Genomic DNA, 57,671 nt, shown 5'->3' on the forward strand with positions numbered 1-57,671 from the left:
CGGCGAGTATCGATACGGAGACGGAAGCGATTATTCAAGAGGCGCTCGATGTGCTCAAAAAGGGCCGCACAACCTTCGTGATCGCGCATCGCCTCTCCACGATACGCAATGCCGATCAGATTCTCGTGCTTGATCGCGGGGTAATCGTAGAACGCGGCAATCATGATGAGCTGATGGAGCAGCGCGGCAAGTATTTCGCCATGTACCAGCTGCAGCTGGGCGGGGCATTGCCGGCATAAGAATGGATATATAAAGGCACAAGCTCCTCAAGATTTTTCGAGGAACTTGTGCCTTTTTCGGTAAGACGCTATTTCTATCCAGCTAGGGCTTCGCCATCCTGCTAAATTTCGGAAATGACTTCTCTAAGTCTCGGGAACAGCCGAAGCGCATTGCCGTATGCTGCCGCCTTGACGTTCTCTTCGCCCAATTCGCCTAAATCGGTAAACAAAGCATCAACTTGATGGTTGACGACGTTTTTCGATGGAAAAGGAATGTCGGTGCCGAATAAGATTTGAGAAGAGGGAACCATTTTATGGAGAGCCCCCAGATTGACCGCCGTATCGTAATACAAACTGTCCAGCTTAGCCATTTCCGCCTTCACTTCCTCTTGCGAAGCTTCAATGCCTAGGAAGTTGTTGACGTCCTCTGCCAATGCTGTAATCGCAATTCTCCACTTCAGATAAGGAACCATGCCGCCTGTATGCGGGATAATAAATTTAATGCTCGGAAACCGGTCGAAAATACGATGAACCGCCATCGTCGTTACGTTTCTTGTCGTATCGAACGTGCCTTCGAGGAGCGCCGGAGACAGTCCGGCCGGTCGTTCCTTGATCAATATGGGATGAATAAGGACGACTGCGCTCCTCTTATTCAGCTCGGACAGCAATTCCTCATAGATCGGATCGCTCAAGTACTTGCCGCCGGTGCTCGATTGGAAGGCGACGCCATCCAGCTTTAACGTATCGAGCGCATATACAGCTTCTTGAACCGCATCGTGACCATTAAACATGGGCAGCGTTCCGAATGCGCCGAATTTGGTTTTATAGGTCTGGATGAGCCATGCAAAATATTCATTCGTCTCACGCACAAGGGCGGCTGATTCATGCGGCGGAACAAATTCAGGAGCTGCGGGCGCAGATAGCACCCCCATTGTAATTCCGGCAAGCTCCAAATTTTCAATATGAAGCTCCGGTGACCATCGTGACATTTGAGGAGGGCCCGACAAATTCAATTCTTTCATTTTCTTGGCGACCGGAGGCGACATGATATGGGTATGCGTATCGATGAGTGGGTACGATTTAGAGTTGGACATGTTATTCATTCTCCTCTTCCTATTGGAATTTATCTTTTTGGGCCATCAGTTCTCCACCGACAAGATGGCCGCCTGCAAATACCGCTTCCCGCTTCGGAGCCGAAGCGACGGCATGCATGGCGTTCTTGGCGTTAACGAGCATGAAATCGGCTCGGTCGCCCGCTTTCGGAGCGAGCGAGCCGGTAGAGATGAGCGGGTAGACCTTCAGCAATTCTTCATCTGTTCTCCATTTGAATTTTTCTGCTAGGCGCGAGCCCCTAGCCAGCAGATCTCCGTTACCGAAGGGACTCCACGAATCCAAAATATTGTCGCAGCCGATGCCGACTTTGACTCCAGCGCTTAAGAGCTGGCCGATGCGCGGCATCTGGTGGTCAATGGGTACGCTTGTATGAATGCCGACTTCCGCCTCCTTCAATGTATAAGCCAATTGCAGCGATTCCGCCTCCGACACTTCGCCGAGGCAATAAGCGTGACTGACAACGGTCCTCCCCTCTTTTCCGGCTTGCTTCGTCAATTCGGCAAACCGTTCTATCGTATATAATCCAAGCTGTCCGGGATCGTGAAGATGCAGGTCAACACCGCTGTTAAACTCCGAACTAAGCTCGAACATCGCCTCAAGGCTGCGGTCCACTTGCCGATCAAGTCCTGCCGGATCGACGCCGCCTACAAGTTCGGCGCCGGCTCTCAGCGCGTCTTTCATCAGTCGTATGGATTCGGAACGAAGTAGCCCCTGCTGTGGGAAAGCGACGACTTCAATCTTCATTCGTCCGCGATATTTCTCTCGGACTTCCAAAACGCTTTCCAAATGCGAAAGTCCGATTTCAGGATCAACGTCCACATGCGTGCGTATCGATGTCGTGCCTTGATTCAACAACAATTCGATTAGGCGTATCGCTTTTTCTCCTGCCGTTGTTGGCGTTTGTGATAAAAGCTTCTTTTCGAACGCCAGTTGCCCGACCAGCGTATGGAACGGCTGCAGAGACATCCAAGGTTCTCCCAAGAAATGCTTATCCAAATGAAGGTGATGGTCCTTCATGGCTGGCAAGTAAAGCAGCCCCCCGGCATCCAGCGTTTTAATATCATCGCTGCGAGAGTGGCTTCCGCTTGGCGATATGCTGGCAATGACGCCTTTGGCAAGATTAAGCGTTAAATCACATAGTTGGCCGCCTATCTTTACTCGCGTAAGTCTCGATTGTGCTGACGTTTTGGAGCTTGGCAATGTACCCATGTTATCTCTCCTTCTGCATGTAACGAATGGATGTCACTTTCGCTTTCCTAAAATGTATCGAGCCAGCTCATGTCACGTAACTGTTATATAAGTGTGAATACTCGACAATTTTATGGATGAATGGTACAAAAATCGAATTTTAATGTTATATTATATAACATATATCTATCATAAAAGGAGCTGGCACCTATGCTGTTGGATACTCTCTTGACCCATGATATATTTGCGAATTACAACGTCATAGCCGGAAACAAAGGATTGTCCCGCAAGGTTGAATCGGTCAATATTATGGACGCGCCGGATATTTTGAATTTTTTAAAGCCTGGAGAGCTGCTTTTGACCAATGGATATTTCATAAAGGAGAGACCGGATTTGTTTATCGAATTGATTGAAACGATGAACCGGATGGGCTGCCCCGGATTAGCCGTCAAGACGAAGCGATTTGCGCTATCCATTCCCGCATTTGTCATCAAGGAAGCTGATCGACTCCAGTTTCCGCTAATCGAAATATCGGAAGTACGGCATTCCTTGGGAGAAGTGCTTCAGCAATCGACCAGTCTCATATTGGATAACAAAAATTACGAGCTGCAATATTCGCTTTCGATCCATAAGCAGTTTTCCGATATGATTATGAACGGAGGCGGCGTTACGCAAATTATCGAATCGTTGGAGCGATTGCTGGCGGCCCCCGTTGCGTTCATCAGCCATAAATCGTTAATTTACTCCCATCACTTTGAATCGAATCTTGCTCATTTCAAAGAACCGCTTTTATCCTTCGTGCAAACTCTGCCTGCAATGACCTCTACGTTATCGCTCTGTCTGATTAGACCAGAGCATTCAGACTACCGGCATGTCGATCTTTACCCTACTTTTACGTTTAGGCATGAAGGCTATATCGCGCTGCTGCAGCAAACGCCGATTCATTCCAACTTGTATACGCTCGCCCTCGAGCAGGCTTCAAACGTCATCGGAATGGAAATTTTCAGAGAGCAAGCGGTCAAGGAGCGTTCCCGAAGATACAAAAACGAATTTTTCTCCGATTTGATCGACGGAATTATTACATCCGAGCAGGATGCTGTCAGCCGCGGTCGAAAATACGGATTAAAGCCGCAATCGCCTTTCCTCCTCGTCGCCATTAAAAAAGACAACCAAACCTTTCTCAACAACGCAGTACCGTTTGACGAAAAACAAATTTCCGAACGAGACGTCTATTACGACTTGATCAAGCGCCGATTTTCCAAATTGGACCAATATGCCACGTTATTTACGAGAAACGATTTGTTTGGCCTACTGCTTTCCTTGGAAGAATTGGAATGGGAAATGGACCATATCGCTGCTAAAATAAAAGACATTACGGACGAGCTTTACGATAAAGATAAATTGAGCGTGTCGCTAGGAATCGGAAACCCGGTGAAAAACCTGTTGGATATCGGATTATCCTTTGACGAAGCCGTTAAAGCGCTTCAAACCGGCTATCAAATGAACAAAACAGGATTTATACAATTTTACAAATCTAATGACATCAGCTATCTTCTAAGACTACTGCCGTATGAAGAGATGGAGATTTTTTACGAGGAAACGTTTCATAGCTTTGCTTCATTGTCGGACGGCGAAAGGAAGGAGCTACTTCGCACGCTCAAGACGTTTCTCGATAATCAATGCCAGCTTCTCGAGACGGCCAAGCAGCTCTTTGTTCACCGTAACACTGTAATTTATAGACTTGATAAATGCGAAAAGCTGACAAAAGTTAATGTGAAGGAAATGTCCGTAAGCTTGCGCTTCCGTGTCGCCTTTGCGATAGAGCCATTTCTCAAAGAAAAAAGGAATTCCGGCCATCGCAAACAGCGACGTATCTTCTAGCGGCAAAGCTCAAGATTTCGATTCATCCTATGATTTGATTGAATAGTAGCTTGCCGATGCGAGGGAAAAGCCGGAAGGCGTTTTCGTAAGCGATTGCTCTCGCATTGTCTTCACCCAGCTTGGAGGCTTCGGCAAATACCGATTCCCGCTGCATGCGCAGTATGCTGTCGGACGGCCACGGAATGTCCGCGCCGAACAATATTCGATCCGGCTCGATGAGCTTCTGCAGCGTCCCTAAGTTTAAAGTCGAATCGTAGTATAAATGATTCAGCTTGGCGATTTCCTCCTCGAATTGTTCTGTCGTTGCCTCGAATTGAAAGGAATGTTGTCCAAGCACCGCTAGAGCAATTCGCCATTTGATAAAGGGCACCATGCCACCCGTATGCGGAAGTATGAATCTGATAGCGGGATACCGTTCAAAAATCCGGTGCACGGCCATGGTCGTTACGGCCCGCGTCGTATCGAACGTTCCTTCGAGCAAAGCGGGACTTAATCCCGCGATTTGCTCTTTAATGAGAATCGGATGAAGGAATACTACCGCGCTGCGCCGGTTCAGCTCCGACAATAGTTCTTCGTAATCGGGGTGGCTTAAATATTTGCCTTGGTAGCTCGTTAACAAGGCTACGCCATCGAGCTTTAACATATCCAGCGCATATGAGGCTTCGTCCAAAGCGGCCGCTGCATCGGGCATCGGGAGGGTTGCGAACGCGCCGTAGCGCAGAGGATGCAGCTGTACGTATGAGGCAAGCTCTTCATTCATTTGCCTTGCGAGCGTATTTGCCGATGGCTGATCGATGAACGTCAGATCGGACGGGGCCGACAAGATCGAGTAAGTAATTCCGGCCAAATCCATCTTTTCAAACCCTCGTTCAGGACTCCACTGCGGCATAAAGCTTGGAATTTCAATGCCTAGCTCTCTTTGCTTCGCTTGCATGGCTTTCGAAATAATATGATGATGCACATCGATTACGGGATACTTCATTGTTCATTCCGCCTTTCCGTTATTTCGTTTTCAGCCATTCATCCAGCTGTTTTTGTTTCTCGGTGATGATTCGTTCGATACCGGCATCCTTCAGTTTTTTCGCGTATTCGGCAAGCAAAGCCGGTTCTGAGGTTCCGGTCTGCAATCCGCCTTCATACTGGTTCATCACATTCGTTACCGATGCCACTTGCGATTTCACGGAGTTGATATCAAAGCTGAATCCCATTGCTCTCGATTTGACCGCTCCATCGTTCAACGCCTTTAGATTGGTCCAGATATTTGGGTCATTCCCCTCCCATACGTAGGACAGGAAGTTGTTGCCGACCGCGTATTGGTTCGAATCGTAGCCCGTGCTTGTCACTCCTTCCGGCTTGGCAATTAGGCCGTCATCCTTCTTCACGTAATGCTTGCCTTCAACGCCGTTAGTAAACAAATTAATGACCGCTTCGTCCGTGTACAGCAGCTCCATTAATTGAATCGCCTTTTCCGGGTTTTCGCTGTTTCTCGCAAGCGACATCATATTGGAGGAAACGCTGTTTCGCGTCATATAAGACGATTCCAGCGGTACGCATACGAGATCGACTCCTGCCGCTACGGACTCGCTGTAACAATCGTTAATGTTGCGAATGAACGAAAACGCTTTGCCCGACTTTATTTGGCTTGATCCCGTTTCTTGAGTCGTAGCGACGTCTTTGTTGAAATAACCGGCTCCATACCACTCACGCATAAGTTTAGTCATTTTGGCGAATTCGGCTGTTTCGGCCATATTTTGAATCGTATAGTCCGTACCGTCAAAATTCAGAACGCCCGACGTATTGCCTAGCGGATCGAAGGGCAGCATCGCGTTCCCTGGCGTTTCCATTGTCGTATAGCTGACGATAGGAGCCACTCCCTGCTCCTTTTCTTTAATTACCTGCAGCACAGGCCCGGCGTCGCTCCATGTTTTCAATTCTCCCGTATTGATTCCGTGCTTCTCGACAAGCTCTTTACTCATGACTAGGCTTGGCGTAAGGGCCCACGCTTTGACGCTTGGCACGCCGAACGTTTTGCCCTTCATTTTCCCTGCGTCGGCCGCTTCATTAGGAATGGCGCTCAATATGCCTTTGCCGAATTCAGTCAAATATGTATCCATCGGCAACAGCTGTCCCCTGCTGATTTGTGATTCGAAGCCAAACCAAATGCTTGTATACGCTAGGTCCAGCTTCTCGCTTCCCGACAGCATCAAATTAATTTGATTGGCGTAATTGGAGCCGTTTATCGGAATTAGCTTGACGGTGACGCCGATTTTTTCGGTCGTAATTTTGCTGATCGCGTCCTGCACCGAGTGCACGTCGGACACGTCTCCGAACGCCGGATAAGCCATGGCGACTTCATAATCGGCAGAGTCAGCATTTCCGCTACCGGCTGGTTGATCCTCATTACCCTCGTTTCCGCAAGCTCCAAGCACAACTGCCATCGCAAGCAGTAAAACTCCTAGTAATCCCTTACGTGTTTTCAGCATTTCGAATTCCTCCCCAATCTTTTTCTTATTTATGCCGAACCGAATGTGATTCGGGAACAGCCTACCCTTTGACCGCGCCAACCGTCAGCCCTTTAACGAAATACTTCTGAAAGAAAGGATAAGCGCAAATGAGCGGCAATACACCTACAACCGCTATGGCCATTCTCACTGTGCTGATCGGCACCGAAGATACGGTTGCCGTCTGACCCGATAAATTGTTTTGTTGCAAATATTGAACATCGGCAAGCATGCGGCTAAGCAAATTTTGAATACTGAACAGCTTGCCGTCGTTAATAAATATCAATCCGTTGTACCAGTCGTTCCAGTACGATATCAATAGCATTAAGCCGATCGTGGCCAAGCTAGGCAGCGCAAGCGGCATAACGATCCGGTAATAAATCGTTAATTCGTTGGCCCCGTCCACATACGCCGATTCCACGACCTCGCCTGGGATTGAGATGGAGAAAAAGCTGCGCATGAGCAATATGAAAAATCCGTTGGTGAGCAAGTTAGGCAGCAGCAGCGCCCAAATCGTATCCTTCAAGTGGAATAGATCGGTATATACGAGGTAGAATGGCACCAGCCCTCCGTTAAACAGCAGCGTAAAAAATACGAAAAATGATACGAACGTTCGAAACGGCAGCACGCTTCTGGAGAGAGGATAAGCAATCAGGGTTGAAATGAGAAGCCCTGCCGTAGTCCCCACAACGGTGATAAGCGCGGTAATGCCGTATGACCGTAATATCGAAGAGGACTTTTCGAACAAATAGATGTAAGCGTCTAGACTGAAATCGGATGGAATTAGGGCGTATCCATTCCTAATAATGGCGTTTTCATCCGTCAATGAAGCCGCAAGCAGCAGCAGAAACGGGAACAGCGCGGCAATGCTCATTATAATAAACAAAATGTGAACGACCGTTTGATTTACGCGGTTAGCATTCATTGCTGGTTTCGCTCCTTTCCTATTTTTTTAAAACAAAGCTAAATCTCGGTTTTTTCGGCGCACCAAGGCGTTGGTGAACAGTACTAGCGCAAATCCGACGACCGATTGATACAGGCCAGCCGCGGAGGACATTCCGAAATCTCCGAACGTCATCAGTCCGCGGTACACATAGGTATCGATAACGTCGGTAGTTGATTGCAGCGCCCCCGCGTTAAGCGGAACTTGATAAAATAAGCCGAAATCAGAGTGAAAAATTTTCCCTACTGCCAGAAGCGTCATGATGATGATAGTCGGCGTGATCAAAGGAATCGTAATGCTCCGAATTTGTCTCCATTTGGAAGCTCCGTCCAGCATGGCGGATTCGTAATAGTCTTGGCTAATACCGACGATTGCCGCCAAATAGACGATGCAGGAATAACCTATCGTTTTCCACAAATGAACGATCGTCAGGATATACGGCCATTTGCCGGAATCCGCATACCACGACACAGGGTCGATTCCAAGTAACGGCAGCACGTAAGAATTCATAAAGCCGTTCTCTTCGTTTAACAGGGCAAGCACCAGATACGCGACAATGACCATCGAAATCAGATAAGGCAGTAGAATGACGCTCTGATAAAAACGGGAGAAAAAACGTATTTTGACCTCGTTCAGCAAGATGGCGACTGCTACCGCAATAATCGTTCCAAGCACGATAAACGCTCCGTTATAAAGAATCGTGTTTCTCGTTATAATCCAAGCGTCCTGTGTTTGGAATAAGTAAGCGAAGTTATCGAATCCGACCCAGTCGCTGTTCCATATTCCTTTGGAAAAGTTAATATCCTTGAACGCAATCACGATTCCGAACATAGGCAGATAGTTATTGATAAATAAATAGGACATGCCTGGAACGATCATCGCCAGCAGCAACCAGTGCTTTTTGACGCCGCGAATACTGTTTCTCCACATGTTTTGGTTCATGCCGATTCCTCCTGTGCTATCCATACTAAAAGAATGTAATGTAAGCTTTCCTCACTCAAACCTGCCTTAACTAAATAATAATAGTTAGTGCTGGTAATGTCATTGGCCCGAAAATCCAAACAATAAGCATATTGTTAGATGATAAATACTAATTCCTCCTCCAATATTTATTACAGTTCGCTTTATATGACGCATATATAACATCAAATGAAGAAAAAGACCGATACTCAGATGCCGAGTATCGGTCTTTTTCAATTCTTAAAATTGTTTATTCATTTGGTCGATCAACTTATTGATTTGGCACAGCACAATTTCCTATAGTACTACCAGGCAATAAATTGCCATTTAAGGGCTTAAAGTAATGGATTGTTGAATCGCTTATTCACCTTATTGGAATAGGAGCATGATTATATAGTTAAAAGGCACAATCTCCTCAAAAAGCTTGAGGGGATTGTGCCTTTTTTGATTAGGTTTTGAATCTGCCGATGGCTTCATTCAAGCTTTGAGCGAGATTGCGAAGCTGTTCGGAGGAACTGGCAACCTCCTGCATGGAAGCGAGCTGCTCTTCCGATGCAGCGGCAACGCGCTGCGAGTTGCCTGCGGCGCTTGCCGTTATGCCCTCAAGCTCATCGAGGGATGCGGCGATTTGCTCGCTGCCCGCGGACATTTGCTCCGATGCGGCGGAAACCTCCTGTACCTGGCTGGATACGTCGCGAATGGATGCGACGATGGAACGGAAGGATTCGCCCGCATGGCTGGTTACCCGTGATCCGGCACGCGCCGCTTCCGCTGACAGCTCCATGGATGTAACCGCAGCAGCCGTTTGGCTGCCGATGCTGTGCAGGATCGTACCGATCTGCTCCGAGGATTCCTTGGAGCGTTCAGCCAGCTTACGGATTTCATGGGCTACGACCGCGAAGCCTTTGCCGTGCTCGCCGGCACGCGCTGCTTCAATGGAAGCGTTAAGCGCAAGCAGGTTGGTTTGATTCGCAACGTCGCCGATTAAGGCGAGGATGCTGCCGATGTTGTCGCTTTGCTGCTTTAATTCATGCAGCGTGGATACGGTAGCAACGACATTCGTTTCCACGGCTTGCATTTGCTGCAGCGTCTCGTTGATAACCGACTCGCCTTCCGTTGCGAGCGCGGTCGTATCGGCAGCAAGCTCGGATACCGATGAGGATGATTCCGCGATGCGTTGAATGCCGATGGTCATTTCGGTCATGGCGCGTTGGCATTCTTGGAAGCTTTGCAGCTGCGTGTCGGAGCCTGAGGCTACCTCTTGAATGGCTTCCGTCACTTCTTCTGTCGCACGCGAGGTTTGCTCCGCGCTTTGCTGCATGTTATAAGCTGATCCGGCCACTTCGTCTGAAGTGGTGCGGATGTTGCTGGTAAGCTGGCGAAGGCTTGCGATCATTTCGTTAAAAGCTAGCGATACTTGAGCGATTTCGTTCCCGCCTTTGACGGGTACGGCTAAGGTCAAGTCGCCTTTTGCAGCCAGGGAAGATACTTCGGCAAGACGTTTAAGCGGCTTCAGCACCAAACGGATCAAATATATAATAATAAGAATGGCGATAACAGAGAGCAGCAGCGCGATTCCAATGCTCTGCCACAGCATTTCTTTCATCGCATCATTGATTTGTTTGTAATCAATATCGATTCCGAAGATCCCGACGAGCTTGCCGCTTGGATCCTTCACCTGTGCCAGATAAGAGACCCATTCGCCGAATTGATCTACGACGGGCTCCGTGACGACGCTGCCTTTTTCCAGAGCGGTCTGAACGTCTTCGGCGAAGCCGGGCGTCATTTCGTAATCATCTCCTGCCCCTAGCCCTTCAGCTGTGAGCGCTTCGTTGCTTTGCATCATTTTGAGAAATTGTTTTCCGTCCCGTTCAATAATGTCTGGCATGTATACGTAGGCGTTGGAGACAATATCGTTTTTGATCATGACGTCCAATTGAAGCTTGAACCGATCGAAGGTTTCGTTCTTGGTATCCTTGCCGGCAGTAATTTCGTTGTAGCCGAAGGTAAGCAGATCATGTCCGGCTTCGATTTGGTAGCTTAAGGTTTCACCGATCCGTTCGATTTCAGCGAGGTATGATTTTTTCTGCGTGCTGTAGGAGAGATACTCGGTAATGCCAATGACTAGAACGAGCAGAAGAGCGAGCACGATGGAGCTGGTAACGACTAAACTTTTGTCTTTCATACGTTTCATTGGACCACACCTCATAATGATAAGATAAGTAATGTTATCGTCGAAATATGTCGAAAAATGAAGAGGATAGCGTATTCATTTTTTTGACAGTGCTTAATCAAGCGGCTGTATCCATAGTAGCAACCATCTATTAGGGAAATGCGCGTTTTATTGTTAGAAAAGTGTTGAGTTTTACATGTGAAAGCAGATAAGCCGAAAATGGTTAGTGAAAATATTGTCGGTTTTCAACGAATCGTATGCCATGTCCAAATTCAGCCAACTTTCAGCGGGGCTTAAAGGAGCTTTAAGCATGCGGGGCTATGATAGGTCTTGCAAGACCAAATCGAAAGTGAAAGGTGGAAGAAACAATGATGAAGGCAAAGGCAAAAGCAATAACTGCGGGCGCGATAGCGCTGACGCTGGCGCTTGGGGGCGGGAGTCTCTGGGCTAAACAATACGTGAACGCGGCAAGCAGCACGGGCACGCAGCTGGAGCAGGGCACCAAGGCAGACAACAGCAAGGCTGGAGCGGATCATGCGGGTAAACGCGGCGGATTCGGTCATGGCATTGATCAAATACAAACACGGCTGCTTGAGTACTTAGGTCTCGAAGAGGCAGCGCTGCAGGCAAAGCTGGAGACAGCGACATTGTCAGAAGTGGCTGTGGCCCAAGGGAAAACAAGGGCAGAGCTGAAGACGAAGCTCGTTGAGTGGCTGGAGGCAGCGGCGCCGGCTAAGCAAGAGGATGCCTCCGCAGCGAATACAGACAAGCAGCCAGCAAAGCCGGATGCGGCAACCGCAGCCGAGAAGCTGCTTGATTCGAAGGGTAATGCTTTTGGCAAGCATGGCCGTGACGGCAATGGCGTCTTTCACGGCTCGGCCGAGCTGGCGGCCGCGCTTGGGGTGACGGAGGATGTGCTGAAGACGGAGCTTGAAGGCGGCAAGACGCTGGCTGCGTTAGCAGCGGAGAAGGGCGTTGAAGCACAAACGCTAATCGATTTGCAGGTAAAGAATAAGAAAACGAAGCTTGCAGCCGAATTGGCGGCGGGAACGATTACGCAGGAGCAATATAATGAAAGATTTGAGAAGGCGGTTGAGAGGGCGACCCAGCATGTGAATGGCGTGCTGCCTCAGCGCGGCAAGGGCGGCGGCTTCGAACGCAACCTGGACGAGTTAGCCTCGGCGCTTGGGGTGACGGAGGATCTGCTGAAGACAGAGCTTGAGAGCGGCAAGACACTTGCGGGGCTAGCCGCCGAGAAGGGCATAGACGTACAGGTGCTCATCGATCTGCAGGCGAATGAGCAGAAAACGAAGCTTGCAGCTGAATTGGCAGCGGGTACGATTACGCAGGAGCAATACGACACGAAGCTTGCTGGAGCGGCAGAGCGTGCAGCAAAGCAAATTAACGGTGAGCTGAAAGCGCCGGGAGGCGGTCGCAAAGGAGAGGCTGGCGGCAAAGGCGCGCGCGGCGAGCGTCTAGAAGGAGCTGCGCCGAAGGATCAAGCAGCAGCAACCGATGCTGGCTCGGAAGCCTAGTTCTTACGCAGGACTAGCTTAAATGCGCAGCTTATGAATAAGGAGCTGTCTCATGGAATCATTGATTCCAGAGACAGCTCCTTGCTGCGTGCAGCTATGCGAGCATTCAAACGGCTTTTCCGAGCAGCAGTTCAAGCTCTTGCGGCGGCAGCGGTCTGCTGAATAAGTAACCCTGCAGCTCATCGCATTGCAAATCCGTACAAAATTGCGATTCCTCCGCCGTCTCGACCCCCTCCGCTACGACCCTCATGTTCATGCTGTGCACGAGCTCGATTATGGCTTTGACGATTGAAGATTTTTTGGAGTCGCTCGTAATGCCTTGTATAAAAGAGCGATCAAGCTTGACATCCGATATCGGCAGGCGTTGCAGCTGGTTGAGCGATGAATAGCCGGTGCCGAAATCATCGATAGAAATTTGAATGCCAAGGTTTTTGAGAAATAGGATGGTCTCGATGACTTGGTCCATATTGCGCATGAATACGCCCTCGGTTATCTCCAAACTCACGTATTGCGGCTCTAATCCGGTATCATTTAACGCCTTAATAATCATTTCGGTTAGATTTCCTTGATAGAAATGCCTTGCGGAGATGTTTACGGATACGCATATCCGCTGCAAGCCCGCATCCTGCCAAGCTTTGTTCTGGCGGCAGGCCTCTCGGAAAACCCAACTGTCGATGTCCAATATGAATCCGGATTGCTCCGCCAGCGGTATGAACTTATCGGGAGGAACCATGCCGAGCTCCGGATGATGCCAACGAATCAGTGCTTCGATGCCGCAGAGCTTGCCGGTTGCTGCGCTCATTTTCGGCTGATAATGCAGAGAAAATTGCTGCTGCAGCAAGGCGTTGTATAGCCCGTTCTCCACTTGCATTTTCTCCGTCATAGCCGAGACGAGCTTTGGTTTATAGAAGCGGTAGCATCCGTCGCCCTGCTCCTTGGCGCTGTACATGGCGATGTCCGCATTGCGGATAATCGTATCCATTTGTTCTCCATCCTGCGGATACAGGCTTACCCCCACGCTTACGGTCAGGAAGAGCAGCTTGTCATCGATGATGAAGGGCTCGTTGAACGAGTCGACGACAGCCTGCGCGCCAGCGGAAACCGTCTCCTCATTCTCATAGCACCCGATAAAAACAAACTCATCCCCGCCAAGCCGGAATACGGTACAGTCTTTAAAAACGGCAGTCCCGAAGCGTTCCGCCGCCTTTCGCAGCAGCTCGTCGCCAACGGCATGGCCCAAGGTGTCGTTAATTTGCTTAAAACGGTTCACATCTACGAACATGACGGCGATAGGCTGTTTGCTGTTTTCGTGCAAGGCAATTAAATCTTGGAAATGCAATGTAAACTGTAGTCTGTTAGGCAAGCCGGTCAACATATCGTAATAAGCGAGCTGATGCAGCCGCTCTTCGGATTGCTGGAGCATAAAGGCTTGCGACTCCAGCCGTTCGTTGCTTCGCTGTGCTTCTTGGAACACATGAATTAGGTTTGTCGACATATGCTTGAAATTGGCAATCAGTGAGTGCACCTCTACGAGGCTGCTGCTAGGCCAGTCTACATTATTGACTTGCTTGAGCTTCAACGGAAGATTGGTGGTCGCCGCTGCCAGCTGCGTTAGGCCCTTCGAGAGCGAGCGGTTAATGAAGAAGGCTAGAATGGCTGCGAATATGGCCAGCAGGATCAAATATATGAAGTGCGTAAAGTACTTTGAGAACAAATAGTTTTGGTAGTTTTTGATCGGTACTTCAATTGCAATATGCCAGTCGGTGGAGCTAATGTTTTCCGTATAGACAAAAATGCCATCATGCCATGTATGGAATTGCAGTGCTTGCCTGGGCTCGTTAGGCATCGTTAAAGACAGCTGGCTGTTAATCGCCGTTACCTGGCGGTTGTCTCCCCAGTCGTACTTATGCCCCTCAGCCTCAGGGTTGCTTGCAGCAACGACGAAATGGTCGTTGTCCGTTATATGGAGAGTAAAGGTGCTAGCGTGGTTCTCAAGCAGCAGCCGGAAGAAACGGACTTCTTCCTGAATCTGCTCGGCCTCGGTGAGCGAGAAGGACAGCTTGGAGGCCTGCCATCTATTCCAGGAGTCCACAATGCGATTCGTTTCACTTGCGGATAACCGCTGTGCATATAGGCTTACTTCTTTGAAGGAGCTAAGGCTGTTCATGAAAATATTAAGCAAGAAAGAAATAAAAACGATGCCGATGGAGAAATGGAACAGTACCTTGCTGAAGGAGAGCAGCCTTCTCTCTTCCCATGATAAGCCGCTCCATCTGCGCAGAGGCAAGTAATGGTCGATTACTTCGGCAAACAAGGAATTAAACATGCCGTTCATCGCGATCATGCAAGCAATAAGCAGCAAGTCCTTCGCATTTAACGGGGAGTCCACCGAATAGAAGATATAAATGAGCGGTATGCCGGCAAGCAGCCAGAACCAAGCATCCGCACCGAATAATGAGTTTTTGAATTTTTGAATTAGCAAGCCGACGGCTAACACTTCTATGATAAGAACGGAGTGATAGACGGGCTGGTCGAATAGCAGTAGGCCAATCGAAACAGCGGCAACCGCAGTCAAGAGTCCGGGCAGTAATCCGAACAAACGCATGATCAGCAGGATGAACAAGCTGGTAAACGAAAAGGTAATGCCGTATAAAAACTGAAAATGGTTCGTCTCGGCCGCTAGCGCAAGAAATGTGCATAAAGAAAATGCGCAAACCATCATCAATTGTTTATGATGCTGCTTAAACCATATGTTACCCACCTGCGGCCTCCTGATTGCTTATTTATTTTCCCTATAATTCGACAATATTCACTAAAATCCTCCTTTATTCTCTTTATAAGCTTCCATTTTTCTACAGTCTTTTTATAAATAAGCCATTTCTTGTTCACGATATGTTCAGAAATATAGGATTGCATCGCTGGATTCGATTTGATATAGTTCTATTGTCAAACTGTTTTACGATAGAATTAGTTTAGAGGCAATAACTTGGCATGATATAAGGAGGACATCACGGTGGACCGAGCATTGCTCAAAAATATTATCGATCGCTACGAGGCGGCCAATTTTCTAGTCAACCGCCGGCTGAATGCGATGATCCGCGAGCTTATGCCCGAGGATCTTACGGTAGACCAATATTCTACGCTCCGATACTTGCGGTCGCATGACAGAAGCACATCTTCGGAGCTGGCGGATATTTTCTGCGTAGGCAAAAGCTCGATAACAGCGATTATTAACCGGCTTTTTGATAAGAACCTGATTCAGAGGCTGCCGGATGAGAAGGATCGGCGCGTCATTTATTTGACGCTTACCGAGGAAGGCAATCAGGTATGCGATCACATGGCGGATAAGATCGACGTGCTGCTCGCCAGATACATCGAACGGTTCGAGGAGCAAGAGGCGCTTGGTTTTATTGAAACCTTCGAGAGACTCGCGAAGGAAATGATGCATTCATAGCTAACATCCATATGGAGGGAGAACAGAGATGAGAACCGTACTGAAATTCAGATGGCTAGTACTGGCGCTATGGCTCGCTGCAGCCATCGGCTTGATGCTCACGGCGCCGAATATGGAAGAGCTCGTTCGTACGAAAGGGCAGGTTAACGTGCCGGACGGGTACTCTTCAACAATGGCGAGCGAGCTGGAGGAAGCAATCGGAGGGAATGACGGGGCTGGTTCCAGCAGTGGAATGGCTACCGTTCTAGTCTTCCATAAAGACGGAGGGTTGTCTGATTCGGACCTAGCCGATGTAAAGGCAGGCATCGATAAGCTGAAGAGCAGCGCGGATCAGATTGGCGTCCTTGCTGTAACTACCCATTTCGACACCAAAGAATTGGCAGAGCAGATGGTATCCAAGGATGGCAGCACCGTTCTGGCGCTTGTTAACGTTGAGGCGGGAGACCGCACCCTCTCCGAGCTTAGTGACGGCCTTTATGAAACGATTTCCGATGTGAAGGTTGAACATTATTTCACGGGAAACTGGATCATCTCCGAGGATGTTGTGCAAAGCTCGCAGGAAGGGCTTAAGAAAACGGAGTTTATTACGCTCGGTTTCATTCTAGTCATCTTATTCGTTGTATTCCGCTCAGCAATCGCGCCCATCGTGCCGCTTGTTGCAGTGGGCTTCACCTACTTAATTACGCAGTCGGTTGTAGCGTTCCTGGTCGATTCTTTCGACTTTCCGCTCTCCAACTTTACGCAGATCTTTCTGGTTGCTGTCTTATTCGGGATCGGTACCGATTATTGCATCCTGCTCATCAGCCGCTTTAAGGAGGAGCTGACGCATAGCGGCGGCGACAAAACGCAGGCGATTATTCAAACGTATCGCACGGCAGGAAGAACCGTGTTGTTCTCCGGGTTGGCGGTTTTGGTCGGTTTCGCAGCCATCGGCTTCTCAACCTTTATTCTTTACCGCTCCGCAGTTGCGGTGGCAGTAGGGGTGGCGGTGCTGCTGCTCGCTTTGTTTACGATCGTGCCGTTCTTTATGGCCGTGCTCGGGACGAAGCTGTTCTGGCCCGCGAAGGGGTCGCTGGAGCACAAGCCAAGCAAGCTGTGGGGAACGGTCGGCAAGTTTTCCTTGAAGCGTCCAGTATGGGCGCTCCTCATATTGGCCGTCATTATCGTTCCTTTCCTAACGGCGTATAAAGGCACGATATCCTTCAATTCGCTTGATGAGATCGGAGACAAATACGATTCTGTCAAAGCATTCAACATTATATCGGACAGCTTCGGACCCGGCGATTCCTTGCCGACGACGGTTATTGTGAAGTCGGATAAGCCGATGGATTCACCGGAGGGGCTTGCCGCGCTTGAGCAGATTAGCCGCGAGCTTGCTAATACGGAAGGCGTGAAGGCCGTTCGCAGCGCAACGCGGCCAACTGGCGATATTATGGAGCAATTCCTCGTATCCGATCAGGTTACGACGCTTGAGGACGGTCTTGGACAAAGCGGAGAAGGCCTTGGCAAGATCGGTGATGGCCTGTCTGAGGCAAGCACGGCGCTAAGCGAGAACGCGCCAAAGCTGAATGAGGCGGTTGACGGCGCAGGCCAGCTCGTCGACGGTACGAATGAGCTGAAAGCGGGCATCGTTCAGCTCGGCGCGGGCCTTAAGCAGATTCAACGGGGGCTGGAGGACGGCTCTGCCGGCGCAGGCGAGCTAAGCGACGGATTGAAGCAAGCCGAGGAGAGTGCGAAGCAATTAGCTGGCGCCAGCCGCCAATTGCTTGCAAGCTATGGGCAGCTCGGGGGGGGTCTTGGCAAGCTTAGCGGCGCCTATCAAACCATTGCAGCGGAGCAAGCAAAGCTCGCCGGCGGTTTGTCTGGCGTCGAGCAAGGTTTGACCGATCTGCAGGGCAGCTATCCGGAGCTGCAAAATGATGAAAAGTTCCAAGAGGCGCTTAACTCGCTTGGGCAGCTGCAATTGGGAGCTGCGGGCATCGGCGGTCAATTGGCTGAGCTTAATACGCAGCTGTCGGGCATCTCAGGGGGCATGACGCAAGCGAATGCGGGACTGCTTCAGGCAACCGAAGGACAGTCTGCGTTGGCATCTGGACTTGGCAAGCTGGCGGCAGGCTTGGCTGAGCTGCAAAAAGGCATTTCGCAGGCAGCGGCAGGCCAAGGCCAAATTGTTTCGAAGCTTCCTAGCGTGACGCAAGGCTTCAATGAGCTTTCGGACGGACAGAAGGAGCTGCAGGCAGGCTTTGCGTCGTTAAACGATCAGCTTGGCGAGCTTACCAGCGGGCTTAATCAAAGCGTGGATGGCTTAACGCAGGTTACCGATGGGCTGGCTTCAGCCGGCGGTTATCTGAACGGGTTGTCCGAAGCGCCGAATAAGCAAATATCTGGCTGGTACATCCCAGCGGATGCCATCGCGAATGAGGAGTTCCAGACGGCGCTTAACGTGTATATGTCCGAGGATCGCCAAACCGCGAAATTCGACGTCGTATTCAGCGGCAATCCGTATGCGCAGGAAACGATGGATGAGATAGACGGACTTGAAGCAGCCGTTAGCCGCGGCCTCCAAGGTACCGAGTACAGTGGTGCCGAGGTAGCAGTCGGCGGCGTTACCAGCATGAACAATGACTTGAGGAATATTTCGAACGCGGATTATTCGCGTACGGTTATTCTCATGCTGATAGGTATTTCGATTATCTTGATCATCTTGTTCCGTTCCATCGTTATGCCGCTTTATATGGTTGCATCGCTGCTTGTGACCTTCTATTCGTCGCTGGCGATTGCGGAAGTTATATTCGTGAGGCTGCTCGGGCAGTCGGGCATAAGCTGGGCGGTTCCGTTCTTCGGATTCGTTATGCTGGTCGCGCTCGGCATAGACTACAGCATATTCCTCATGGACCGATTCAAAGAATACCGTCACTTGTCGCCTCAGCAAGCCATTCTGGAAGCGATGAAAAATATGGGTACGGTTATTATGTCGGCAGCGGTTATCCTGGGCGGTACGTTTGCGGCGATGCTTCCTTCGGGCGTCATGTCGCTTCTGCAAATCGCCACGATCGTGCTGTGCGGATTGTTCATGTACGCGCTCCTGATGCTTCCTTTGTTTATTCCGGTGATGGTGCGTACGTTCGGCGCAGCAAACTGGTGGCCGTTTATGGGACGCAGCCTAGACGCGGAGCGTGCTGGCGACAGCCAAGGCAGCCTTAAGCTGAGCGGACAGCATGTCTCTCATGACTCGACGCATTAATAGTTGATGAAAGATTACCCGCAGTCTTCCTTTAGGGAGGCTGCGGGTAATCTTTTTTTTGTTTGCGATGCTGCCGCATGCAGGCTAGAGACTGGTTTTCTGCTCATCGTCCGCAAGAAAGGCACTGAGCTGCAGCTGCTGCTCGCTTAACAGCTGCTGCAGCAGTACCGTTCTTTCCTTGCTGGCGGAAGCTTCCTGCTCCGCTCGTGTCACTAACCGGAACAGGTCGAATGACTCCGGCGAGAGTCCGAGTTTTTTGCGTATTTTCTCATTGCGGAATGACTCAGCCTCAGGCGAGAGATGTCCGTCGCTTATCGTTGTACGTCTTGTTTTGTCGGGAAGCAAGAGCAGGGCTGAGCGGCCTTGGTCTGTAATGTTATAGATCTTTTTCCCGTTATCCTCGACTTTGATGGCAATGAATCCGCGTTCCTCAAGCATTTGAAGCGTGGGATAGACGGACCCGGCACTTGGCTGGTAGAGCCCGCCGGATTGCTCCCCAAGCGACTTCATCATCTGGTAGCCGTGCATCGGCTCGCTATTAAGCAGTTTCAGCAGGGCGAACTTTACGCCGCCGCGCCCAAAATATCGCTTGCTGGCCATACGTTTCTCCGCTGGACGGGTTTCTTTATCTGCACGCATAAGCGGCATAAGGGATACATCAGAGTTCGACTTCATCATGTTGGGTTCACCTCGAACGTTTATGATTCGGAAATGGCTTGCTTTTACATTCCGACTGCCTAATCAGGAACGGATTCCATCCCTTTCTCGTCGGGCAGCAATGGCTTCTACCCTTACAGCATTGACAATGATTATTATTATTATTTGTATTTTTGAAAATAAACTGTTTCGAAGGGCTGCGCGCAATATGAATCGCTGGATCTAAAAGACGATTGGCCCGGCGCAGGCGGCGGGACTCATCGTTTTTTTATATGGCTTTAACCTAGGCTTCAGCGTGCCGCGATATACTCTGCTTAATGAAGAAGCAAGAATGGATACGGAGGGGAGAAGGACCAATGAAGCATAGGGCGATGAAATGGCAGCTGGCGGCATGCGGAGCGTGTGCCATTTACCTTGTATTTGGAACTGTACACAATAGCCAGGCGTTTCAAGAGGCGCATGCGAAGAAGACAGGCGAGAACGCCGGCCAATCTACCGAGCAGCAGCTTGAGGAAGACGATGTCGTCGACAGCTGGGCATCGCAGCGTTCAAATGGACGCTCCGATCGAAACTCCGCGAGGCAGGAGAGCAGCTATGGATCAACGGAGGACCAGGATGCCTCGGCCGGAACCGGTTTGAGGTCTCAGACGGGGAGGTCATAGGATGAGCAGGCTGACTTCCGCAACGTTTCGCGCGATGAATACCCAAGTCGACGTGCAGCTCGTCCATGGCTCAAGCGATGGGGAAGGAGCGGAATACATAACGATCGCGAAAGATTGGTTCGCGGATATGGAATCCCGGCTTAGCCGCTTCTTGCCCTCCAGCGAGTTATGCCAATTGAATCGTGCTGAGGGGAACTGGATGCTCGTATCGGATATTTTATATAAGGTTTTGGCAGAGGCAGAGTCTTACCGGTTGCGTACGGAAGGGCTGTTTAGCATGAATGTGCTAGCGGCGCTGCAAGCAGCGGGCTATGACCGGTCCTTTGAACATGTGCCGCAGTTTCAAGAGGCGAAGGGTGAGCAACCGCTGGCATCCTCCAATCACGTTCCCTTGGAATGGGATGAAGGAATGAGGGCAGTAAAGCTTGGCCGGGGCGTACGGCTCGATCTTGGAGGGATTGCAAAGAGCTTTACCGTCCGCAAGCTGGCAGATTGGCTCCGCCGCAGAAAGGGAGTTGCGAGAGGCCTAATTAACGCAGGCGGAGATGCTTTCGTATGGGATGAGCGGGAGGAAGCAGGACCTGCAGAGCTGTGCATTCAAAGTCCGTGGAACGACGCAAGAACCGATGCATCGGTTTGGCTTTTCAATGGCGGAGTAGCGACCTCAAACACGATCGGGAGAAGCTGGACTACGGATGACGGAAAACGCCATCACATCATCGATCCGCGTACAATGAAGCCAAGCGCAAGCGATGTGGTCCAGTGCACGGTCGCGGGACCGAATCTTACTGCTTGCGAGGTATGGTCTAAGGTTGTTTGCATTGCCGGAATGGAGAATGGAAAGCGGCTGCTGGCGCAGCATGCCCCAGCATACGAGGGTTATATGTATCTGGAGGACCGATCGTTTCATAGGCATCCCGCAGCCATTGCGAAACATTCGACAAGGAGGAAGGTAACATGACAGACTGGATGATTGGGCTTCCTACCTGGCAGCTTATCCGCTTTTTCGGCATAGCCGCTTATTTACTGCTTTTTGGAGGAATGACTCTAGGTATTCTATATGGCTACCCGTTCATGAAAGGGAAAAGAAAGCCGCTGGTGTACAAGTACCATATGCGATTGACGAATAGCGGCTCGCTGCTGGCGCTGCTGCATGCAGCAGTATTGGTTATTGATACCTATACCCCGTTCGCATGGAAGGAGGTTCTCGTACCGTTTATGGCACATGAGCATCCTGTTCTCTATGGCATGGGAACGCTATCACTCTATGGCATGCTGCTGTTGCTGCTTACCTCAGACTTAAACAATAAGCTATCCAAAGGCCTTTGGTTGTTCGTACATTTGCTCGCTTATCCGATATTTGCGCTCGCGATGGCTCATGGCTTTCTGGCAGGAACGGACTCGCAGCTGCCGGTGGCGAAGTGGATGTACGGCCTGACATTCCTTATTACGCTCTTGCTGCTGGGAGGCAGGACGTTAGTACGGAAACCGGCACGCCGAATGGCAGCCTGATCGGCAGATCATTTATTCTTAGACAGAATAGGGGGCCCATAGTAGAATGAATTTACTTTAAATTTATATTGCAGCGTCGGGATGTGCATATCCGATGAGCCAATAGAATGTTCACGCGCTACGAGGCAGGCGGGCAGGCGTTCCAAGTTACAATGAGTTTCGGAGCGGTTACGCGGACGCCGGAGCGGACGGACGAAATTGTAAATGAGGCAGATACGATGCTTTATTCCGCAAAAAAACAAGGGCGAAACTGTATCGTTTGGGGAGCTTGAAGCCGATATACAAAGTAATGGTTATCACCTTTATTTGAATCGGGGGGATTTGATGATGCTCCATTTGCTGAGCAAAGGGCTGTATCCGTTCTCAATCATCCTTATGATTTCACTCATAAGCGGCTGCACCACGGCCAGTAATCGGTCGGAGCTGCCTGAACAGACTGGTGCGGCCGACAAAGTTACCTTGAAAATGGTACAAAGCCTGACGACGCCTCAGCGGACGCTGCAGCTGGAGAAGCTTATCGCGCAATTCGAGGCGGAGCATCCGAATATCGCGATTGAACTGGTCTCGCCTGATTATGAAACGGCGGATGAAAAGATCTTATCGATGCTCGATAAGCGGGAAGAGGTCGATATTGTTGAGGTTCGCGATGTTACGGCGCATGTGTATGCATCAAGGGGGTTGCTGGTCAGCTTAGAGAAATACATCAGTGCTTGGGATAATTATACGCTTCTAAGCGACAACGCCAGATTGATGGCAAGGGATGTCGCGGATATTACTTATTATATTCCGAGCAGCCTATACCAAGTGCAGCTTTATTACCGCAAGGACTGGTTCGATGCCAGAGCGCTTCAAGTACCGGAAACGTGGGAGCAGCTGTTTTTTGTCGGAAAGCAGCTTACGAAGCCGGAAATTGGGCAATATGGCTTCGCATTTCGAGGCGGGAGGGCTACTGCCAACACCTTGTCCTCCATCGTTCAGGATTATAACGGAAGCAACGTCAGCGCCAGCGAATCTATGTTTAACGTCGATGGAACGACGATATTCGAAGGCTCCGGGGCTGCTGAGGGGCTCGAGCTCTACCGTAAGCTTTATATCGAAACCTCGCATCCCGCGTCTATAGATTGGGGCTTCAACGAGCAGATAAAGGCGTTTACGGAAGGGAAAGCGGCTATGCTAATCCAGGATTCGGACGTGATTCCGTTCATCGAGGAGAAGCTGGAGGACAGCGAGTGGGCAACGGCGCCGCTCCCGGTTGGACCTGAGGGCGTTTCCCATTACAATGTAGGTGCAGCAGGCTGGGGAATTGCGCTGCAATCCAAGCACCGAGACGAGGCCTGGGCATTTATTTCCTACCTTTCTTCGCTTGAGAACAACCGCAGCTTTGCTGATGCGGCGGGCGTTATCACGATCTATAATAATGCGCTTGAGCAAGAGAAATACGCAACGGGTCCATACGCCCCTTATATGCTCATGTCTAATGATCCAATACGCTATCAGGGCGTTAAGCAGCCGAGCCACTATGCCAAGTATAGCGAGTATTTGCAGATGGCATTGACAGATGGGCGCAAATATTTGCAAGAAGTGATTTCTACGGATACGCTATTGAAACAGTTTGATCTGTTTTGGAAAGAGCAGAGGAAGCTGACAGGCGACTGAATGAAAGGGGCTGCGAATGATGTACGCGAAGGATGCTGCGTTCATCATCCGCAGCTCCTTTTGCTTGCTCGGGGAGGTTAAGCAGCGTGCGGTATGAAGGCTCTGCGACAGGGCAACCTGTAAAGGATGGCTGTACGCCTTGACCGGAATGCTTCACCGCATATACGATTAAAGCATTCCAAACGCAAGGATGGATGGGAACAAGCGCAAGCTAGCAAGGAGGAAACAGGTTGAAGTCATTATTAGTCGTATTTACGGGCGGCACGATAGGAAGCAAGAAGCAGGGCGCGGGCATCGACGTTGACGGCGCGGGCTCCTACTCGCTTATTGAGGATTACGGCAATAGCCAGCTGCAGCGCCAAGACGTTAAGCTGGATGCGATTCAGCCGTTGAATTTGCTGAGCGAGAATATGACGTCAGCCGATTGGATAACGCTTGCCACAGCAATCCGCAAAGTGGATTTGACTCCGTATTGCGGTATTATCGTAACCCATGGCTCAGATACGCTGGCTTATAGCGCTGCGATGATGAGCTATTTATTTGCGGGCATAAGAATACCCTTTGTTCTGACCGCAAGCAATTATCCGCTCGAGGATGCCAGAAGCAATGGTCGGCGGAACTTTGCGAATGCCATTGATTTTGCTGCGGGAGAGCAGCTGCCTGGCGTATTTGCGCTGTATGAGAATGACAAGGGAGAACCGCTTGTATATCTCGGAACCCGGATTACGCAGTGTGCGTCCTTTACGGATCAGTTCGGGAGTCCTTATGACATTCCTTATGGCAGAATGGAGCAGGGCAGCTTCATTTTTCAACCGGATAAGCGAAATCCGGCGCCGGAGACGTTAAGGCAGTCGGCCCCGAAGCCTTGGATTTGGGATGTAGATTCGCTTCGTTTGGATTCGGGCATCGTCTATATCAAGCCGTATCCGGGCCTTAATTATTCCTATTATGAGTTTGGGCAAAACCGTCCCAAAGCGGTGCTGCATGATCTTCATCATTCGGGAACAGCTTGCGCCGTAGAAGAAGGTCCCTATTCGCTGACACAGTTTATTGCGGGCTGCAGCAAGCAAGGTATCGATGTATACATATGTCCGATCAAAGACCGGTCGGATGCCCTTTACTCCTCTTCCCTTCGCCTAATTGAAGCGGGTGCTATTGTGATAGAGAAGCTATCGGTTGAAGCCGCCTTGACGAAGCTCATGCTGGCATACGGTCTTTATGAGCAGCAAGCTGAGGCGAAAGCTTTTGCAACGGAGAGCATTTTGTATTATGAGCATAATGAGGTGTAGAATGATTATTGAGAAGCTAGTATTACACACGGCTAACGCTGTAAGCCTTATGCCTTTTTACGCCGATGTGCTTGGGTTGCCGGTCATAAGCACCGAGCAAGGGCGTTTCACTGTGCAGGCGGGCTGGAGCGAGCTGACCTTTACGGAGCTGGAGCAGCCGCTTAACGAAAAGCATTACTATCATTTTGCATTTACGATTCCGGAGAATAAGCTGGCGGAAGCCAAGCGATGGATCGAGGCGCTGGTGCCGATCGGTACGGAAGCCGGACAGGATATATCCTACAGCGAATCATGGGATTCGCATTCGGTATATTTCGAGGATCCTGCAGGCAACATTCTGGAACTGATCGCGCGGCACACGATGAATAACGCAACGGATAATCCTTTTGATCCCAAGCAGCATATCCTCTGCATTAGTGAAATCGGAGTGCCGACGAGCAGGGTTCCTTCTGCGGTAGACCAGCTGGCAGAGCTTGGACTGCTGACATACAAAACCCGCAACGAAAGCTTTAATCCTGTCGGAGACGATAACGGCTTGATGATGGTAGTGGAAACGGGCAGGCGCTGGCATTTCACGGACAAAACCGCAGAAAGCTTCCCGGTGAGGGTGACTGTGCAAGGCGTAGGAGAGCTTTATTTGAGCGAGAATGAGCATGGTTTGATGATCCAAAATATAAATGGAGGAGAATGATAAACAATGGGAGAAATCGTGAAGGTTGGCGACCAAGTTCCGAATTTCAAGCTGCAGGCGTCGAACGGCAAGGAAGTGGAGCTTGCGGACTATGCCGGCAAGAAGCTGGTTATTTATTTCTATCCTCGCGATATGACGCCGGGCTGCACGACAGAGTCGTGTGATTTCCGTGATTTCAACGGACAGTTTGGCACTAATAATACGGAGGTAATCGGTATTAGCCCTGATGATCTGGCTTCTCACGAGCAATTCGTAGACAAGCATGAGCTGCCGTTTCTTTTGCTGTCGGATACAGAGCATACCGTGTCTGAGCTGTTTGGCGTATGGAAGCTGCGGAGCTGGAACGGCGAGGAGTTCATGGGGATTGAACGTTCTACCTTCCTGCTGGACGAGCAGGGCAAGCTGGTCAAGGAATGGCGCAGCGTAAGCGTAGAGGGACATGTGAATGAAGTACTTGAGGCTGTCAAGAACAGCTAACTGACGTTGCATAGCAAAAGACTCACCCGGAAGCCGTTTGACGCGCTTCAAGGTGAGTCTTTTTTGAAATATAGGAAAAGATATCATTTCGCCAACTTTCTCTATATTTCTAAGTGAAACGTAAGCTTAGCCGCCAGAGGACGGCTTCAGCCGTTTACGCTTGTTCGTTTTATTTGGTTTTCCAGCTCGGAAGCTGGCTTACGTAGCTGTCGGATAGATTAAGCAGCTCCAGCGCACGCTGGTACTCATCCTCCGTAGCCTCTTGCTCCGTATCGCCGTTGCCGGCCAAGGAATAGTGCTTGCCATCCTCGAAGCCGCTTCCCGACATAAACAGCTCCTTGCTGCTTAAGAATGAGCCGGACGGGAGATAATAACGCTGTGGAAGCACGTTGTACGACTGATTGAGCAGATCTTGGCCGAAATGAATGTGATCACCGAGCGAAATGCCCAGCATATTCGCAATGGTCGGCAAAATATCCACTTGGCCGCCTAGCTGATCGAACACTTTTCCTTCCGTGATTCCTGTAGATGCGACTACAAGCGGAATGTTGATCATGTCGGTATAGCCGTATTCGTGACCGTAAATTTCCGCCATTAGCTCTTTGTCGTCTTTGTCGAGCGAGTATACAGGAAGACCAAGATGATCTCCGTAAAGCAATACTAAGCTGTCGTCCCAAATGCCGCGTTCCTTCAGATCCGCGATAAATTGGCCAAGCGCAAAGTCGGCATAGTTCTGAGCACGGATATAATCTCCGACGAACGTATTCTCGTAGCGCTCAGGCAGCGTCATTTTGTACTTGTCAGACGGAATAGTAAACGGATGATGCGCCGTCATCGAGATGATATGCGAGTAGAACGGTTTACCGTTTTGGCTCATGCGATCAAGCTCTTCTGCCGTTTTTTTGTACAGCTGCTCATCGGATGCGCCGAAGAATACCGTATCTTCGGTGCCGAAAAACTTCGCGTCGTAATAACGGTCGAAGCCAAGCGCTTTATAAAGCTCGCCACGGTTCCAGAACTCCACGACATTGGTATGGAACGTAGCCGTATCATAACCGTTTTCCTTCAGCATTTTCGGCAAGCTTGGAAGCTCCTTATCGGCATAAATCATCGTAGCCGCGCCGCGCGGCGGAATGTAGAACGACGTATTCACGACGAATTCGGCATCGGATGTATTGCCCTGGCCAACCTGCTGATAGAAATGCTTGAAATAATAGTTTTCGTTCACGAGCTTGTTGATGTTAGGCGTAATTTCCTGTCCGTCAATTTTGAGATTGACGAGAAAGTTTTGGAACGACTCCATTTGGAGAATGATGACGTTTTTGCCCGATGCCGTTTTCCAAAGCTGCGGCGCCGCGGGCTGCTCTACTTTTTTGACCGTATCGATTTTCTCTTGCGTAATATGGTTTGGATCGACGAAATCGATGTCTTTGTTGGAGAAAATCATATAGGCCTCGTAATTGAGAATGCCCATTTGCTCCGCTTTGACAATCTCGTTCATACTTGCGCGGTTAGGCAAAATGTTGAACAAGCAAAGCGCGATCGAGATCGTGAAAAGAGCGACGACAAGGCGTTTGTTTTCTTTGCGCGAGCTCTCTTTCTTCCAATTCAATGCTCTCTTGGGGCGAAACAATAGAACAGCCATAATTATAATATCAATAAAGATTAATAGGTAGTATGGATCCATAAGCGAGAATACGCTGTTCTTGACAGCGGTGACCTGATTGACCTGCTCCAGCGCCAAATAGGTAACGATGACCCCGTAATACTTGTAATACATAATGACGGCGAATAAAATAAGGGTCATTAATAGATTGGCAATTAAATAATAGACGAGCTTGCGCTTGGATGCGAACCATTCTATGAGACAATACACGATGAGGACAAATGGAATTTCTTTTAGAATCGTTGTCCATGAGAATCCATCCTCAAAAATAACCATCCATGCCAGATAGCTTTTGAGCAGCATGATAAATGAGAAGAAAAGAATGGGACGAGTGCTTAATAATCGTTTTGGAGTAAGAAATGTCATATAACCGCCTACCTTTCACAGCAAAAACAGGCCGTCTCTCAGAGGCAGCCAGCCCGCTAATAGTAATATATATGCGTTCGGTAAATTCTTAATCCATTATGCTCCTAATTACTGTCGAATGTCAAAAGGCAAAAGGCTCCTCCATGCCCAAGCAAAATATTAGCAAGTTAACAATTTACAAAGGTTTTTTGTGTAATCATTTCTGATTCATGATTTTCATGCTAGCAGATTGAAACATTACATTGATTTTAGTAGTCTATTAATGAGATGGAAGCGGACAAACTATAGGTAGATGAATAATTACATGTAATATATGTAAAAATATAATTGGAGGCCTATGATGAAAAAAAGAAGAGGAAGGCTATTGCTGTTCCTTATGGTATGCGCAGCAATGGTGATTGGTTACTCTATATTCAATAAAGAAGAAACGAATACGATACCTCCCAAGCAGGCAGCGGCAAATGGCGGAACGACGGATGGGGGCGGCGAGCTGTCGGGCAATAGCGAGGCAGAGCCTACGGAGGAAGCGGATAACGCTTCACCGGTACAGACGGATAAGCCGGAAGCAACGAACGAGCCGGATGCGGGCAACGGTGCTTCAACCGAGCAGCCCAGCCATGAAGGGGACGGAGGACAAACCGGGCAGACGGAGGATGGGCTTGCTGTAATCGCTAAGCCTTCGGAAATCGCCGTCCTCGTTAACAAGCAGCGCAAGCTGCCCGAGAATTATGATCCGTCCGACCTCGTGTACCCGGAGGTCAGGTTTATTTTCTCGGAGAAGGTGGAGAAGCGCAAGCTGCGTCAAGAAGCGGCAACGGCGCTCGAGAAGCTGTTCTCAGCTGCCGAGGATGACAGCATCCTATTGGCTGGCGTCTCCGCTTACCGATCCCACGCTACGCAAAAGACGCTGTTTGAGCGCTATGTGAAGCGGGACGGATTAGAAAAAGCGAGAACCTACAGCGCGTTTCCGGGCACGAGCGAGCATGAAACGGGCCTAGCCATTGACGTTTCCGGCAGCGATGGGAAATGTGCGGCAGCCGATTGCTTCGCGGACACGAAGGAGGCGAAGTGGGTTGCTGAGCATGCGGACGAGTATGGCTTTATTGTTCGCTACCCGGATGGCAAGGAAGCGATTACCGGCTATCAGTATGAGCCATGGCATTTGCGGTACGTAGGCAAGGAGCTTGCAGCGGAGCTGTCTGAGAGCGGAGAGACGCTTGAAGAGTATTATGATGCTGTTCCGGTAACCAAATAATAAACAAATGCGCAAGCCTCGTCTGTATGCGCTGAGACATTTGCGGTGACTCGGCCAGAGGGCTTGCGCGTGTTTACAGGTAAAGGTAAACGTTAGATCTTTGGTTCAAACGTCTTGCAATCCGTTTCTTCGGAGTTGCTGGCTTGCTTGCCACGGTTGCTGACAACGTAAATAGAAGAGGCGCCGCAGTGATTTCCTGCTGCCCAGAACTTGCATGAGTTCACTTCGCATAATACATCCTTAGCCATTGACAATTCACCTCCTCGCTATATAGGATTGACAAACGATATATCGTTTTATACTTGAAATATAGGAAAGGATATGATTTCGCTATCCTTTCTCTATATTTCTCGGAATGAAACGCGCCGCGCCCTCAAAGGACGGCGACAACTGTTTCACCTTGACGTATAGGGAAGTATATGATTTTGTACATACTATTTCTAGACGTTTCGGAGAAACGATGGCGTTTATTGAAAGGACTCCGTCAGGCGTTTCTTCTTAGAGAGGATGAATACTTATGGCAACTAAACTTTATTTCAATCACGATGCGGGCGTAGACGATCTGGTCTCCCTATTTCTATTGCTTCAAATGGAAGATATCGATCTTATCGGCGTATCGGTCATACCGGCGGACGGCTATTTGGAGCCTGGCATGAAGGCAAGCCGCAAAATCATTGACCGTTTCGGCGTTCCTGCCAAAGCAAAGTCAATCGAAGTGGCGAGATCCAATTCTCGCGGCGTCAATCCGTTCCCGGCCGAATGGCGGATGCATACGTTTTTTGTGGATGCGCTCCCCATCTTGAATGAAGCGGGTACGATCCGTACGGGCGTTGCCGCAAAGCCTGCGCATCAGCATATGATTGAGCAGCTTCGCCAATCGGAGGAGAAGGTGACGCTTCTATTCACCGGCCCGCTAACCGATCTGGCGCGCGCTTTGGACGAGGCGCCGGATATCGAGGCAAAGATTGAGAAGCTGGTCTGGATGGGCGGAACGTTTAACGAGAAAGGCAACGTGCAAGAGCCCGAGCATGACGGCACTGCCGAATGGAATGCATTCTGGGATCCGGAGGCGGTGCACCGCGTTTGGGCAAGTAGCCTATCCATTCTGCTGGTCGCGCTGGAGAGTACGAATAAGGTTCCGCTAACGATGGAGGTTCGCAACCGCTGGGCATCGCTGCGCAAGCATGAAGGTCTTGATTTCGTAGGCCAATGTTACGCAGCTTGTCCTCCGCTCGTCTATATGGAGACGAATTCGACTTATTACTTATGGGATGTGCTAACGACAGCGGTTGTAGGCAATCCGGAGCTTGTTGCGATCAAAACGGTGAACAGTGCAGTGGTCAAGGATGGCGCAAGCCAAGGCCGTACGGTAGAACGTGCAGACGGCCGCCCGGTTAGCCTGGTATATGACGTTGATCCGGTCCGCTTCTTTGATTACATTACCGAGTTGTCGGCAAGCGCAGTTAGCGCACCTATCGGCTAGGCTCAGACAGGGCTGCATGTTAAAAAAAAGCGCGGCGAGAAGGGAGTGTCACTCCCGGCTCGCCGCGCTTTCTTGAAATATAGGAAAGGATATCTTTTCGCCAACTTTCTCTATATTTCTACGCGAAACGTAAGCTTAGCCGCCAGAGGACGGCTTCAGCCTTTTACCCTTGTTATTAATCCATTTCGTAGATTGATCCGGATTTGCTTGCATACAGCTCGGCGTATACCTTCTCTGCGTATGCATCCGTCATGCCGGAGATATAATCCGCGACAAACCGGGGCCAGCTCCATTTGTTTTTGTGCAGCTCGTAATTCTCGATCCAGTCTGGCGGGATGATGAGTCGTCCGTAGTCGGGAACCTTAAAGCTGTCCCACAGTCTCCGGATCATAATCTCGCTGCGCATCTGCAAGCGCTGCACGCGGAAATCCTTAATCAGCGTTACCCAAGCCAGCTTCTTCAAAATCTCCATCGTCCGAAGCAATTCGATATCCTGCTGACCGCTATTGACGAAGGTGACCTTCTTCCAACCGGTCACGGGATCGTCGATGATGCCGACCTTGGCGGCGAATAAGCTGACCCACCTTGCTTTCATCTCGCGGCGCGTGCGGGAAGGCTCTCGCTCACAGCCTGCATAAAGCTCCTGCCATTGCTCGAAATAGGATACGAGCACGCGTTTGACCATAGCAGGAATATCTACCTCTCCCCAGCCGATGCCCGTATTTCCCTTGTCCTCGACAATCTCTTGTACGACATGGTCGATCAGCCTGCTATCCTCAAAAAAGCTGCGGTTCATTTGGATTTTGCCGGCGCGGATGCCGTCTTCGATATCGTGGGTCGAATAGGCGATGTCATCGCATAAATCCATCAGCTGCGCTTCCAAAGTGGAGCAGCCGATCGGAATTTTCCAAGCGCGGCGCAGCTGCTCGATTTCGCCCCATTCCGTGCTGTACAAGCCTTTAAGCCTGCCCGGCTCGCCAAGGCTGAACGGGTACTTATTGACAGCAAGCAGGACAGCTGCGGTTAAATCAAGGCCGCTTCCGCTTCCCGCGCGTTTCTCCAGAAACATCAAGATCCGAAAGTTCTGCGCATTACCCTCGTAAGGAATGCCGTATTCCTCCATCAGCAGATGGTTAAGCACCTCTTCGCCTTTATGACCAAACGGAGGATGCCCAAGATCGTGGGCGAGCGCAGCAATTTCTACGACAGCCGGATCCAGAATGAGCCCAGGATGCTCCTTGCGGGAAAGAAAGTCATATTGCTTATTGAGCCTGCGGGCAACCTCGCGCGCAATCTGGGATACCTCGAGCGAATGGGTCAATCTTGTACGGTAGTAATCTCCTGTGCCTGCGCCGAATACCTGCGACTTGCCTTGCAGTCGGCGGAACGCGGGAGACTGAATGAGCCGTGCGTAATCCCGTTCGTATTCGTCCCGTTCCTCGCTAAAAGTGCCAAGCGCTTTCTCGTCCAATCTAAATTTGCGTATGTCCATCGTTGTTCCTCCAGTAGCAAAGCTGCGCGTCTTATTTATTTAAAGCACCGGTCATCTCGTTCCCGGATCGTAGGCTGGCTTATCGGGTGTTAAACATGATTCGAAAGGGGGTATTAATGAAGCAATAACAAGATCTGCTTAAATTGTAGCATATAATCAGGCTTGAACATACAACGTGCATGAAGTATGATCGCATTAGCTTTTACATCAGACTGAGGTGTTTATTATTCAATCAGCTATTATGCAGAACGCATACGGAATTGTTATGCTTCTTAACATTTTTTTGGCGATTACCGTTATTTTTCTGGAACGGCGCAACGCTAGTACGACCTGGGCCTGGCTCATGGTTCTCTTTTTTATACCCGTCATAGGGTTCGTCATGTATTTAATACTGGGGCAGAAGGTTCGCAAAAGAAAGCTTTATAAGCTGCTGGGCGATAGCCAGCGGATTATCGAGCATACGATTGAACGCCAAATGCGGCAGCTGCGCGACGGCGAGATCGCCTATACCGATCCTGCGATGCAGAGCTACCAAGACATGATCTATATGAACTTGAAAACAAGCTATGCGCTGTATACGAGCAATAACGCGGTTGAAATCTATACGGAGGGCAACCAAAAGTTTGACGCCCTGCTGAAGGATATCGAAGCCGCGCAGCATCACATTCATCTCGTGTACTATATCGTGCGCGACGACGAGCTGGGAAGAAGGCTGGTGAAGGCGCTGGCGGCAAAGGCTGCTGAAGGCGTAGAGGTTAAGTTCCTCTATGACCATATCGGGAGCTCCGGCTTGCCGAGGCGCTATTTCCACGAGCTTCTGGCGGCAGGCGGCCAGGAGGCGGCATTTTTCCCGTCACGCATCCCTTATTTGAATCTGAAGATCAATTATCGCAATCATCGCAAGCTTGTTATCATTGACGGGAAGACCGGCTATATCGGCGGATTTAACATTGGCGATGAATATTTGGGGTTGAATAAGCATTTTGGCGAATGGAGAGATACGCATCTGAGGGTACAAGGCAACGCGGTGCTCCAAATGCAGGCGCAGTTCCTCATGGACTGGAATTTGGCAGCTTCGGGCAATGTCGTATTGAACGAGCTTTATTTCCCGATTATGGGCGAAGAGCTGGGTACGATTGGGATGCAGCTGGTCGCAAGCGGTCCGGATACGGAATATCAGCAAATTAAGGATGCGTATATCAAGATGATCTACGCGGCGAAAAAAACAATTTGCCTGCAGACGCCATATTTTGTACCCGATGAGAGCTTAATGACGGCGCTGAAGATCGCTTCTTTGTCGGGGGTAGACGTTCGTATCATGCTGCCGAGCATGCCGGACCATTTCTTCGTTTATTGGGCGACGCATTCCTACTTGGGAGAGCTTCTGGTCAATGGGGTCAAATGCTATATGTTCGAGAAAGGCTTCCTTCATGCCAAAACACTGGTCATTGACGGCAAGGTCGCTTCCGTCGGAACTGCCAATCTGGATATTCGCAGCTTTAAGCTGAATTTCGAAATGAATGCGTTTATTTATGATACGCAGACGGCGGCAAAGCTGCAACGCATATTCGAGGATGACATGAAGGTCAGCATGGAGCTGACGCTTGCGATTTATGCGGAACGACCGCTTATGAACAGATTCAAGGAATCGATATCCCGTTTACTCAGTCCGATCCTATAGACGCACATAAGAAGGGCTTCTGCTTATCTATGATAACCAGAAGCCCTTCACCTGCTTGGTAGAAAACTATTCAATTTATTCAAACGCTCCAATCCGCTGCTTGCCTTGTTTCTGCTTCGTCCTTTCGAATTTGTTACAAACCTTATCGACTTCGATCCTTGCCTGAATGACCTCGATCAACTTCCTTTCGATTTGTTTCAAATCCTTTCCTTCATTAAGTACTGACTGTCCGACTATCGTCATCATTTCATTCATTAGGTCCCCGCATGTCCTTAAATCCGATTGATACTCCTTTCCGAGTTAATGAGACATGCTTCGCTCACTTACTTCAATGGACTATCCCCTCTCGTTTAAGATAGGCTTAGTATATAACATTATTAGAATTTTGTAAATATTCAGATTATTTAATTCGACAAAAAAGTTGAACGATTTTTTCATAGATCGATAGGATGCAAGATAAACCGCGCGGTTGACCGTTTTGACGGAGCGATTTATACTTAGTCTAAAGTCATTTAAATTGAAGGAATGATAAAGCGATGAACAAAATCAACTTAACCATACAGCGCAGAGAAATTCTCGAAGTGGTGCAGCATGCACCCGATCACCCGACGGCGGCGGACGTCATAGACCGGCTGAAGGGGAAAGGCTTTAATTTTGCTTACGGCACCGTATACAATTCCCTAAGGTATTTGACGGACGTAGGCCTTATTCGCGAGCTGAAGCTGGGCGAGGCCGTCAGCCGTTATGATGCCCGGACGGATGAGCATCAGCATATCGTGTGTACGGTTTGCGGGCGCGTAGACGAAGTGTTAACGGAGCTGCCGAACGATTGGTTGAAGAAAGTGGCAGCCGAGACTTCCTATAAGGTTGATCATGCCCAGATTGTATTAGAGGGGGTTTGCGATTCATGCTCGACGAAACAACCGTGATAAACAACCATTCGAACGGCGGGAATGAGCAAGCCGGATATACGGAAGAAGAGCTGCTGCAAAACGGCATGATCTGTTCGATCACGCAGCGGGTCATGATTATTAGCCCGATGCCGGAGCGAGTCAAGAGCTTGCTCGTTGCCCTGTCGTCTGAATGCTTCGACGTCTTCTCCCTCCATGATTTCCAGAAGAGCATGCTTCAAAGCCTGCAGCCCGAGCTGCTCGTATTCGACGCAATTCCGCTCGTGAATGCCGCAACGGGGCATACGCTTCAAGCAGGCGCCGAGCTGCTGGAGTCGGCAGATATGCATGCGGTTCCTGTATTGATTCTGCTTGACCAGAAGTCGTACGAAAGCCGGGATACTTTCGCTCTTGGCGCTGCCGAGCTGCTTGTGTGGCCAGCCAAGCCAGAGCAGGCCGTCAAGCAAATTAACCGCATGCTGTCCAATCGTCCTGCCGTTGTGCCCAAAGCGGTGGATCAAGATATACGGACCTTTAAGGACATCACGGTTGATTTGAAGAAAATGACGGTTGACCGAGGCGGGCAGCGCGTAGAGCTAACCAAAACCGAATATGACCTGCTGCTGCATTTTATGTCATCCGACGGGTCGGTGCTGTCTCGCGAATCCTTGCTCGATACGGTATGGGGGCTTCATTTCTACGGTGGCAGCAATCTGGTGGACGCCCATATTAAAAGCTTGCGCAAAAAATTAAAGGATAGCGCCGTATCTCCGAAATATATCGTCACCGTAAGAGGCGCAGGTTACCGTATCGCCGAAATTCGCGATTAGATGGTGGGCAGGCAGAAGGCCTTCCGAGGCCATTCCAGCTTTACGAAATGACGACGTTCATGAGATTTTCATTTTTCATTCATGTTGTTTTCATGACAGCATCCCTTCAATTCGATAAGATTGGTTTAAAGATTTAGATCAAGTCTAAATATATAAACCGAATGAAGAGGTGCTAATATGGAAAACGATTTAACAACGAACCTGGGAACGCCAGTTGGCGATAATCAAAATACAAGGACAGCGGGGCAGCGGGGTCCTGCTTTGCTTGAAGATTACCATTTGCTCGAGAAGCTTGCCCATTTCGATAGGGAGCGGATCCCGGAGCGAGTCGTGCATGCAAGGGGAGCTGGCGCGCATGGCGTGTTCCGTACGGAAGCAGGCATGAAGGAGCATACGAGAGCTCATTTCTTGCGGGAAGCAGATATCGAAACCCCGGTATTCGTTCGTTTCTCCACCGTTATCAACGGAACCGGCTCACCAGAAACGGCACGGGATCCGCGTGGCTTCGCAGTAAAGTTCTACACGCAAGAGGGCAACTATGATATTGTCGGCAATCACCTGCCCGTGTTTTTCATTCGGGATGCCATGAAATTTCCTGACATGGTTCATTCCCTTAAGCCCGCGCCGCACACAAACCTGCAGGATCCAGCGCGTTACTGGGATTTCATGACGCTGTCGCCTGAATCGACGCATATGCTGACCTGGCTGTTTTCGGATGACGGCACGCCGGCAACCTACCGCGAAATGGACGGGTTCGGCGTACATGCTTTCAAATGGATCAACGATGCCGGAAAGCCCACCTATGTCAAATACCATTGGAAATCGTTGCAGGGCGTGCGCAACTTCACGGCAGCGGAAGCAGGCTTGATGCAAGGAAAAGATTTTAATCATGCGACAAGGGACTTGCATGCTTCCATTGAGCGGGGCGACTACCCGGAGTGGGAGCTCCATGTGCAGCTCATGCCGAACGAGCATGTGGATCGGCAGGCTTTTGATCCGCTGGATCCAACTAAGGTATGGCCGGAAGATATGTATCCGCTGCATAAGGTAGGGACGATGACGCTGAACCGGAATCCGGTCAACTACTTTGCCGAGGTGGAGCAATCGGCGTTCTCGCCAAGCGCGCTCGTACCAGGCATTGAGCCGTCGGAGGACAAGCTGCTGCAAGGCCGATTGTTCTCTTATCCAGACACGCAGCGCTATCGCTTAGGCGCCAACTATTTGCATATACCCGTCAACTGTCCGTATGCGCCAGTCCGCAACCACCAGCGGGATGGAGCGATGACGATGAAGGCCGATCCTTCTACCGTCAACTATGAGCCCAACAGCTTGTCGGAAAGCCCGAAGGAAGTGCCGTCTTATAATGACTCCTACGCCCCTCTTCAAGGAGCAGCGGGCCGTCAAAAGATCGATAAAACCGACGATTTCACGCAAGCAGGAGAGCGTTTCCGTTCTTTATCGGAGAGTCAGAGGGAGAATCTCATCGCCAATTTGACGGGAGAGCTGGAGCAAACGAACGATGATATTCGGCTTCGCGCCATCTGCAACTTTTTCCGGGCAGACCGTGCACTCGGCATGAGACTGTCGGAAAATCTAGGCGTGGATATTCGCAAGTATATGCCGCAACGATGAACGTTCGAGAGAACCCGACTAAGAGTTCTTGGGCTGTGTCTAAGTAGGTAAGTGGTAAAGTGTCCCGTTAATGCTCTAATCCGAGCAATGACGGGGCTTTTTTGTCGGAAAAACAGTGAAAATGCCATATACTTAAATCCCTATTGGTTTTATATGAATAATGGTTGTGGAATTGTGGAACGGATGCTAATATGTGAATATGGTAATGAATTATCTATTATTGATAAAATAGGAGGAATAATCATGAGTGTTCATCAAACCGAGCAGGAAAGCTGCCAAACGGCAGATACGGCCAAAAAAAACATTAAGGCCGAGCTTAACCCGCGTTGGGTCCGCGTACAGGTCGGAGACGTGACGATCGCAGACAGCAAGTCCGTTATTACGCTGCATGAGCGGGGGCATTTGCCCGTATATTATTTCCCGGTAGAGGATGTTCGGCAGGATTTGCTGGTAGCGTCGGAGCATCAAACCCATTGCCCTTTGAAAGGGGATGCCTCTTACTGGAGCATTCAAGCGGGCGAGCGCTTTATTGAAAATGCGGTGTGGGGCTATGCGAATCCGATTCCGGAAAGCGAAGCGCTCCGCGGGCATGTGGCTTTTTATTGGAACAAGGTAGATAAGTGGCTGGAGGAGGAAGAGGAAATATTCGTTCATCCCCGAGATCCGTACAAGCGTGTCGATGCGATTGCAAGCTCCCGTCATATCCAGGTCGTGCTGAACGGCGTTACGGTAGCCGACAGTAAACGCCCGGTGATCGTGTTTGAAACAGGCGTACCGGTCCGTTATTACTTGCCTATAGAGGATATTCAGCAGCAATATTTCACGGAGTCGAGCTTGCAGACCAGCTGCCCTTACAAAGGCGATGCCTCTTATTTGTCCGCGCAGGTCAACGGTAAAGCCTATGAAAATGTATTGTGGAGCTACCCGAATCCGATACCGGAAATTCCGAAAATAGCGAAGCTGCATTCGTTCTACAATGAGCGAGTGGACGCCATCTTTGTAGATGGGGTAAAGGAAGCGGAGCCAAGCTGGTATCGATCCGCGCTGGATTTTTTTAACGCGAGCGAATGGAAGAAATAGGGCGTATAAATCGCAAAAGCATGTCCCGACTGACCTGTTGACAGGAGGTCTTTTTTTATACCTATTTATAAGTTGTTAATTCCGATGGGATTAGTATAAATAATCGTTGACAACGGATGGATACCGTAATATTATTGTAATACAGTTGTTGGTTATCACATGTTAATAATTAGAGGTCTACCTTGCGCGAGGAGGTCTCATTTTCCCAAAAGGGAAAGTGAGGCCTTTTTCTTTATAGAAGGGATGGATGGGAATGAGCGAGGCTGCCGTTGAATTCAAGCAGGTAAGCAAAGATTATGGCGCGGGATTCGTGCTGCACAATTTCAATTTGACTGTGCCCAAGGAACAGATTGTAACGATTATAGGCCCGTCCGGCTGCGGGAAAACGACGATTCTGAAAATGATCAATCGCCTTATCGAGCCGGAGGAAGGGCAGATCCTGCTTGAGGGAAGCGACATCGGAGAGCTTGATCCCGTGCTGCTTAGAAGAAATATCGGCTATGTGATTCAGCAGATCGGATTGTTCCCGCATATGACCATCGAAGAGAACATTACGGTTGTTCCTCGCTTGAAGGGTGAACCGAAGCGGCAGTTGAAGGAACGTACGGAGGAGCTGCTGTCGCTTATCGGCCTGGAGCCTGAAGCGTACCGCAAGCGGTATCCGCATGAATTAAGCGGTGGGCAGCAGCAGCGGATCGGCGTGGCGAGAGCGCTTGCCGCGAACCCTTCCATCGTGCTTATGGATGAGCCGTTCAGCGCACTGGACCCGATTAGCCGCATCCAGCTTCAGAAGGAGCTGATCAAGCTGAATGAGCATGTGAAAAAAACGATCGTATTCGTAACGCACGATATCGATGAAGCTTTGAAGATCGCCGATCAAATCGTGCTGCTGAAGGATGGCAAAGTCGTACAGGCGGGCACGCCGGAGGAGCTGCTGAACCATCCAGCGAGCGATTTCGTGAAGGAATTCATCGGACAGGAGCGCTTTAAGCCGCTAGTCCCGCAGCATACGGTTTCCAGCGCGCTTGCCCATCATTTCTCGGTATACGCGTATGCCAAACCGGCTGACGCGCTGAATTATGCGAGGACGCATGAACTGGATACCTTGCCCGTAATCTGCGAGCAGAACAAGTACTTGGGCATCATCGGCCGGGAACAGCTGCTAGGCAATCACCAGGGGGATGGAGAACGGACGGTCAGCGAAATGATGCAGAAGGACGCTCCATACGTGAGAGGCGACGCTCCGATCGCGCAGCTTTTTGAGCTGCTGAAGAAAAATCGCGTCGTCCCTGTCGTGGATGCTTCGCATAAGTTTGTTGGGGCAGTCACGCAAGGCAGCCTGCTCGAAGCAATCGGAAAGCAGTTTAACAGGGAGGAGGCGCTGGCATGAATCAATTCTGGAACACGATTAGGGCGGACTGGGAGCATATTTTGCAGAAAACGGTGGAGCATGTGGAATTGTCATTAATCTCGGTCGTTATCGCTTGCTTGATTGCCATACCGATCGGGATTTACCTCACCACGCATAAACGGCTGGCGAATGGCATTATTACGGTCGTATCCGTTATTCAAACGATTCCGAGCCTAGCCTTGTTCGGATTTATGATCCCGCTAGTAGGTATCGGCACGAAGCCGGCTATTATCGCTCTGACGCTCTATGCGCTGCTTCCGATTCTGCAAAATACGTATGTCGGCGTCTCGGGCGTGAATCCGGCTTTAATCGAGGCCGGAACGGGCATGGGCATGACGCGATGGCAGATTTTGCGAATGGTTCAACTGCCGATTGCCCGCAGCTTCATTATGGCGGGCGTTCGGGTAGTCGCCGTCCAAACGATCAGTTTGGCAACCATTGCGACTTATATAGCGGCGGGCGGGCTTGGCGATATCATTACGCGAGGGATTTCTATGATCAATACGAACGTTATTCTGGCAGGTGCCATACCGGTATCACTGCTTGTGATTGTCGTAAACCTGCTGCTGCTGTACCTCAACCGCCGCTTGACGCCAAAGGGCTTGCGGCAGCAATCCAAAATATAATGCAGAACGCGAAAGGGGAAAAAGAAATGAAAACAAGGAATGATCAAACAGCTATAAAAGGCAAACGTTCCATTCGCAATACGATCGCATTGGGGACAGCGGCAATATTGATCGCCGTGATGAGCGGGTGCTCCGCGTCAGGGTCAGGCAAATCGGATACAATCAATATCGCGACCAAAGGTTTTGCCGAATCGGATATATTGGCCAATGCCTTCAAGCTGCTTATCGAGAATGATACGAAGCTCAAAGCGAACGTAGAGACGCTTGACAACTCCCTCCTTTGGAGTGCCATACAGGAAGACAAAGTGGACGTCTATGCGGAGTACACAGGCACGGCACTTATTAATATCCTGAAAGCGGAAGCCGAGTTCGATCCCCAGAAAGCATACGACAAGGTGAAAAAGGAGCTAAAGGAAAAAAGTAAATTGACAGTGCTGGATCCAATCGGCTTCAACAATACATATGCCTTTGGCCTGCACAAGGACCAAGCCGAGAAATATGGCATTAAGACGACCAGCCAGCTGGCAGAGAAGTCAGGAGAGCTTATTTTCGGAGCGAGCGAGGAATTTATTAACCGCCCCGATGCCTGGCCGCCGATTCTCGAGAAATACAACCCGAAGTTCAAGGAAATCAAAACGATCCAAAACCCCGGTCTGGCGTATCAGGCCATTGACCAAAAGCTAATAGACTCCATGATTCTCTATACGACGGATAGCCAAATTACAGCAAAGCCCATTGTCGTGCTTGAGGACGATAAACATGTATTCCTTCCTTATTACGCGGTGCCAATCGTGCGTGACGAGGTGATTAAGGATCATCCGGAGCTGGAGAAAGTACTGAACAAGCTTGCTGGTAAAATAACGGATGCCCAAATGCAGACGCTGAATGGCGAAGTCGAGCTAAAGCAGCGCCCAGCGCTTGACGTAGCGAAGGAATGGCTGACGGCAAACGGATTGCTTTCTAAATAACGAGTAGAAGGAGTTGTATTACACATATGAGTACGCCAAAAAAACAGATGGCCCTAGGCGCCATGATGTATTTCCCGGCTGGCGAGCATATCTCAAGCTGGCGGCACCCGGAAGCGGACGCGGAAGGCGTCATGGATTTCAATTATTACAAACGGATCGTTCAAACCGCCGAGCGGGGCAAGTTCGATATGTTCTTTTATGCGGATGAGCTGTACGTGTGGGATCGCTTCGAATCCGGCATCAGCCATTCCAACAGTATAAGGCCAGAGCCGTTTACGCTCCTTTCAGCGTTGTCTGTCGTAACCGAGAATATCGGTCTTGCCGCTACGATTTCTACCACGTACAACGAGCCTTACCATATCGCCCGCAAGCTTGCTACGCTTGACCATCTCAGCAGCGGGAGATCCGCTTGGAATATCGTCACCTCCCAGACGGACGAGGAAGCACGCAATTTCAGCAAAGAGAAGCATCTGCAGCATGCGCTCAGGTACGAGCGGGCAGGCGAATTCGTCGAGGCTACGCAGAGCCTATGGGACAGCTGGGAGGATGATGCGCTGCTCTTCGATAAGAAAAACGGCTACTTCGCGGATAAAAACAAGCTGCACAATGCGGAGCATAAGGGAAAGGATTTCCAAATAAGAGGCCCGCTCAACGTGTCCCGCCCGCCTCAGGGCTACCCCGTATTAATTCAGGCGGGAGCGTCAGAGGCAGGCAAGGAACTGGCAGCGCAGAAAGCAGAGGTCGTTTTTGCGCCGGGGTCGACGTTCGCTCCCGGAGGCCTGCTTGAGGATGGACAGCGCCTTTATCAAGATATTAAGGGCAGGATGGCCAAATACAATCGAAACCCGGATGAGCTCAAAATTTTGCCGGGCATCATGCCGATTATTGGCCGTACGGAATCCGAGGCGCAGGAGCGCCTGGCCGTGATTGAGGAGCTGACGCCGCAGAAGCTAGGACTTGACTTGCTGTCGCATTATTTGGGCCACGACATTTCGGTATACCCGCTCGATGAGCCGCTGCCTTTTATCCCGGAGCTTGACGGCTTTAACCAAAGCAAAAGCGGTCTGGAGCGCATTCGGGAGCTGCTTCAGCAGGAGCCGTTGACGCTTCGCCAGCTGTATCAGCGCGTAACGAACAAACGGGGCTTTGCCGGAACGCCGGTGCAAATTGCCGATCATTTGGAGGAATGGTTCGTGAATGGAGCCGCTGACGGCTTCAATATCGCATTCCCACATTTGCCGGGAAGTCTGGATGATTTTGTTGAGCTGGTCATTCCCGAACTGCAGCGCAGGGGTTTGTTCCGCACGGAATATACGGGACGCACGCTGCGTGAGCATTTGAATTTGCAGCGCCCGGCCAACCGGCATTCGTCGGTACGCGTTTAATCGAAAAAGGAGAGATGGATGATGGCACATATTGATCCGCAGTGGTCCTTGAGAGACGGCAGACATGAAGGCTGGCAAATCCGGGCGGAGCGAAGTCCCAAATGGATTCGAGTCGTATTCGGCGGAGTTACGATAGCCGACAGCAAGCAGGTTTTAACCGTTACCGAGACGGGAAAGCTGCCCGTCTATTATTTTCCGCAGGAGGACGTGAAGAACGAGCATATCGCTTGGTCCGAGCGCCGCGAGAGCCACGGCAATAAAGGGGAGGCTGTCTTTGGCGACATCTCAGTAGGCGGACTTGTGTTCGAGCGCGCCGCATGGCAGTATCCGCAATCCCCGGGCGAGAGTGCCGTTATCGCGGGTTACGTGGCTTTCGTCTGGAAGCAGGCGGATGCCTGGTTCGAGGAGGAGGAGCAGGTATTCGTGCATGCCAGGGATCCTTACTCCCGAATCGATGCGATTCCGAGCTCGCGTCACGTACAGGTATATATAGGGGGCAGGCTTGTTGCCGACAGCCATCGTCCCGTTATTTTGTTCGAAACGGGGCTGACGCCGCGCTATTATTTGCCGAAAGAGGACATTCGGTTTGACCTGCTGGAGCCTTCCACTACTTCAACGCAATGTCCTTATAAAGGAACGGCTTCTTATTGGTCGGCTCTGCTTGAAGACGGCAGTAAGGCGAAAGATGTTGCATGGAGCTATGCGGAGTCGCTGCCGGAGGTACATGAAATTGCCGGAAGGCTCAGTTTCTACAATGAAGAGGTCGACGCTCTTTACGTCGATGGCGTGCAATGGAAGCTGCAGGAAGAGGATAGACTTCCCTACAAAAACATCGCTCCGCCACTCTGATGGGCAAAGTGCAAGGTGGTGCGGCTGCTGTATCGTTGTCGCCGTCAGCGCAAAGATCGGCTTACCTCGGATTATTTGCCGTTACGGTTTTATGGGGAATCAGCTATGTGCTTAGCGCTTACCTGCTAAGAGGCTTCTCACCCGTGCTCCTTTCCTTTCTTCGCATTGCGCTAACGGGTGTGCTGCTGCTGGCAATAAGCAGAACGCAGACCCTTCAGCGTCCAACAAGGACCGAGTGGCTCCTGCTGCTCGCGTCCTCCTTTTTTTTCACGCTCATCCAGCAGCCCTTCTATTTCCTAGGGCTGCAATATTCCTCCGCAGCCAATGGGTCGCTTATTTATGCGGTGGCGCCGCTCGTCACGCTGCTGCTGGAGGCTGTGTTTTTCCGGGTAAGGCTGCAGGCTAGGAGAATCGGCGGGGCGCTTCTGGGCTTCGGCGGCGTTCTGATTATTGTCATATCGGGCCAGTCGGCAATCGGAGTATCCATTGGTGATTTATATTTGCTCATTGCGATGCTGGGTTTCTCGATCAGCCTGCTGTTTATTCCGAGGCTGTCCCGGAGGTTGTCGACATTATCCATGAATCTGTACTCAACCTTCGCAGGGATGGGCCTTATGTTCCCCCTTGCCTTGGGCGAAGGAGCGCTTGGCAGGCTTGAGCTCAGCGGAGAGGCGATGATGTGGCTGCTGCTTTTGGCAGCCAGCCTCATAAACGTATTTGCGGGCTGGTGGTGGACCCGCGGGGTAGCGGTCGTAGGTGCGGGTACCGCCTCGCTATTCAATAATCTACCCCCGTTTATCGCCCTTTTGGCAGGCTTTCTGGTGCTAGGGGACTCCATCGAGGGAACCCAGCTGCTTGGCGGCGTTATTATATTGGCTGGTGTCTTTCTATCGAATTTTACCGGGAATCGCAAGCCTGCAATAGAAGCCGAAAGCTCCTCTGGATAATGCGAGAAGAAGAGCTGCTTGCGATGCGAACCCGTTCCATCTACTCCACAAGGAAAGAGGCTAAGGCATGTTCTATGATTTAATTGTGCGGGGCAATCTCGTATTGGAAGATGAAGTTGTCTATGGAGACGTCGGGATCAAGGACGAAGCAATCCACCAAATCGCAGGGGCAGGCTCGCTGCTTGGGAAGCGCACGCTCGATTTTGGGGATTGCTTCGTGTTTCCAGGCATGATCGATGCCCATGTGCATTGCTTCAGCAATCCGCTTGAAGGTTTCGTATCTACCTCCTCATCGGCCGCAGCGGGCGGCATTACCACCTTGCTCGATATGCCCTACGATTTGCCTGCTCCGATCAGCTCCGTGGAATTGTTCGAGCAAAAGGTTGAGCGGCTGAAGCGGGAAGCGCTTGTCGATATTGGTTTGTGGGCTACTATTGCCAAGACGGAGGGTACCGAGCAAATTATACCGCTGGCTGAGGCGGGAGCTATTGCCTTCAAATTGTCGACCTTCGAGACGGACCCGTTTCGTTTCCCGGAAATTCCGGAACACGAAATCATAAAGGCAATGGAGCTTATTCGGGAAACGGGCCTCAGGGTTGCTTTTCACGCTGAGAACAACGATTTGATTAAAAGCCTGACCAAGGAATACATACGTGCGGGGAGGTTGTATCCGAGGGCGCATATGGAGACGAGGCCGCCGGTAACGGAGACTAGCGCCGTGTTGAAGGTGCTGGAATTTGCTTATTGGACGGGGGTCAAGGTACATATTGTACATGTCAGCCACCCGCGGACGATTGAATTGATACAGCGGTACAAAGAGGAGCAGGTAGACGTTACCTCGGAAACCTGTTATCCCTACTTGCTCATGGATGTATCTGCGCTGGAGAAGCTCGGTCCTGTCGCCAAAAACAACCCGCCGCTCAGGCTGGCGGGGGATGCGGCAAGGCTCTGGGAGCAGCAGCGCCAAGGGAGCATCGATATCATTACCTCCGATCACGCGCCATGGGGACCGGACAGGAAGGAGGCTGGGGAGCATAATATTTTCCTGGCGGCGTCCGGACTGCCCGGCGTGGAAATCATGGTTCCCCTCATGTTTGACCGTGCGGTTATGCAGGAAGGGGTTCCGCCGGAGGTGTTTGCCAAATGGATGTCCCAGTATCCGGCAGAGGTGTTCGGCATACCGCGCAAAGGGAAAATCGCGCCTGGCTACGATGCTGATTTTACGGTCATCGATCCGCTGCAAAGATGGACGATCGACCAGACAAAGCTCCGCTCGCACTCCAAGCTTTCGCCATTCCATCGGCATGAGGTGCAGGGGGAAATCAGGCACACGATTATTAGGGGGAGAAGCGTATATGACGGTGAACAGATCGTGGCTCAGCCCGGCAGCGGGCAGTTCATTGCAGGCGCTGCCTACAAAAGGGAGGTTGTCAGCTCATGAGCGTGACACGGTTATCCATGGATACGGAACGTATTCGGCAGCAGGTTGAAGCGCTAGCCGTTTATATAGATGCCAGCAAGCCAGGCTGGACCAGGAGGCCTTTTACAGCCTGGTATGAGCAAGGGCGGAAATGGCTGCATAATCAGATGCTGGAGCAAGGACTAGACGTGCGCCAGGATGCAGGTTCCAATCTGATCGGGACCTTGCCCGGCAGCGAAGCGGGACTTAAGCCGATTGTAGTGGGCTCTCATACGGATACCGTTACGGGCGGCGGTCGGTTTGACGGCATTATTGGCGTCATTGCGGGGCTTGAGCTTGCGCGGGTGCTTAAGGAAGAGGGGATCGTCCTGCGGCATCCGCTTGAAATCGTGGACTTCACTGCGGAGGAGCCGAGCGAATTCGGAATCTCAACCATCGGAAGTCGCGCCATGGTCGACAATTTGACCGCGGAGATGCTGCTTCGTAAAGACCCGAGCGGGTTGATTCTCCGGAATGCGATCGATCAAGCCGGTGGCGCGTCAGCCGAGATCAGTGGACGTGCGAGACAAAAGGGAGATATCGCCCTTTATCTGGAGCTTCATATCGAGCAGGGGCCGTTGCTTGAGCAGACTGGCAATCAGCTTGGCGTGGTGACGGGCATCGTGGGTATCGACCGGTTTACCGTTACGGTAGAGGGCGCTCCGAATCATGCGGGGACGACGCCAATGGGACTGCGCGCCGACGCGCTGACGGGAGCCTCGGAGCTGGTGCTTGCACTCGAAGCGATAGCAAGCAAGCGCTACGATGAGCCTGTTGTTGGTACGGTAGGCAGGCTGTATGTTGAGCCGAATGCGGCGAATGTCATTCCGGGTCGCGTCACCTTCGAGCTGGAAATTCGCTCCTTAAGCACGGTTATCGTAGAGCAGGCGGCGACTGAGCTTAAGAAGAGAGCCGCCGACATTGCGGCGCGCAGAGGAATCGGCATCCGCATGGAGCCACTTTCAAGGTCGGAGCCAATCCGGGTTAGCGACGAGGTGCAGTCGGTCATAAGGGAGGCGTGCAGCGCTGTTGCGCCTACGATGGACCTTCCGAGCGGAGCGGGCCATGACGCGAATCAGCTGGCGCGCATTGCGCCGATCGGGATGATCTTCGTGCCGAGCGCCGGAGGGCGCAGCCACTGCCCCGAGGAATGGACCACGTACGAGCACGTCGCCGCCGGGATTGAAGCGATCATTCAATCGGTACTTCTGTTTGATCAGAAATGGGATAGTCAAGGCAGGGAGGATGACTAGCATGGAACGGATAACCGCAGCCAGGGGCACGGAGCTCCGCTGCAAGGGCTGGCGTCAGGAAGCGCTGCTTCGGATGCTGGAGAACGTCCTTGAGAATGGCGAGAATCAAAAGGATTTAATCGTATACGCAGCGCTAGCCAAGGCGGCTCGTGATTGGCCTTCCTATCATGCGATCGTGAGCACGCTCAAAGAGCTGGAAGAAGACGAAACGCTCGTTATTCAATCCGGCAAGCCAATCGGCATCTTTAAGACGCATCGTTTCGCGCCGCTCATCGTTATGGCGAACTGCAATCTGGTTGGCCGCTGGGCGACTAGCGATAACTTCTACAAGCTGCAGGAGAAGGGTTTGCTCATTTGGGGCGGATTGACGGCGGCGGCGTGGCAATATATCGGTTCGCAAGGCGTCATTCAAGGGACCTATGAAATATTCCAGAGCATTGCAAGGAAGTATTTCGATGGACAACTGCAGGGGAAGTTTATTCTGACCGCCGGGCTTGGCGGCATGGGAGGCGCGCAGCCGCTCGCCGGAACGCTGGCCGGGGCAGCTATCCTTTGCGTTGAGGTATCCGAGGAGAAGGTGGAACGGCGGATACAATCCGGCTACCTGCAGCGAAGGACGGAGCATTTGGATGAAGCGCTTGGCTGGATTACGGAGGCAGTCCGCAGTCAATCGGCGCTATCCGTCGGACTCATTGGCAATGCAGCCGATATTTATCCGGAAATCGTGAAACGCGGAATCGTTCCCGACATTGTGACGGATCAAACCTCGGCCCATGACTTGCTGTATGGCTATGTTCCTTCCGAATATGGTATAGCTGAGCTTCAGCAGCTTAGGGAGTCCGATCCCGGTCGCTTGCAGCAAGCCGCTGGAGCTTCGATTGCGCGCGAGGTGCGCGCGATGCTGGCTTTCAAGGAAAAAGGCTCTATCGTTTTCGATAACGGAAACAATATTCGCTCGCAAGCCCAGCTGTATGGCGTGGAGCATGCATTTGATATCGATATTTTTACGGAGGCTTTCCTGCGTCCCTTATTTGCAAGGGCAATCGGCCCTTTTCGGTGGGTTGCTTTAAGCGGCAATGCGAGTGACATTCAAGCGATTGATGAATATATTCTTGAGGCATTCGCGGACAACGAGATCATCGTCAACTGGATCCGATTGGCGCGTGTACATGTCCCGGTAGAAGGCCTGCCCGCGAGAATTGGCTGGTTCGGCCATGGCGAACGCACGAAATTGGCTCTGGCAGTCAACCAAATGGTCAGGGACGGAGCTTTAAGCGGACCAATAGCGTTCTCGCGCGATCATCTGGATGCTGCCTCAATGACCCATCCGAACATAATGACCGAGAAAATGAAGGACGGCAGCGATGCCATTGCGGATTGGCCGCTCTTGAACGCCATGCTGAATTGTTCCTCGATGGCGGATCTCGTAACGATCCATTCAGGCGGCGGCGGTTATTCCGGCTACATGACGAGCGCTGGCGTTACGCTGGTGGCGGATGGTACGTCCGAAAGCGATATCCGTCTGGAGACGACGCTGAATAATGATACGGGCCTTGGCGTACTGCGCTATGCGGATGCCGGCTACGAGGAATCGATTGATGAGGCGGAGCGCAAGGGTATCAGGCGAATCCAAACAAAACGATAACGATTACGGAATGGGAGGAAACGATATGCGTATTTTGACTGAAGAGGATGTATGGGCAGCCGTAAGAGGAGGCTCCGTTTTTGCGAGCGGGGGAGGCGGATGGGTGGACCATGGGCTGCAGATCGGCGGAGCAGCCGTCGCGATCGGCCAGCCGAGGCTTGTTTCCGTGGATGAGCTGCCGGACGATGCGATCGTCATCACGGCAACGGCCATTGGCGCTCCGGCGGGGACCGATTGGCAGATGCTAGGGACCGATTACATTAAAGCGGTCAAGCTGCTGCAGGAAAACTATGATGGCAAAATCTCGGGCATTATGACCCCGCAAAACGGGATGTCCAGCACGATAAACGGTTGGCTTCCGGCTGCGCTGCTTGATCTAGCTGTCGTAGATGCAACCGGCGATATCCGCGCGCATCCGACGGGTAAAATGGGATCGATGGGACTCGCGGCCTTGCACGATTACGAAACCATTCAAGTCGTCGTTGGCGGCAAGCGCGACAACGGTTCGTATATCGAGCTGGTCGTCAAGGGTTCTCCTGCCCGTACATCGAATATTTTGCGCACGGCTGCCGATCAGGCAGGCGGCTTTATCGCTTCGGCACGCCATCCTTTGCCGGCTTCCTATATAAAGAAGCACGCGGCGATCGGCGGCATTTCCATCGCCATCGCGCTGGGCAAGGCCATTATTGCCGCACAGCCGCAAGGCGGGCGGGCTGTGATCGATACGATTGTAACCGAGACGAACGGGAGCATTCTAGGCGAAGGTGTCGTGACCCGTCGCGAGGTGCATTACTCCGGCGCATTCGACATCGGCACGATTGACGTGGAAACGGCGGACGGCGTTCTTACGCTCCATGTCATGAATGAATATATGGCAGTCGACGATAGTAACGGCATCCGGTTGACGACCTATCCCGATGTCATAACGACGCTGTCTTCGGAGACGGGTCTGCCTGTCAGTGTTGGGCATGTGGAGGTCGGGAGCAAGCTTGCGGTGCTCTCGATCCATAAGAGCCAGATTCCGCTCAGCTCTAGCGTGAAGGACAAGACCGTCTATCCGGAAGTGGAGCAGGCACTTGGCATACCGCTCGCCGTCTATGCATTGGAAGGCATTCAGGAATGAGCCGATGACAAGCCGACAAAAGATGCGCACGCTTGTGCTGGATGGCAGCGGTTTGACGATCGAGGACGTATATGCGACGGCAGAGGGGCTAGTCTGCGTAGAAATTGCGGAGGACGCGTGGCAAAGGGTTGTGCGCTCGCGTCAGTTTATGCTTAAGCAAAGCGATACGCCCATATACGGCTTCAACCGCGGCGTAGGCTTGAATAAGGACCGGATCGTTGAGGAGCAGGCTTACGAGAGCTACAACCGCAGCCTGCTCTATGCCCATTCAGCGGGAGTCACGCCCTATGCCGAAGAGCGTTACGTCAGAGCGGCTATGCTTGCCAGACTGAATACGCTGCTCGTGGGCAGAACCGGAGCTTCACCTTCGCTAATCAGGCAATACGCTGATTTTTTAAATGCCGGCATTCATCCCCTGCTCCCTACTAGAGGCTCCGTCGGCGCTGGCGACATTACGCTGCTGTCTCATCTTGGGCTTGCTTTCATTGGCGAGGGCGATGTCATGTATAGCGGCGAGCGGGTTTCCGCGGAGGATGCGCTTCGCCATGCGGGTCTTAAGCCGGTAAAGCTTGGCGCGAAGGATGGGCTCGCGATTGTGTCCTCCAACGCGTTTGCTGGGGGAAGCGGAGCGCTGGTTATCCAAGAATGCGAGCGGCTCCTGGAGCTCGCCGACCTGGTCTGCGCGCTTTCGCTTGAAGCGCTGCAGGGACAGCTGTCTCCGCTTGACGAGAGCGTCCACCGCAGCCGCCCTTACGAGGGGCATGGTAGGAGCAGTGCCCGAATGCGGGCATTATTGCGTGGCAGCAGCCTATGGAATAACAGCGTTGGCGCGCTTCAGGACCCGCTGAGCTTTCGCAGCGCTTCGCCGGTTCATGGCGCTGCGCTTGACGCGCTTGGTTATGCCAGAAGCTCATTGCAGCTGCATTTGAATAGCTCGGAGGATAATCCCTGCGTGCTTGAGGAGGAAGGGCGGATATTAGCTTGTGCCAGCTTTGAGCCGCTTGCGTGGGTGCTTGGTTTCGAGATGCTGGGCATCGCCCTCAGCCATGTTTCCAAAATATCATGCTACCGTTCAATCAAGCTTAGCACGCCAGCTTTTTCCGGCCTCCCGCGTTTTTTGGCGCCTGAAGAGCATGTTCTTGCCTTTAGCACGATCCAGAAAACATTCACTGCGCTCGACGCGGAGATTAGGCAGCTATCCAATCCCGTATCTGCCGATTATTATTCCTTGGCCGGGGATATGGAGGATCATTCGACGAATGCGCCGCTTGCCGTTAATAAGACAGCGGAGATCATGGATAGGCTAACTTATATTTTGGCGATCGAAGCGATGCACGCAGCCCAGGCCATTGATTTGCGCAAAAACATAAAGCTGGGAGACGGCACTCAGTCCGCGTATAATAGGATCAGATCGGTTATTCCCTTTTTGGATCGTGACCGCAGCTTAAGCGGAGATATACAGGCGGTTTATGCATTATTGAAAACAGGGGAGCTAGGACGCGGGCTAGGAACTACCGAGAGCTAGCAGCCGAATTTGCGGAGAAGGTATTCCAGACCCGCAGCCGAATATATAGGGGTGACTATGAGTACAAACGTAGAGGTGCGATCCATGAATGGAACACAGACGCTAAGCCGGGCTTTGGATATTCTGTTTGCGCTGGCCGAAGCGGACGGCTCTTTAACCGTGAGCGACATTGCGCAGAAGGTATGCATACCCGAGAGCTCGACCTATCGGTTTTTGCAGACCCTTGAGCAGAACGGTATCGTTGAGCGCAGAGGGAAGGGGCAGATCGGTCTAGGAATGCGGATACTTGATCTGGCACGCAGTCTCAGCCAGCAGGTCCACCGCGAGCTGGTGCCGCTGGCCTTGCCCATCATGGAGGAGCTAACGAAGGAGACAAACGAAACGTCGCTTTTGTTTATTCGCTCAGGAACGAATGCGATTAGCATTCAGACGATCAGGAGCAAAGCGCTTATTCAATATTCCGCAGAGAACGGGAGAATATTGCCTTTATATTTGGGCGCATCCGGCAAAGCCATTCTTGCTTATGAAAGCGAGAAAATCGTTCAGAACGTGCTGGACAAGTGGGCGCCCGACTTGTCCAAGGACTTGCTGCTGCAAGAGCTGAGCAGCATACGCGAGCAGGGTTACGCTCTGACGCAGGGGGAGATTGATCCCGACGTTTTCGCTGTGGGAGCGCCGGTATTCGACTCGCGAGGCGCGCTCGTGGCAAGCCTTTCGATCGCAGGCCCGAAATATCGCTTTGATGACGCGCTGAGGCGACTATCCATTGAAGCGGTGCAGCATGCCGCAGAGCAAGTTTCGCGCAAGCTCGGAAAAGAATAAAAAGCCAGGGGACGCTGAACGCGCTCCTGGCTTTTCTTGTTTTAATCCTATTTCTTCAATTTATCCCAAGCGGCCTGCATGCCGGTTTCCCAAGCAGCCTCATCGATTCTGCCTGCGATGTATTGTTGGATCACGCTGGCGAACTCCTGCGTTACGCCGTCCGGGTATTTCGAGGATTGCAAGCCAAGCACTTTGCCTGCTTGCACGTAGTTATGAACCTCCGTGCCAATGTCGCCCATATCTTCAGGCGTTGCAGTAATGGTCGTTAGAGCCGGAATGAACTTGAATTTTTTAACGATGTACTCTTTACCGATATCGGAAGTAACGAGCCAATTAAGGAACGTTTTGGCTTCTTCTTTCACATCGGATTCTTTGTTGATAACAAGGTTAGCCGGAATGCCGACATTCAGCTTGTCGTTCGCTTCTGCGTCTTCGCCAAGCGGCATGGGAAGAACGCCGATGTTCAGGTCAGGATTAATGCTGTCGATTTGTACTTGCGCCCAGTTTCCTTCTTGCATCATAGCCGCCTCGCCGCTTGCGAACAGCGATACCTGCGTGTTGTAGTCGGTTGTAAGCGGGTTTTTGTTGCCGTAGTCAACGGTAAGCTTCATAAGCTTCGCCCACTCGGCGAATTTCCCATTGCCTGGGATTTTAACAGATCCGTCGTTCAAGCCTGCGATAAATGCATTTACGTCCGGCTGTTGCGCGAATGCGGGGTTGATTCCTTGGTTACCCATCAGCCACCACTCTTGGTAAGCGTTAGCGAATGGCGTGATGCCTGCTGCTTTGAGTGTTTTTGCTGCTGCTTCCAGCTGGGAGTACGTTTTTGGAAGCTCGGTAATGCCTGCTTTTGCAAAGATGTCTTTGTTATAAATATAACCAAAGCCTTCAAGGTTCATGGCCATGCCGTATACTTTGCCGTCTTTGGTCATTGGTTCAGCAGCTAGAGGCACGAGATCCTTCACCCAAGCTTGGTCAGAGAGATCCTCGAGCTTGTCCAACCACATTTCCATCTCCGCGTAGCCGCCGTTGGAGAAAATATCAGGAGCGTCGCCAGCGGCGAATTTTGTTTTCAAGGAAGCGCCGTAGTCAGCACCGCCGCCAACGGTTTGGATATCAAGCTTAATGTTCGGGTATTCTTTATTGAATTCCACAGCCAATTCATTCAGGCCTTCAACGATTTCGGTTTTGAATTGGAAAATGGTTACCGTTTTCACTTCGTCTTTTGCCGCGTTTCCGCCTTCGTTGTTGCTGCCGCCGCATGCGGACAGTACGATGCTCATGGCCAGTACGAGGCTAAGCGACAGCATAGTCAGCTTTTTATTCATGATGCAAATCCCCCTTGATTAATGGTTTATTATATGGAATCGACCGTCCGATTACAAGCGTTAGCCTTTAACCGAACCGGCCGCTACTCCCTCAACGATGTAACGCTGCAAAAGAAGGAAGAAAGCTACGATTGGAGCAATGCCGAGCACGAGCGCCGGAAGCGCAAGATCCCATTGCTTCGTATATTGCCCGAAGAAAGCGAAGGTCGCGAGCGGAATTGTCCGCATATCGGGCTTCTGCAAAATAAGGGATGGGAGCAAATAGTCGTTCCACACCCATAGGCAGTTCAAAATAATGACGGTCATAAGCATCGGCTTAAGCAGCGGAAGCACGATCCGGAAGAATACCGTGATCGGATTGCAGCCATCGACCGTTGCCGCTTCTTCAATCTCGAGCGGAATCGCTTTGATGAAGCCGTGGAACAGGAACAATGAAAGTGGAGCACCCAGTCCGAGATAACACATGATCAGTCCGACCATACTATTGTTGACGCCCATTACGTTCACGACTTTAAGAAGCGGAATCATGATCGATTGGAACGGAATAACCATGGCGGCTACGAAGAGCATGAACAGAATGCGGTTAAAACGCGTATTGGCGCGAACCATCCGGTAGGCGCCCATGGCGCTGATCAGAGCTGTCAGAATGACAGTAACGACAGTAATGATCATGGAGTTGCGGAAAGCCTGCGGGAAACGAGTCAGCTCCCAAGCGCGGGAATAGTTTTCCCATTTAAAAATTTGCGGCCAGCTGGCCGAGTTCGACATGATCTCGCCGAAGGGCTTGACTGAGTTTACAAGCAAGAAATAGAACGGTGCAAGAAACAGAAGGCCGACAATGATCATAACCGCTTCGGTAATGAACAGCTTTCCGGTATATTTTTTGGTATCCATTAAGCTTCAACCTCCTTGCTCTTGGTAACGCGAACCTGTATAAGCGTAATGATAGCGACGACGATAAAGAAGATAAGCGATTTGGCTGTGCCAAGCCCATAGCGGTTGTTCTGGAACGCTTCGGCATAAATGTTGAGCGCGACCGATTCCGTTGATTTGAACGGCCCGCCTTTGGTAAGCGACAAGTTTAGATCGAACATTTTGAAAGACCAAGAGATCGCGAGGAACAAACAAACCGTAATGGCTGGCATGATAAGCGGGATAATAATGCCGCGAAGCACTTGGAACCTTGTAGCTCCGTCGATCTCGGCAGCTTCAAGCACTTCCTTCGATACGTTAGTCAGCGAAGCGATGTACACAACCATCAGGTACCCGGCTGATTGCCATACGAATACCATCGTAATGCCCCAGAAGCCGGTCGTTTCGTCGCCGAGCCATGGAAGGTTGAAGAAAGACCAGCCGGTCATGTCGCCCACGGTGGAGAAGCCTTTTACGAAGATGAACTGCCAGATAAAGCCGAGCAGCAGCCCGCCGATGACGTTCGGCATAAAGAAGATCGTACGCAGGACATTCCTTGATTTCAGCTTCTTCGTCAATAAATACGCTAGGAAGAAGCCGACCAAATTGGTTAGCAGCACGCCAACGATCGTGAATCGGATCGTGAACCAGAACGAGGACCAGAAATCGGAGTCATTCGTAAAGATTTGTTTAAAGTTATCGAAGCCAACCCAATGTACAGTTCCTGCAACGCCGTTCCAATCGGTAAACGAGTAGTACATGCCAAGCAGAAACGGGATAATCATAATAAGTAGAAAAAAGATGGTTACCGGACCTACGAATACGAGCTGAGGCCACCATCCGGACATTCTCTTGCTGCCCATCTTAGGAACTCCCCTTTCTTTTCACCAGAAAACTATTGTATGTTTAATTATGCAAGTCAGAGAGAGCGATAAACACCGACGGATGTGACCGGTCAGGTGCAATATATTGATCGGGAGCGGAGGAAGGTTTCACTTGAGGTTCAATAGCATACGTACGAAATTAATGGTTTTCATGCTGATCGCAACGATTGTACCCATCGTGACGACGATGATCGTGACCTACAGCTATACATCGCATTCCATGAAGGAAAGGGCGCTCGAGGATACGCAAAACCTGCTCTACCAAGGGCAGCGCAACGTAACCGCCGTTTTGGAGGAGCTTAACTTGGGCTCATTGAACGTGTATTCCGATCCCGAGCTATACCGGCAGCTGCAAACGGGGCTGGCCGATTTCCAGACGGATAGCAGCGTTTTTGCAGCCATGTCTTATATGAAATCTTCGGTACCCGATGTGCATCAGGTTTATTTGTACGCAAGCTTGGGACGAAGGGCTACGATCGTTACGAATGTGGCAGGCGCAAAGCGTGCGAATGAGGTTGAGCCCTTCTCGGAGCTTGTCTCCTATGTGGGCAGCGGGAAGAGCGCAGCTATGCAGCCGACGCATATGAGCCATACCTACGGTTTCTCATCCCTGCAGCCGCAGCAGCCAAGCGAGAAGGTATTCACGCTGCATCGGCGGATTGAACGCGTTCCTTCTAATGAAGAGCTGGGCTTCGTCTCGATGGATGTGAAGCTGTCCCTGCTCACTGATATCGTCGGCCAGCTCTACGACCGCAGCGAAGAGGATCTATATGTCGTAGACCAGAGCGGATACTTTATATTCGCAGACGATGACGCGCTTCTCGGAAAGCCTGTGGAAGCTTCATGGTATGAAGGCGCGCTTGCGAGTGGGGAAAATAATAGCGGACATTTCGAGAAGGACGGCGCGCTGTTTGTGTATGATCGCGTTCAAACGGCGATCGCGGATTGGGTAATCGTGAAGCGCATCCCCACTTCCTATTTGATTCGAGAAGCCAATCAGGCAGCGGCTATCAATTTGCTTGTGCTCGCTTTATCGCTAATCGTAATCGTAACCGCAACCGTTATTGTTTCCCTTCGTATAACAGCTCCTGTGAAGCAGTTGGTCCGTTATATGAATCAGGTACAGGCTGGCAACCTGCAGGTGCCGATCCAGTATGCCGGCAATGATGAGATTGGACTCGTTCTCGTACGCTTCCGCAGCATGATGGATACGATTAACAATTTGATATTGCGTGAATACAAGCTGGAGCTGGCAAATAAAACGAATCAACTGCGGGCGCTTCAGGCGCAAATCAATCCGCATTTCTTAAATAACACGATTCAGATTATCGGAACGCTGGCGCTTGAGCTTGGCGTGCCACGCATATATGCGCTGCTGTCCGCGCTTGCCCGGATGATGCGCTACAGCATGGATAACGAGGCAAAAACAATTACGCTGAGGGATGAGCTCGCTCATTTGAAGGCATACGTTGAGCTGCAGAAGGAGCGGTATGAGAACCGGTTCTCCTTTCAAACGGATGTGGAGGACTCCCTGCTGGATGCAGAAATGCCTAAAATGCTGCTGCAGCCCGTCATCGAGAATTATTTCAAGCACGGCATGGACAAAGCTGCGGAGGACGGAGAGCTCCTGCTTCACGTTCATCCGCGCGAGGGTCAGATATTGGAGATCGTGATCGAAAATAATGGCGCCTCTATTCCATCGCAACGGCTGGCGGAGCTGCAGCGTGAGCTGGCTTCAGCTCCGTTCAAGGATGATATCCTTGGCAATATGCCGCATGCCGCCATGGAACCGAGCTCTTTAACTGAATCATCCGGCCGGCCGCCTGAAAGCGCCGACTATTCCGTCAAGCTGGCACAGGCAGGCGCGGAGCCTAAGATAGGGCTTAACAACGTGCTTGCCCGTATGCGGATGGTCTATGGCGAAGCCGCGCAGCTGCATGTTGAGAATAAGACGGGGAAGGGCGTAAGGATTACGCTAATTCTTAAGAGGCTGCATGAGAAGGGA

General features: G+C 51.0%; 49 protein-coding genes (2 of these 49 only partly in view). 33 read left to right on the forward strand and 16 right to left on the reverse strand.

Annotated features, from left to right (window positions below; all coding sequences use genetic code 11):
* Nucleotides 1–239 carry the 3' portion of an ABC transporter ATP-binding protein gene (locus AC0YN3_RS15075; protein ID WP_475775844.1) on the forward strand. 1,789 nt of this gene lie to the left of the window's left edge, so the window shows 239 of its 2,028 coding nt (coding positions 1,790–2,028); its start codon lies beyond the left edge, outside the window; the stop codon is at nt 237–239.
* A gap of 101 nt (nt 240–340) precedes the next feature.
* On the opposite strand, the gene AC0YN3_RS15080 is transcribed toward AC0YN3_RS15075, so the two are convergent.
* Both AC0YN3_RS15080 and AC0YN3_RS15085 read right to left on the reverse strand, forming a co-directional pair.
* The gene (locus AC0YN3_RS15080) at nt 341–1,312 is read right to left on the reverse strand and encodes an amidohydrolase family protein (RefSeq protein WP_475775845.1); all 972 of its coding nucleotides are present in this window, start codon (nt 1,310–1,312) and stop codon (nt 341–343) included.
* A 19-nt stretch (nt 1,313–1,331) separates the two neighbouring features.
* Nucleotides 1,332–2,540, reverse strand: coding sequence for an amidohydrolase family protein (locus tag AC0YN3_RS15085; RefSeq protein ID WP_475775846.1), 1,209 nt, complete (start codon nt 2,538–2,540; stop codon nt 1,332–1,334).
* 189 nt (nt 2,541–2,729) lie between these two features.
* Here AC0YN3_RS15085 and AC0YN3_RS15090 point away from each other — a divergent pair, with 189 nt between their 5' ends.
* Nucleotides 2,730–4,400, forward strand: a complete 1,671-nt coding sequence (locus AC0YN3_RS15090; RefSeq protein ID WP_475775847.1) for a PucR family transcriptional regulator — start codon at nt 2,730–2,732, stop codon at nt 4,398–4,400.
* Nucleotides 4,401–4,422: 22 nt separating this feature from the next.
* Here the strand turns inward: AC0YN3_RS15090 and AC0YN3_RS15095 are convergent, their stop codons facing one another.
* The 5 genes from AC0YN3_RS15095 to AC0YN3_RS15115 form a co-directional block, all read right to left on the reverse strand.
* Nucleotides 4,423–5,382 carry an amidohydrolase family protein gene (locus AC0YN3_RS15095; RefSeq protein ID WP_475775848.1) on the reverse strand — a complete coding sequence of 320 codons (960 nt, stop codon included), beginning with the start codon at nt 5,380–5,382 and terminating at the stop codon, nt 4,423–4,425.
* Nucleotides 5,383–5,401: 19 nt separating this feature from the next.
* Nucleotides 5,402–6,883, reverse strand: coding sequence for an ABC transporter substrate-binding protein (locus AC0YN3_RS15100; protein ID WP_475775849.1), 1,482 nt, complete (start codon nt 6,881–6,883; stop codon nt 5,402–5,404).
* Between the two features lie 61 nt (nt 6,884–6,944).
* Complete coding sequence (locus AC0YN3_RS15105; protein ID WP_475775850.1) at nt 6,945–7,826, reverse strand: carbohydrate ABC transporter permease; 882 nt, start codon at nt 7,824–7,826, stop codon at nt 6,945–6,947.
* Nucleotides 7,827–7,853: 27 nt separating this feature from the next.
* Entirely contained in the window at nt 7,854–8,786 is a 933-nt protein-coding gene (locus AC0YN3_RS15110) for an ABC transporter permease (protein ID WP_475775851.1), read from the reverse strand.
* A gap of 466 nt (nt 8,787–9,252) precedes the next feature.
* Nucleotides 9,253–10,998: a methyl-accepting chemotaxis protein gene (locus AC0YN3_RS15115; RefSeq protein WP_475775852.1), complete on the reverse strand. Its 1,746-nt coding sequence runs from the start codon at nt 10,996–10,998 to the stop codon at nt 9,253–9,255.
* 347 nt (nt 10,999–11,345) lie between these two features.
* Here AC0YN3_RS15115 and AC0YN3_RS15120 point away from each other — a divergent pair, with 347 nt between their 5' ends.
* Nucleotides 11,346–12,512 carry a hypothetical protein gene (locus tag AC0YN3_RS15120; RefSeq protein WP_475775853.1) on the forward strand — a complete coding sequence of 389 codons (1,167 nt, stop codon included), beginning with the start codon at nt 11,346–11,348 and terminating at the stop codon, nt 12,510–12,512.
* A 106-nt stretch (nt 12,513–12,618) separates the two neighbouring features.
* On the opposite strand, the gene AC0YN3_RS15125 is transcribed toward AC0YN3_RS15120, so the two are convergent.
* Nucleotides 12,619–15,273: a putative bifunctional diguanylate cyclase/phosphodiesterase gene (locus AC0YN3_RS15125; protein WP_475775854.1), complete on the reverse strand. Its 2,655-nt coding sequence runs from the start codon at nt 15,271–15,273 to the stop codon at nt 12,619–12,621.
* Between the two features lie 252 nt (nt 15,274–15,525).
* Between AC0YN3_RS15125 and AC0YN3_RS15130 the strand changes: the two genes are divergently transcribed.
* Together AC0YN3_RS15130 and AC0YN3_RS15135 are read left to right on the forward strand one after the other, a co-directional pair.
* Nucleotides 15,526–15,966, forward strand: coding sequence for a MarR family transcriptional regulator (locus tag AC0YN3_RS15130; RefSeq protein ID WP_475775855.1), 441 nt, complete (start codon nt 15,526–15,528; stop codon nt 15,964–15,966).
* 28 nt (nt 15,967–15,994) lie between these two features.
* Entirely contained in the window at nt 15,995–19,210 is a 3,216-nt protein-coding gene (locus AC0YN3_RS15135; protein WP_475775856.1) for an efflux RND transporter permease subunit, read from the forward strand.
* A gap of 84 nt (nt 19,211–19,294) precedes the next feature.
* On the opposite strand, the gene AC0YN3_RS15140 is transcribed toward AC0YN3_RS15135, so the two are convergent.
* Nucleotides 19,295–19,888: a PadR family transcriptional regulator gene (locus AC0YN3_RS15140; protein WP_475775857.1), complete on the reverse strand. Its 594-nt coding sequence runs from the start codon at nt 19,886–19,888 to the stop codon at nt 19,295–19,297.
* A 335-nt stretch (nt 19,889–20,223) separates the two neighbouring features.
* Between AC0YN3_RS15140 and AC0YN3_RS15145 the strand changes: the two genes are divergently transcribed.
* The 8 genes from AC0YN3_RS15145 to bcp all read left to right on the forward strand — a co-directional run bounded on the left by AC0YN3_RS15145 (nt 20,224) and on the right by bcp (nt 26,154).
* Nucleotides 20,224–20,529, forward strand: a complete 306-nt coding sequence (locus AC0YN3_RS15145; protein ID WP_475775858.1) for a hypothetical protein — start codon at nt 20,224–20,226, stop codon at nt 20,527–20,529.
* 1 nt (nt 20,530) lies between these two features.
* On the forward strand, nt 20,531–21,490 hold the full coding sequence (locus tag AC0YN3_RS15150) for an FAD:protein FMN transferase (RefSeq protein WP_475775859.1): 960 nt from the start codon (nt 20,531–20,533) through the stop codon (nt 21,488–21,490).
* On the forward strand, nt 21,487–22,041 hold the full coding sequence (locus tag AC0YN3_RS15155) for a ferric reductase-like transmembrane domain-containing protein (protein WP_475775860.1): 555 nt from the start codon (nt 21,487–21,489) through the stop codon (nt 22,039–22,041). The genes AC0YN3_RS15150 and AC0YN3_RS15155 overlap by 4 nt, the downstream gene beginning before the upstream one ends.
* Before the next feature lie 107 nt (nt 22,042–22,148).
* Nucleotides 22,149–22,313, forward strand: a complete 165-nt coding sequence (locus AC0YN3_RS15160) for a GGDEF domain-containing protein (RefSeq protein WP_475775861.1) — start codon at nt 22,149–22,151, stop codon at nt 22,311–22,313.
* A 52-nt stretch (nt 22,314–22,365) separates the two neighbouring features.
* Nucleotides 22,366–23,697: an ABC transporter substrate-binding protein gene (locus tag AC0YN3_RS15165; RefSeq protein WP_475775862.1), complete on the forward strand. Its 1,332-nt coding sequence runs from the start codon at nt 22,366–22,368 to the stop codon at nt 23,695–23,697.
* A gap of 230 nt (nt 23,698–23,927) precedes the next feature.
* A complete protein-coding gene (locus tag AC0YN3_RS15170) occupies nt 23,928–24,986 on the forward strand; it encodes an asparaginase (RefSeq protein WP_475775863.1) in 1,059 nt (352 codons plus the stop codon).
* 1 nt (nt 24,987) lies between these two features.
* Nucleotides 24,988–25,677, forward strand: a complete 690-nt coding sequence (locus AC0YN3_RS15175; RefSeq protein ID WP_475775864.1) for a VOC family protein — start codon at nt 24,988–24,990, stop codon at nt 25,675–25,677.
* 6 nt (nt 25,678–25,683) lie between these two features.
* The gene (bcp, locus tag AC0YN3_RS15180; protein ID WP_475775865.1) at nt 25,684–26,154 is read left to right on the forward strand and encodes a thioredoxin-dependent thiol peroxidase; all 471 of its coding nucleotides are present in this window, start codon (nt 25,684–25,686) and stop codon (nt 26,152–26,154) included.
* A gap of 169 nt (nt 26,155–26,323) precedes the next feature.
* Here the strand turns inward: bcp and AC0YN3_RS15185 are convergent, their stop codons facing one another.
* Entirely contained in the window at nt 26,324–28,186 is a 1,863-nt protein-coding gene (locus tag AC0YN3_RS15185) for an LTA synthase family protein (protein ID WP_475775866.1), read from the reverse strand.
* Between the two features lie 337 nt (nt 28,187–28,523).
* On the opposite strand from AC0YN3_RS15185, the gene AC0YN3_RS15190 reads away from it, so the two are divergent.
* Entirely contained in the window at nt 28,524–29,441 is a 918-nt protein-coding gene (locus AC0YN3_RS15190; RefSeq protein WP_475775867.1) for a M15 family metallopeptidase, read from the forward strand.
* Between the two features lie 92 nt (nt 29,442–29,533).
* Here the strand turns inward: AC0YN3_RS15190 and AC0YN3_RS15195 are convergent, their stop codons facing one another.
* Nucleotides 29,534–29,689 carry a DUF1540 domain-containing protein gene (locus tag AC0YN3_RS15195; RefSeq protein WP_475775868.1) on the reverse strand — a complete coding sequence of 52 codons (156 nt, stop codon included), beginning with the start codon at nt 29,687–29,689 and terminating at the stop codon, nt 29,534–29,536.
* A 269-nt stretch (nt 29,690–29,958) separates the two neighbouring features.
* Between AC0YN3_RS15195 and AC0YN3_RS15200 the strand changes: the two genes are divergently transcribed.
* The gene (locus AC0YN3_RS15200; protein ID WP_475775869.1) at nt 29,959–30,924 is read left to right on the forward strand and encodes a nucleoside hydrolase; all 966 of its coding nucleotides are present in this window, start codon (nt 29,959–29,961) and stop codon (nt 30,922–30,924) included.
* A gap of 175 nt (nt 30,925–31,099) precedes the next feature.
* Here AC0YN3_RS15200 and AC0YN3_RS15205 read toward each other — a convergent pair whose 3' ends face one another.
* On the reverse strand, nt 31,100–32,416 hold the full coding sequence (locus tag AC0YN3_RS15205) for a deoxyguanosinetriphosphate triphosphohydrolase family protein (protein ID WP_475775870.1): 1,317 nt from the start codon (nt 32,414–32,416) through the stop codon (nt 31,100–31,102).
* Between the two features lie 241 nt (nt 32,417–32,657).
* On the opposite strand from AC0YN3_RS15205, the gene cls reads away from it, so the two are divergent.
* Entirely contained in the window at nt 32,658–34,097 is a 1,440-nt protein-coding gene (cls, locus tag AC0YN3_RS15210; RefSeq protein ID WP_475776089.1) for a cardiolipin synthase, read from the forward strand.
* Between the two features lie 75 nt (nt 34,098–34,172).
* Here the strand turns inward: cls and AC0YN3_RS15215 are convergent, their stop codons facing one another.
* Nucleotides 34,173–34,352, reverse strand: a complete 180-nt coding sequence (locus AC0YN3_RS15215; protein ID WP_475775871.1) for a hypothetical protein — start codon at nt 34,350–34,352, stop codon at nt 34,173–34,175.
* 281 nt (nt 34,353–34,633) lie between these two features.
* Between AC0YN3_RS15215 and AC0YN3_RS15220 the strand changes: the two genes are divergently transcribed.
* From AC0YN3_RS15220 to AC0YN3_RS15295, 16 genes are all read left to right on the forward strand, one after another.
* A complete protein-coding gene (locus AC0YN3_RS15220; RefSeq protein ID WP_475775872.1) occupies nt 34,634–35,026 on the forward strand; it encodes a Fur family transcriptional regulator in 393 nt (130 codons plus the stop codon).
* Nucleotides 35,005–35,817 (forward strand): winged helix-turn-helix transcriptional regulator, encoded by an 813-nt coding sequence (locus AC0YN3_RS15225; RefSeq protein ID WP_475775873.1) that lies wholly within the window; start codon nt 35,005–35,007, stop codon nt 35,815–35,817. Before AC0YN3_RS15220 ends, AC0YN3_RS15225 begins: the two co-directional genes overlap by 22 nt.
* Before the next feature lie 177 nt (nt 35,818–35,994).
* Entirely contained in the window at nt 35,995–37,449 is a 1,455-nt protein-coding gene (locus AC0YN3_RS15230; RefSeq protein WP_475775874.1) for a catalase, read from the forward strand.
* A gap of 243 nt (nt 37,450–37,692) precedes the next feature.
* The gene (locus AC0YN3_RS15235) at nt 37,693–38,529 is read left to right on the forward strand and encodes a DUF427 domain-containing protein (RefSeq protein ID WP_475775875.1); all 837 of its coding nucleotides are present in this window, start codon (nt 37,693–37,695) and stop codon (nt 38,527–38,529) included.
* 253 nt (nt 38,530–38,782) lie between these two features.
* Nucleotides 38,783–39,919, forward strand: a complete 1,137-nt coding sequence (locus AC0YN3_RS15240) for a betaine/proline/choline family ABC transporter ATP-binding protein (RefSeq protein WP_475775876.1) — start codon at nt 38,783–38,785, stop codon at nt 39,917–39,919.
* A complete protein-coding gene (locus AC0YN3_RS15245) occupies nt 39,916–40,566 on the forward strand; it encodes an ABC transporter permease (protein ID WP_475775877.1) in 651 nt (216 codons plus the stop codon). Before AC0YN3_RS15240 ends, AC0YN3_RS15245 begins: the two co-directional genes overlap by 4 nt.
* Nucleotides 40,567–40,592: 26 nt before the next feature.
* The gene (locus AC0YN3_RS15250; protein ID WP_475775878.1) at nt 40,593–41,534 is read left to right on the forward strand and encodes an ABC transporter substrate-binding protein; all 942 of its coding nucleotides are present in this window, start codon (nt 40,593–40,595) and stop codon (nt 41,532–41,534) included.
* Nucleotides 41,535–41,560: 26 nt separating this feature from the next.
* On the forward strand, nt 41,561–42,919 hold the full coding sequence (locus tag AC0YN3_RS15255; protein ID WP_475775879.1) for an LLM class flavin-dependent oxidoreductase: 1,359 nt from the start codon (nt 41,561–41,563) through the stop codon (nt 42,917–42,919).
* Nucleotides 42,920–42,937: 18 nt separating this feature from the next.
* Nucleotides 42,938–43,768: a DUF427 domain-containing protein gene (locus AC0YN3_RS15260; protein ID WP_475775880.1), complete on the forward strand. Its 831-nt coding sequence runs from the start codon at nt 42,938–42,940 to the stop codon at nt 43,766–43,768.
* The gene (locus AC0YN3_RS15265) at nt 43,768–44,715 is read left to right on the forward strand and encodes a DMT family transporter (RefSeq protein WP_475775881.1); all 948 of its coding nucleotides are present in this window, start codon (nt 43,768–43,770) and stop codon (nt 44,713–44,715) included. Before AC0YN3_RS15260 ends, AC0YN3_RS15265 begins: the two co-directional genes overlap by 1 nt.
* Nucleotides 44,716–44,782: 67 nt before the next feature.
* Nucleotides 44,783–46,156: a dihydroorotase gene (locus AC0YN3_RS15270; RefSeq protein ID WP_475775882.1), complete on the forward strand. Its 1,374-nt coding sequence runs from the start codon at nt 44,783–44,785 to the stop codon at nt 46,154–46,156.
* The gene (locus AC0YN3_RS15275; protein WP_475775883.1) at nt 46,153–47,427 is read left to right on the forward strand and encodes an allantoate amidohydrolase; all 1,275 of its coding nucleotides are present in this window, start codon (nt 46,153–46,155) and stop codon (nt 47,425–47,427) included. Before AC0YN3_RS15270 ends, AC0YN3_RS15275 begins: the two co-directional genes overlap by 4 nt.
* Entirely contained in the window at nt 47,420–49,072 is a 1,653-nt protein-coding gene (locus AC0YN3_RS15280) for a urocanate hydratase (protein WP_475775884.1), read from the forward strand. Before AC0YN3_RS15275 ends, AC0YN3_RS15280 begins: the two co-directional genes overlap by 8 nt.
* Before the next feature lie 25 nt (nt 49,073–49,097).
* Nucleotides 49,098–50,195 (forward strand): DUF917 domain-containing protein, encoded by a 1,098-nt coding sequence (locus AC0YN3_RS15285; protein ID WP_475775885.1) that lies wholly within the window; start codon nt 49,098–49,100, stop codon nt 50,193–50,195.
* 4 nt (nt 50,196–50,199) lie between these two features.
* Nucleotides 50,200–51,720, forward strand: coding sequence for an HAL/PAL/TAL family ammonia-lyase (locus AC0YN3_RS15290; protein WP_475775886.1), 1,521 nt, complete (start codon nt 50,200–50,202; stop codon nt 51,718–51,720).
* Between the two features lie 84 nt (nt 51,721–51,804).
* Nucleotides 51,805–52,542 carry an IclR family transcriptional regulator gene (locus tag AC0YN3_RS15295; RefSeq protein ID WP_475775887.1) on the forward strand — a complete coding sequence of 246 codons (738 nt, stop codon included), beginning with the start codon at nt 51,805–51,807 and terminating at the stop codon, nt 52,540–52,542.
* Nucleotides 52,543–52,589: 47 nt separating this feature from the next.
* On the opposite strand, the gene AC0YN3_RS15300 is transcribed toward AC0YN3_RS15295, so the two are convergent.
* Genes AC0YN3_RS15300 through AC0YN3_RS15310 form a run of 3 tightly spaced genes read right to left on the reverse strand, consistent with a single transcriptional unit; the run spans nt 52,590 to nt 55,645 of the window.
* The gene (locus AC0YN3_RS15300) at nt 52,590–53,870 is read right to left on the reverse strand and encodes an ABC transporter substrate-binding protein (RefSeq protein WP_475775888.1); all 1,281 of its coding nucleotides are present in this window, start codon (nt 53,868–53,870) and stop codon (nt 52,590–52,592) included.
* 60 nt (nt 53,871–53,930) lie between these two features.
* Complete coding sequence (locus AC0YN3_RS15305) at nt 53,931–54,764, reverse strand: carbohydrate ABC transporter permease (protein WP_475775889.1); 834 nt, start codon at nt 54,762–54,764, stop codon at nt 53,931–53,933.
* A complete protein-coding gene (locus AC0YN3_RS15310) occupies nt 54,764–55,645 on the reverse strand; it encodes a carbohydrate ABC transporter permease (RefSeq protein WP_475775890.1) in 882 nt (293 codons plus the stop codon). The genes AC0YN3_RS15305 and AC0YN3_RS15310 overlap by 1 nt, the downstream gene beginning before the upstream one ends.
* Before the next feature lie 133 nt (nt 55,646–55,778).
* On the opposite strand from AC0YN3_RS15310, the gene AC0YN3_RS15315 reads away from it, so the two are divergent.
* Nucleotides 55,779–57,671, forward strand: the 5' portion of a protein-coding gene (locus AC0YN3_RS15315) for a sensor histidine kinase (RefSeq protein ID WP_475775891.1). The gene runs 30 nt beyond the window's last position; 1,893 of the gene's 1,923 nt are visible here — the first part of the coding sequence; its start codon is at nt 55,779–55,781; its stop codon lies beyond the right edge, outside the window.

Source organism: Paenibacillus sp. J22R232 (assembly GCF_056269165.1).

Bases quoted from the DNA above. Each gene is read 5' to 3' on its own strand.
- AC0YN3_RS15080 (WP_475775845.1), bottom strand. From the start codon at position 1,312: ATGTCCAACTCTAAATCGTACCCACTCATCGATACGCATACCCATATC.
- AC0YN3_RS15085 (WP_475775846.1), bottom strand. From the start codon at position 2,540: ATGGGTACATTGCCAAGCTCCAAAACGTCAGCACAATCGAGACTTACG.
- AC0YN3_RS15090 (WP_475775847.1), top strand. From the start codon at position 2,730: ATGCTGTTGGATACTCTCTTGACCCATGATATATTTGCGAATTACAAC.
- AC0YN3_RS15095 (WP_475775848.1), bottom strand. From the start codon at position 5,382: ATGAAGTATCCCGTAATCGATGTGCATCATCATATTATTTCGAAAGCC.
- AC0YN3_RS15100 (WP_475775849.1), bottom strand. From the start codon at position 6,883: ATGCTGAAAACACGTAAGGGATTACTAGGAGTTTTACTGCTTGCGATG.
- AC0YN3_RS15105 (WP_475775850.1), bottom strand. From the start codon at position 7,826: ATGAATGCTAACCGCGTAAATCAAACGGTCGTTCACATTTTGTTTATT.
- AC0YN3_RS15110 (WP_475775851.1), bottom strand. From the start codon at position 8,786: ATGAACCAAAACATGTGGAGAAACAGTATTCGCGGCGTCAAAAAGCAC.
- AC0YN3_RS15115 (WP_475775852.1), bottom strand. From the start codon at position 10,998: ATGAAACGTATGAAAGACAAAAGTTTAGTCGTTACCAGCTCCATCGTG.
- AC0YN3_RS15120 (WP_475775853.1), top strand. From the start codon at position 11,346: ATGATGAAGGCAAAGGCAAAAGCAATAACTGCGGGCGCGATAGCGCTG.
- AC0YN3_RS15135 (WP_475775856.1), top strand. From the start codon at position 15,995: ATGAGAACCGTACTGAAATTCAGATGGCTAGTACTGGCGCTATGGCTC.
- AC0YN3_RS15140 (WP_475775857.1), bottom strand. From the start codon at position 19,888: ATGATGAAGTCGAACTCTGATGTATCCCTTATGCCGCTTATGCGTGCA.
- AC0YN3_RS15145 (WP_475775858.1), top strand. From the start codon at position 20,224: ATGAAGCATAGGGCGATGAAATGGCAGCTGGCGGCATGCGGAGCGTGT.
- AC0YN3_RS15150 (WP_475775859.1), top strand. From the start codon at position 20,531: ATGAGCAGGCTGACTTCCGCAACGTTTCGCGCGATGAATACCCAAGTC.
- AC0YN3_RS15155 (WP_475775860.1), top strand. From the start codon at position 21,487: ATGACAGACTGGATGATTGGGCTTCCTACCTGGCAGCTTATCCGCTTT.
- AC0YN3_RS15160 (WP_475775861.1), top strand. From the start codon at position 22,149: ATGTTCACGCGCTACGAGGCAGGCGGGCAGGCGTTCCAAGTTACAATG.
- AC0YN3_RS15165 (WP_475775862.1), top strand. From the start codon at position 22,366: ATGATGCTCCATTTGCTGAGCAAAGGGCTGTATCCGTTCTCAATCATC.
- AC0YN3_RS15175 (WP_475775864.1), top strand. From the start codon at position 24,988: ATGATTATTGAGAAGCTAGTATTACACACGGCTAACGCTGTAAGCCTT.
- bcp (WP_475775865.1), top strand. From the start codon at position 25,684: ATGGGAGAAATCGTGAAGGTTGGCGACCAAGTTCCGAATTTCAAGCTG.
- AC0YN3_RS15185 (WP_475775866.1), bottom strand. From the start codon at position 28,186: ATGACATTTCTTACTCCAAAACGATTATTAAGCACTCGTCCCATTCTT.
- AC0YN3_RS15190 (WP_475775867.1), top strand. From the start codon at position 28,524: ATGATGAAAAAAAGAAGAGGAAGGCTATTGCTGTTCCTTATGGTATGC.
- AC0YN3_RS15195 (WP_475775868.1), bottom strand. From the start codon at position 29,689: ATGGCTAAGGATGTATTATGCGAAGTGAACTCATGCAAGTTCTGGGCA.
- AC0YN3_RS15200 (WP_475775869.1), top strand. From the start codon at position 29,959: ATGGCAACTAAACTTTATTTCAATCACGATGCGGGCGTAGACGATCTG.
- AC0YN3_RS15205 (WP_475775870.1), bottom strand. From the start codon at position 32,416: ATGGACATACGCAAATTTAGATTGGACGAGAAAGCGCTTGGCACTTTT.
- cls (WP_475776089.1), top strand. From the start codon at position 32,658: ATGCAGAACGCATACGGAATTGTTATGCTTCTTAACATTTTTTTGGCG.
- AC0YN3_RS15215 (WP_475775871.1), bottom strand. From the start codon at position 34,352: ATGAATGAAATGATGACGATAGTCGGACAGTCAGTACTTAATGAAGGA.
- AC0YN3_RS15220 (WP_475775872.1), top strand. From the start codon at position 34,634: ATGAACAAAATCAACTTAACCATACAGCGCAGAGAAATTCTCGAAGTG.
- AC0YN3_RS15225 (WP_475775873.1), top strand. From the start codon at position 35,005: ATGCTCGACGAAACAACCGTGATAAACAACCATTCGAACGGCGGGAAT.
- AC0YN3_RS15230 (WP_475775874.1), top strand. From the start codon at position 35,995: ATGGAAAACGATTTAACAACGAACCTGGGAACGCCAGTTGGCGATAAT.
- AC0YN3_RS15235 (WP_475775875.1), top strand. From the start codon at position 37,693: ATGAGTGTTCATCAAACCGAGCAGGAAAGCTGCCAAACGGCAGATACG.
- AC0YN3_RS15240 (WP_475775876.1), top strand. From the start codon at position 38,783: ATGAGCGAGGCTGCCGTTGAATTCAAGCAGGTAAGCAAAGATTATGGC.
- AC0YN3_RS15245 (WP_475775877.1), top strand. From the start codon at position 39,916: ATGAATCAATTCTGGAACACGATTAGGGCGGACTGGGAGCATATTTTG.
- AC0YN3_RS15250 (WP_475775878.1), top strand. From the start codon at position 40,593: ATGAAAACAAGGAATGATCAAACAGCTATAAAAGGCAAACGTTCCATT.
- AC0YN3_RS15255 (WP_475775879.1), top strand. From the start codon at position 41,561: ATGAGTACGCCAAAAAAACAGATGGCCCTAGGCGCCATGATGTATTTC.
- AC0YN3_RS15260 (WP_475775880.1), top strand. From the start codon at position 42,938: ATGATGGCACATATTGATCCGCAGTGGTCCTTGAGAGACGGCAGACAT.
- AC0YN3_RS15265 (WP_475775881.1), top strand. From the start codon at position 43,768: ATGGGCAAAGTGCAAGGTGGTGCGGCTGCTGTATCGTTGTCGCCGTCA.
- AC0YN3_RS15270 (WP_475775882.1), top strand. From the start codon at position 44,783: ATGTTCTATGATTTAATTGTGCGGGGCAATCTCGTATTGGAAGATGAA.
- AC0YN3_RS15275 (WP_475775883.1), top strand. From the start codon at position 46,153: ATGAGCGTGACACGGTTATCCATGGATACGGAACGTATTCGGCAGCAG.
- AC0YN3_RS15280 (WP_475775884.1), top strand. From the start codon at position 47,420: ATGACTAGCATGGAACGGATAACCGCAGCCAGGGGCACGGAGCTCCGC.
- AC0YN3_RS15285 (WP_475775885.1), top strand. From the start codon at position 49,098: ATGCGTATTTTGACTGAAGAGGATGTATGGGCAGCCGTAAGAGGAGGC.
- AC0YN3_RS15290 (WP_475775886.1), top strand. From the start codon at position 50,200: ATGACAAGCCGACAAAAGATGCGCACGCTTGTGCTGGATGGCAGCGGT.
- AC0YN3_RS15295 (WP_475775887.1), top strand. From the start codon at position 51,805: ATGAATGGAACACAGACGCTAAGCCGGGCTTTGGATATTCTGTTTGCG.
- AC0YN3_RS15300 (WP_475775888.1), bottom strand. From the start codon at position 53,870: ATGAATAAAAAGCTGACTATGCTGTCGCTTAGCCTCGTACTGGCCATG.
- AC0YN3_RS15305 (WP_475775889.1), bottom strand. From the start codon at position 54,764: ATGGATACCAAAAAATATACCGGAAAGCTGTTCATTACCGAAGCGGTT.
- AC0YN3_RS15310 (WP_475775890.1), bottom strand. From the start codon at position 55,645: ATGGGCAGCAAGAGAATGTCCGGATGGTGGCCTCAGCTCGTATTCGTA.